The organism is Flavobacterium muglaense (assembly GCF_014305155.1).
Taxonomy (GTDB): Bacteria; Bacteroidota; Bacteroidia; order Flavobacteriales; family Flavobacteriaceae; genus Flavobacterium; species Flavobacterium muglaense.
Map to the genome: position 1 here is coordinate 92,910 of NZ_JACRUK010000002.1, position 56,013 is coordinate 148,922.

The window sequence follows — 56,013 nt, forward strand, 5'->3', positions numbered from 1 at the left end:
TGCTACAATGTCGTATTTCTCATTAGACTCTCTGATCTTGTCATTGGTGCGTTTTAATTTTTCGAAAAAGCTTAGGTTTCGATTGTCGTTTTTGACTAAGATAAATCTGTAGGTTAAGCCTGTGATTAGTACTAATGTTACATCTTTGATGAAATTTACTATCGGGTAAGTGGTTGTCTTTGAATAAATTAAAGATATTTTATGAAAAATTATAGCTGCGAATATAGCAATGAGTAGGTAGATCGCGGTTATTTGGTTGGATTTGTTTTTCATTACCCAAATGTAATTAAATATTGCGAATAACAAAATTTAGATCTAAAGTTATTTAATTGGTTTAAAAAAGCACAGTTTTTTAGGGTGTAATGCGTTAACAATATGTAAAGTATTAGATATTTATTTTTTATATCAAAATAAAGTGTACCTTTGCACCCATTAAAAATCACAGATGGAATCTATTAGAAACATTGCAATTATTGCCCACGTCGATCACGGTAAAACAACTTTGGTTGATAAAATTATGTATCACTGTCAGTTATTTCGTGACAACGAAAACACAGGTGATCTAATCCTTGATAACAACGATTTAGAGCGCGAAAGAGGTATTACTATTACTTCTAAGAATGTTTCTGTTCAGTACAAAGGAACAAAAATCAACATTATTGATACTCCTGGTCACGCCGATTTCGGTGGTGAGGTTGAGCGTGTATTGAATATGGCTGATGGTGTTTGTTTGCTTGTGGATGCATTTGAAGGGCCTATGCCACAAACGCGTTTTGTATTACAGAAAGCATTAGACCTTGGTTTAAAACCATGCGTTGTTATAAATAAAGTTGATAAAGAAAACTGTACTCCTGAAGAAGTTCATGAAAAAGTTTTTGACTTAATGTTTGAATTAGGTGCTACTGAAGAGCAGTTGGATTTTCCAGCGGTTTACGGTTCTGCTAAGAATAACTGGATGTCTGATCATTGGGAAAACGTAACTGATAATGTGGAAGCATTATTGGATATGGTTATCGAAAATGTACCAGCTCCTAAAGTATCTGAAGGAACTCCACAAATGTTGATTACGTCTCTTGACTTTTCGGCATTTACAGGTCGTATCGCTATTGGTCGTCTGGAAAGAGGGGTTTTGAAAGAAGGTATGCCAATCTCATTAGTGAAAAGAGACGGTACTGTTGTAAAATCACGTATTAAAGAATTACATACTTTTGAAGGTCTTGGACGTAAAAAAGTAACTGAAGTAATTGCTGGAGATATTTGTGCAATTGTGGGTGTTGAAGGATTTGAAATTGGTGATACTATCGCTGACTTTGAAAATCCAGAAGCATTAGATTCTATTGCAATTGACGAACCTACAATGAGTATGTTGTTTACAATTAATGACTCTCCTTTCTTTGGTAAAGAGGGTAAATTTGTAACTTCTCGTCATATTAGAGAGCGTTTAACAAAAGAGTTAGAGAAAAACTTAGCAATGAAATTGGGTGAAACTGATTCTGCTGATAAGTTTATGGTTTTTGGTCGTGGTGTACTTCACTTATCTGTTCTTATTGAAACAATGAGAAGAGAGGGGTATGAGTTACAAATTGGTCAACCACAAGTTATCATCAAAGAAATTGATGGTAAAAAATGTGAGCCTATTGAGGAATTAACAATCGATTTACCAGAATCACTTTCAGGTAGAGCAGTTGAATTCGTTACAATGCGTAAAGGTGAAATGCTTTCTATGGAAACTAAAGGAGAGCGTATGATTGTAAAATTCAACATTCCATCACGTGGAATCATTGGATTGCGTAATCAATTGCTTACTGCTACTGCTGGTGAGGCTATTATGGCACACCGTTTCATAGGATATGAGCCTTATAAAGGTGAAATTGCTGGACGTAACAAAGGTTCATTGATTTCTATGGAAAAAGGTAAAGCTATTCCTTATTCTATCGATAAATTACAAGACCGTGGTAAGTTCTTCGTTGAACCAAATGCTGAAATCTATGAAGGTCAAGTAATTGGAGAAAACTCACGTAGCGATGATATGTGTGTAAACGTAACGAAAGAGAAAAAACAATCTAACGTACGTTCTTCTGGAAATGATGAAAAAGCGAGAATCATCCCGCCAATCATTTTCTCTCTTGAAGAGGCATTAGAATACATTCAAAAAGATGAGTATGTAGAGTGTACTCCAAAATCTATTCGTTTGAGAAAAATCTATTTGACTGAAACTGATAGAAAAAGATTTAAAATCTAATTTATCACAAATATATTGGAAAAGCCATTTCGTAAGAAATGGCTTTTTTTTGCTCTAGTTTTTTTGCTCGTTTTTTTTTGTGTGAAACGGGTTTTTGTTTTTACAGTGAGGGATAGCAGTGAAAATCCTTTTAGGGGGCTTTGTTTTTGCCCACTAAAAGATTGTAACGTATAGCCCGCTCCGCCCCGATAGCTATAGGGATGATGCGGGACACTGCCCAATAATAAGAATGCTTCTTTAAAAAAGTGGCTCTTATTTGTTTTTCTATTTCAAAAAAATAGCTCCAGATTATACGATATATCTGGGGCTAATGGTAGAGTTTAAACAACTGAATTGTTGATCTACAGGTAATTTATCTTTTTAAGCTAAAGTGTCCTTTTAATTCGCGGTTATCTTCTAGTTTAATGGTGTACCAGTAATCATCAGCGGGTAGAGGTGCGCCGTTAAAGGTTCCGTTCCAGCCAAGTCCGTTGGGTTTTAATTCTTTTAATAGTTTACCATATCGGTCGAAAATGTAGATAACCGACTTGGCATTGAGGTCATTGTTGACTCCTTTTAAGTTCCAGTAGTCGTTGTAACCATCGTTGTTTGGAGTAAAAAATCGCGGTACGCCAATTACGGCAACCGTTTTTTGCACTTGCCCACAACCATTTTTATCATTGATGTAAACCTCGTGAATTCCAGAAGGTACATTTTCGAATACGTTAGAGGCTTGAAAGCTGCCTGTAGCATCGTCTAAGTTGTACTCGTAATCACCTTGGCCAGTTGCGTTGATGGTAATGGTATTGTTATCGGTAAGATCTACAATATTGATGCTTTCTATTGTGGCAATATCTGATGCTGTAACTTGAATCGTACGCGTTCGACTGCAGCCCGAAGCATTAGTTACGACTACTGAATACGATCCCATGGCATTTACATCTAGTGTGTACGCGGTGCTTGCTGGAATAACTTGGTTGTCTTTGGACCAAATATAAGTGTAGTCTGTTGTAGGAGTTCCATCTGTAATTGCGGCATTTAATTGCACGAAAAAAGTGGGCAGATTGGAACAAACTAAATTGTCATCTAGATGATCATCGTTTGTGTTGATGTTTGGTTTTTGGTTTACTTGTAATTTTACATGTGGCCCCAATCCATAACATGCGTTATCTGATGCACTTTCTACTCGGACCCATATTTCTTGGTTGAATGGTGAACTGCTGTTCCTGTAGGATGATGTATTAGTGATTTCATTTAATTCGGATAATGCATCTGCTTCGTTGCCATAGAACTTTATGGTGTAAACGGTTGCTGAGGCAGGAAGTAAGGCTATTATATCAGTGGTTGTGGAACTGAAGTCGAATGTTGCAACTCCATCAGTGTCATTTTGTGTGGCGTCAATATAGTCATCACAAGTGGCAAAAGTTCTACTGAATGTAGATGGTAGTTGTGTGGATGATACAACTAAGTTTAATTGGGCAACGCTAGAACATCCATTTGTGTTCTCGATTCTAGTCCAGATTGTTTTAGTATTACTAATGTAATTTAGTGGATTAGGAATTTGTGCCAAAGTATTTTTAGTAGCGGCAGCGGTAGCTGTTGTATAATAAGTAAACGTTTCGTTTACCGAGTTAGTCGAAATAAAATTATTTTTTTCGGTTAGATTAAATGTAGAAATACCATCTAAATCGTCATCACACTGTTTTAGTTCCATTGGGCTCGTAACAACTGGTAAGGGGAAAACAGTTAGTTTAGCTGGAGCAGATGTTAGACCGCAAGTATTTCCTGTTTTTGTAAGCACCACTCGATAATTGTAGTTGTTCATGCTATTAGCAAGGTTGTTTATTGTAATAGTGTTTGTTGTCGTGCCTGAATAGGTAGTGTTATTTGCAATGTTATTCCAGTTTATACCATCAGTTGATACTTGCCATTGGTAGGAAGTGACAAGAGTGGTTTGTGTTGAAAATGATGCTGATTGTGATTCGCACTCAGCGATATCCTGTGGTTGTGTATTGATTACAATAGGTGCTGCTATAATGTAGTTCGAATTTGGAGAGGTATAACCATCGGTTCTACTGGTTACAATTCCGGCAGCGTTTATTGTAACGGGATTGTTACCTAAAAGGCCGTCATTGTTACTATCTGTAAATCCAGCCTCAGTGACATCAAAACAAAGGTCATTGTCACTGTCTAAATCAATATAATCAAAGCTACCATCATTGTCTGTATCGCGAATAGGTAACTTTAATATTCCGCTGTCGGGTGTTGTTTCTAGATTATCATACAATCCGTTTGTGCCAAAGGAAGCGGGCAATCCGTCTATTATACCGTCGAAGTTTGCATCTGGAGCTCCGTTTCCAGATTCTGTGAGATCGTAAATTCCATCGTTATCACTGTCTAAATCGGTAACATCATATTTAGGTAGGCTATTAAAAAGATCACTGTCTGTATTTATTTTAATAAGACCTGGTTCGAATGCATTATCCAGTCCGTCGGCATTAGTATCGACTCCAGAAAACACTTTAAATCCTTTGCCTTGCGCTTCTATAGTATCAGGAATTCCATCATTGTCGCTATCAATATCTAGTAGGTCAGGAACTCCGTCTAGATCGGTATCATAGGTGGTAGTAGCACTAATCATAAAGGTCGATCTATTACTATTACTATCGGATAAATTATTGTGGACCAGTGTAATTGCTGTTGTAAGATAGGTTGAAAAACTAAAAGCAGCGGTTCCAGGTACCAGAGGGGTGGTACTTTTTAATCGGAATCGTATTTCAAAGGAAGAGTAGCTGGTAATTCCGCTTTCGTATATTCCGTCATAATTCGTGTCTACTAATAGTTGTCCTAATGGATCTAGTAAAGTAATGGTTTTGTTAGCAGGTACACTGATGATAAAATCGCCTTCGGAATTCATGTAATTTGTTGCCGCTGTAGTTTGCGTAGCAGTATCGGGCGAAATGTAACTTAAAGAAATACTTTGTGCTGTTGTTAGATTCAGTGTATATGTCGTGCTGTTTATTTTTCCAGCTGGAACTTCTGTTGAAAAACCATATGAGGTATTACCTGTAACTGTTCCGCTTCCGCTAATGACACCCGTGTAGTTTGAGCCTGCAACAGTGTTGGATTGATTTAAAAGTGAAACACTAGCTTCATCCGTGTTTTTGATTCCGTCATTATCAAGGTCAATATCAATATTGTTGTTTGTGCCGTCATTATCAGTGTCTATTGGACAGTCGCTTACGGGGATTTTGTCTGAGTCCAAAATGGTGCTACAAGTAGCAAGAGTTGCTTTTACATAGTAATATCCAGGTTGCGTTGGGGTGTATTCGTTAGCTGTTGCTCCTGGAATTGCGGCTGAGTTAAAATACCACTGAAAAGTATCAAAGCCCGTAAGCTTGCTTACAAAAAGTTTTGTGTTGGGTATACAGCTGGATTGTGCTATATTAATTTTATCAAATGTAATTGATGGTTTAAAGGTAAATCCAGAGTAAAAACCACCATAAGTAGCAGCTCCATCAGATCCATAAGAAGCGAGGTAGAGTTGACCGGTTGAATATACTGAAACATTGTTTGATAGTCCAGTTATGGTATAGGTTTCGTAATTCGAATTTCCAGTTACTAATTTCGGTCCATCAACGACAGCAGGTACGTTTGACAATGTATAAGAGGTTCCATTAATTTTAAATGTTAAAGTGGCATTTTTCTCAGTTACTATGGTTACACGACCTGTGAATGTTCGTGATCCTATTTCGTTCAAGTTAGGTATGTTGTCAATTAATCGAGGGGTTTCACAGCTTAATGGTGGTACGAAAAACAATTCTTGGTTGGCTTGATCAATGCGGGAATTGTCGCCTACACTTTGATAAATAAAAGCATTTTTTGATGTTCTGATATAAAGATTTCCTTCGGCTGTAAAAAAGGAGCCGTTTACGGTTGCATATTGACCTGCATTCAAGGTATATGATGGACTTGTGTTTCCGTTTAAATAGACTTCGGTATTGTCTTGATGGGCTACTATAAGTGCTCTTTCAACCACATCTTGACCGGTGCTTTTTATTAGAATATAATCTTTACCAGTTCTTTCGGCTGATACAATTTGGTCAAAACCTAAGTCTATATTTTGTGTGTTATTACCGTTGGTTCCTGCATACGATCCACAGTTTACGGCAATCGGTTTGTCTGAGCTGACTAAGGCTCCTATAAGTCCGTCCCTATTGGCTACTGTTGGTCCTTTTACTGCAAGTACATAACTTTCGCCACTGTTTAATATAATATTTGCAGGTGCTGCACCACCAGTATTATTGATTAGTGATACGCCTGCTTTAATGTCACTAAATTTGATTAGGGTATTGTTTTCTGTTGCAAGGATAGAAATAAAGGTAAGGTGACTTCCTGTGGTCGCCGAGATATCGGCATTGGTCAAAGCACCAATTCTAAATTGGGTTCCTAAGGCAGCTAATCCTTTGGAGACTAATGCGCCTGCTTGGTTTCCATTACCTGCAATAACCCGCACCGTTACATAAACGACATCATCGGCTTCAATAATGTAGCCTTTGTTGTTTAGGATAGTGCTAATTAAACTTTCTTTTACATGCAATTGAGAATCGGTCCCGTAGCCCGCATCAAATACATAAGGATTGCTTTGTGAAACTGTTCCGGTTATGGTTGCGCCGCCTAATTGAATTATTTTAAATTGAATAGGGGTCGTACTTGGAGTCGATATATAGATGTATTGTTCTTCGGCACTTACATTTGTTGAGCCACTTAAGGGCGGGATGTAATGTGTTTTACTAAACTGTGCAAAACAGCTGATGGACAAGAACACAAATACAAATAGAATTATCTTTTTCATTTGCTAAAAATAGGAAAAAAGATATTATCTTTTTAATGAAAAGTGACCTTTTACAATTTTTCCGTCATCAAATCGTAGGTTGAACCAATAATCATCTGCTGGCAGTTGATATCCATTGAAAGTTCCATTCCAACCGGCACTTTTGGCACCTAATTGTTTTAGTAATTTACCGTATCTATCGTAGATAGTTAAGATGGATTTAGTTAGTAAATCTAGGTTCTTTATGTGCCACTGGTCATTAAATCCATCACCGTTTGGTGTGAAAAATCGGGGGTAATCAATAACATATACCGTGTAAGGACTAGAAACACCACAGCCATTTTTATCTCTGGCATAAGCCAAATATTCTCCGGGAGCTAAAGTCGTAAATGTTGGACTGTCTTGATAGTAAGATCCGTCCAATGAAAATTCATAATCGCCTGAGCCTATATATTCTAGGGTGATTGAATTGTCATCTCCAGCAAAATTAGTTGTGGTTGCGGCAGTTATTGTTCCAATCTCCGAGGCTGAAATGCTAAACTTTTTTATTGCTTCGCAACCGTTGGAATCTGTAACAGTTACTGTGTAATCGCCTACTGCTGCTACTGTGATTGCATTTGTTGTTTCTCCCGTGCTCCATAAGTAACTACTGTAGCTATTTGCAACAGCAAGATTTACAGTGTTGCCGTTGCATAAAGGTTGTTTCTCGTCTTGAAAATTAGGAGGTGAAAATGTATTTACAACTAAAGTTATTGGAGCGATATCATAACAATCAGTACCTATTACAATGCGAGCGTAAATAATTTGCTGGTTGGCAGTTGCATTGTTGTATATATTGGGTAACGGATTAGTTTGTGTTATAGCATTGGCATAATTTAAATAATATTCTACTGTCAAGCCAGGTGATAATCCTTGTAATACAGTTGGTGTAACTTGGGTATTTAGATCAAAATGATAGAATCCGTCTTGGATTGCATCACCGTCACAGGTAGGAAATGGTTTTTGAGGTGCTATGTTGGTATTCGAAATTTGCAAATCTAATTCGGCATATTTTTCACAACCGAACGCGTTGGTTACGCGCGCAAATAGTTTTTGATTGGGTGTTTTGTTGGTATAGCTTGTTGGGTTGGCAATGCCGTTGGTGTTCGCTGTAGCATCTGCTAAAGTTTCAAAATAGCTAATGTTTAAACTAGTATCGTTGTTGGTAATCACGGCGTCAGCTTTGGTTAAATTGAATAAACTTATTCCGTCTGCATTTTCGTCACATTGCACTAAGGTAGAGTTGATCAGTACGATATCTGTTGTGTATTCGATCACTACCTCGTCTGAAGTGGTACAGCTAGCACTCCCTAACTCTACATCTACGCGGTAGGTTCCTGGCCCAGTTACCGTAAAGCTTGGAGTGTTTTGTGGTTGCAAAACGTTATTTCTATACCATTTGTAAGTGTATCCTAAACTTGCCGATAATTTGGTGTCAAGCACTGTGGTTTCGCCATAGCAAATGGGATTGTTTGTAGCAAATAATCGGTCCATGCCTAGATCAATTTTGGAAGAAAAACTTCCCGCTTCTAGAAAAACGGCCGAATCATATTCTACATTATCATCATCAGCAATCACTAATTTTATATGATAGGTTACTCCTGCTTTTACAGCAGAACTGGCTTGCATTGTTTTAGTTTGACCGCTATAGTTTATAGGGCTTGCGGTGGTGTTAAATTTATCAAAATAACTTTCATTCACTGGAGGACATCCTGGATAGCTAGTTCCAAATGAATCTGTAATATTATTGATTAAGGGATGTACGTTTTTTGAGGAGACGGCTGTTGTACTATTGGGTAAAACCGCTAAGTTTTCATAGTCTAACAGACTTCCTTTTTCTTTAATTAAAAAGGCAAAACCATCGGAATAATCGCAAGGATAGTTGGATTGGTATTCATTAGATGCGAATATGTAGTTGAAGCTAATGTAGTTAGTCAAAGGAACAAAATCAAATTCTAAGACAGTTGCATTAATTGATTTTATTGCCAGAATGTTATCGAGGTCAGCATCGCCAAGCCAAGACTTGCTTCCGCCTCCAGCTACTCCGCTAGTGTAGGGACCAATGGATTTCTTAATACTCCAGGTATTTAAAATGATCCCGCTGCTAAACGGAAAGCTTCCACCTTGATTGTTAAATGAACCATAGCTTTTGTCGACTCCTGAAAACGGATCACCGTTGACAGAGAAATTAGACACATTGGCGCAGCTACTGTTAATTAAAACATTTTCAATTAATTGTTGGGCTGTTCTAGTGTCGTCTACGCTAATCACTTGTGCTGTCATGCTATTGGTCAAGCAATAGAAGAATGCACAGAATAAAATGGGTTTTATTTTTCTCATAACTCGGTAAAGTTACTACAAATCTCTATTTTTTAAAAGTTTATATGACAATAACATAAATACAAGAGACCAAATGGTCACGATCACAAGCGAGCTAAGGTGAACGCTATAATCTTTAACGGTTTCCATTCCTATTTGTGTGCCTATATTTTTTATGACAGATAGCCTGGAGAAGGGTTCGATGATTAGATTAGACATGGATTCTAGCGGAAAAAACTGTGTGATAGTGTAAGCAATGTCGTTTTCGGGAAAAATATGAAAGACTAATAATCCCTTAGCTATATTCTCAACAATACTCCAAACAAATAGAAATCCTAAGGCAAAGGCAGATCGCTTGACCAAGATGCCTAAAAATAAGCAAAACGAGAAGAATCCTACTAGTTTTACAAAGAAAGCAACTAAGTATTCTAAGTCACTAAAAACGATGCTTAAGCCGGTGTAAGAGGAGAAGTTGTACCCCAGAATTAAGGTCATCATAAAAATAAAAACAGTCGAAATAAAGGCAAAAAGTAAGACCGTTAAAAATTTTGAAGTGATAAATTCTTTTTTACTCATACCGTCAATTAGGTTTTGCTTCAAAGTGCCATAGCTGTATTCGTTTGCCATCATCGATACAATAACAATTGCTAAAAATAATTTGAGCCAAGCGGCTATATAGGTATTAAAATGCCAAATAAAAGGGAAGTTAAAAATGCCCATTTCGGCTAGATGTAATTTAAAAAAGCCAAGATCAAATTTTATAGAGGCTATTAAAGCAATGAACGAAAGGAGAATAAAATAGGTAAGAGTTAAAATCCTACTGACTTTGTTCATCCAGATTTTTTGTAATTCTATAGATAGTAAACGCTTCATAACTCTAGTTTTGTGTGGTGGTTTTATTGGTCTTTGTCAGTTCTAAAAATTGTTCTTCTAAGCTGTTTTTTCGGGTAACGAGATGGCTTAAAAAAATATTTTTTTCAAATAAAAATTGATTCAAGTCGGCTGCTTCAAGCGCTGTTTTGAGATATACAAAGACTTTTCCGTCTGCCTCTTTTATGGTTTCGATCGATGGGTGAGTTTGTAATGCTTTTACGAGCAATGTGTTGTCTTTTGATTGTAGTTCGAAAAAGCTTTCGTTGGTAGACATACCATCCACGGGCCCTGAGTACAAAACAGTTCCTTTTCGTAAAACCAGTACTTGAGTACATACTTTTTCAACTTCGTCTAATAAATGTGAAGCCAATAATATGGTAGTACCCATAGCGGCTATTTTTTTTATAATGGCTCTAATTTGGTGTATGCCTTGTGGGTCTAATCCGTTTGTGGGTTCGTCAAGAATTAAAATTTCAGGATCATTCAAGAGGGCAGAGGCTATGGCAAGGCGTTGTTTCATTCCTAGCGAGAAACTGCTAAACTTGCTGTCCTTTCTTTCGATTAAACCTACTAATTCTAGCTTTTCTTGTATTTTAGAATAATTGATGTTTTTGATCTTGCATACCAGCTTTAAGTTTTGCTCGGCGGTCATGTAAGGATAAAAATTGGGTCTTTCGATAATGGCCCCCACTTTTTGTAAAGCTTCGTGAGTTTGTACTTTGCCACCAAACCAGCTGTAGGTTCCCGAGGTTTTGTTAACCACATTTAAAACGATACCTAAGGTAGTTGATTTTCCGCTTCCGTTGGGTCCAAGTATACCATAAACGTGTCCTTTTTTTATTTCAAAAGAGACTTCTTTTAGTGCTTGTAAACTGCCGTAGCGTTTGTGTAAATTGGTAATTGAAAGAATAGTTTCCAAAATGTTCGTTTTTAGTTTCTTATAGGACGAACAATGGTAGGAAAAGTTACGGGCTATTCCATAATAAATAGTTTTAAAGTAACTGAGTAGCTGCTTCGAGTTTTTGAGCAGTTATGGGTTTCATGATGTAACTTTTTACCATTTTGTATTTTTTTGCCATTTCAATATCTAAGGGGTCAATTGAAGATGTGACGATAAAAATTGAAATTTCCTTTTGTAATGGTAAGGTAATAAACTCATCTAGAAATTGCCAGCCATCAAGAATAGGCATGTTCAAGTCTAATAGTATTACGTCGGGCAGGTTATCGGGATCTTGACCATTTGTTTTGATATTGTCTAAGGCCGTCTGCGGATTGTAAAATGAAGTGATTTCTTCGCAAAAGTTATTCTTTGAAATCAGCATGGTCATTAAACGAATCGTTAATTTATCATCGTCAATTATATAAGTAATTTTATTTTTCATTTAAGTATATTTTAAAAACGGATCCTACACCTTCTTCGCTTTCTACTTCAATTTTTCCGTTCATGGCTTCGATCTGATTTTTTGTTAGATACAAACCAATACCTCTCGCATCATTATTACCGTGAAAGGTTTTGTACATGCCAAATATTTTATGGCCATTTTTATTTAAGTTTAGCCCCAGTCCATTGTCTTTGAATGTTATTACCGTGTATTGTTCATTGATTTCATAGCCGATATTTAGTAGAGGCCTTCGGTGCGGCGACTTGTATTTAATTGCATTAGAGATCAAGTTAAAAACAATGCTCTCCAGATATGCAGGTATGACATTGACTTGAAGAGTAGTAGGGAAGGAGGTTGTTATTTGTATGTCACTTTCAACTATTGACTGGCAAAGCGTGCGCTTTACTTTTTCGATTTCTTTTTTTAAATTAATTTCTTTTTTTTCAATCGTGGTGTTTTTTTGAATCGTTATGATTTCGTTCAAATATTCGATGGTTTCAGATAGTTTATCTGTTCCTTCTTTAAACATTTCGATATAAGACAATTTTTCATCAACATCATCTGCGTTTTCTATTACATCTAAGATCATAGATAAATTACTGGCGTGTGAGCGAATGTTGTGCGACACGATATGAGCAAAATTTAATAGTTTGTCGTTTTGATTGTTAGTCACATCTACAATTCTTCTCAGTTCGATTTCTTTTACTTTTGCGGCTGTAATATCGCGGCCAACAAAAATAATTTTGGTGCAATTACCTGTCTTGTCAAAAACAGGAGTTATGGTCGATTCGTACCAGAATTTCTCTTTTTGCTTGTTGTAATTGAGTACAACGGTTTTTAAACTTTGTTGATGTCTAATGGCTTCATCAATCTGGTTGATTGTATAGCAATCTGTTTCAGGTCCATTTAGAAAAGTACGGGGTTGTTTGCCTATTATTTCGGGTAGTTGATAGCCCGTTAATTCTAAAAAAAGCATTGTTTACCCATACTGTTTTTCCTTTTGGGTTTGCAATTACTATAGAGTCAGAAGTCTCTGAAGCAACAAGCGAGAGCATATTGAGGTTCTCTTCGACATTTTTTCTTTCGATAATATCTCTCAAAAAACAAACTAAAAAGGTGTTGTTTTCTACTACAAATTTTTTACCAGAGGCAACTTCGACAGGAACTAACTGATGGAATTTGTCAATGATATATGTTTCGTTTACAAAATGGTTGTCTTTTTTTAATTGATTGGATAAAAATAAGCGAATCTCTTTTCTTTTATTCTGCGGGAACAACATGGAGTTATGTGCCCCTACTAGTTCATGAGTTGTATAGCCCGTAAGTTCATTTGTTCTGGAATTACAGTCGGTTATTATTCCGGTGGAAGAGTCAATGATGACAATGGCATCATTGGCACTCGAAAAAATCGAAGAAAATTTCTTCACACTCAATTCTAACTCATTGATTAGATTTTGCTCATTCGTTATATCTTGAAACGTTCCCCAAAGGCGGGTGACAACACCGTCTTCTGCGTCTACATTACAAATGCATTCTACGTGTTTGATTTTATTTGAAGGGGTGGTTACTTGAAACTTATCCGAGAAAAATACACCTTCTGTTTTTGCCTTTTCAAGTTTTAAGATCAAACGATCCCTGTTTTCACCTTCGGTGCAAAAATGAATGGCATCGCCAAAAACGGGCTCGTATTCCTCAGGCAGCTCAAGAATTAATTTTATAATGGAATCCCAATACACTGTATTGGTAACTAAATCTGATTGCCATATTCCAATTTTGGCAGACTTGGCTGCCCTTATGTAAATATCCTGTTTATGCGTCATAGTAGGTTTTAAATAGGGGTAATACGTCTTGGGGACATTCAAATTTAAAATAATTATTTAGTAAACTATTTTTTTTTGTGCTTTTTTGTCGGCGATTTGTTATAAAACAGCTGTCTTTTTTATAAGTGACTGATTAGTATACTAGTTGTGTTTGTATTATTGTTAAGCGCTGTTATTTTATATTACAATAAATCTTACTTGACGGTTTTTAGACTTGTTTTAATACCGATAAACGATTGTTTTTTAGCTTGTTTACATCGTTTGGAGTATTTGTTTTATTGCCATTACGCTTTAATTATTGTAAATTTGTAGTAAATAAAAACCAAATGAGCGAAGCCGATATTCTATTTAAAAAACCAACTTATCCTGTAAATAAATCCCTATTTGATTACTTAGAACGATTTGATCGTATCTCTAAAGTCCAGATTTGCTATGACGATTTACTTCGTTTTTCGGGCTCTATCAATGTATATGATAAGCAAGATCAGGATACTTTATGGGCAAGGGTTTTTTACAATGAATTTGAAAGAAATGAGATCGATTTGAATCTAAAAAAAATCTATTCGCTTTTACATTCTGATGGTAATTCGGATATTTTAAAGTTTTTACACGTCGATTCAATTGACTATTGCACTTTTGGAAATTCGAAACCTTTTCGAATAAAAGTTAGAAATATTTTAAATGATAATTACACTCATTTTTACGTAAAAAAAGCAGATGCTTCCCGTATTTATGGTTTAGAACTAGAACATATTTTATCACCAGATAAAATAAATTTTCTGGTTTATGATGATACTTTGATCGAGGAACATATTTTAGGAATTCCTGGAGATGTTTTCATGGAAACATTATTAAACAAATGTACCGAGACCGAGAAAGCGCAAATTGCTAAGGAGTTTGTGAAATTTAATGAGCGATGTATGATCCGACTTTTAGGGGATATGCGTGCGTATAATTACGTTATTATTCCTATTCACGATTTTGATCAAGTGGTGTACAGGATCCGTCCTATTGACTTTGATCAGCAGTGTTATGAAGGGAATTTTAAAATTTACCGACCGCAGTTTTTCAAGGAAAACTATCCTATGGTACGATTGGTTAAAGAAAAACTACAAGAAAGTTCGATTGAACAATATAAAAACGAAGAACGTGCTGCTCTTGCCAAAAGAATTCTTTCGGCAGAAAATCGTATCAAAAGAATCTTAAAAATCATGGGTAATGACTTGATTGCTCCGCAAGAATATGTTGATCAGTTAAAAATGGATCTGTATAAGTACACCAATGATTTGAATTTTAAAAACGCCAAACGTATGGGTCATGTGTTGAGTGCTGCATTTAAATTTGTGACAAGAAACTTTAAAAATGCCAATTTGTTTAAGCCTGGTTTTTAGTAGGTATTGATCGTTATATTTATGAAAAATTATATTGCTTTTTTAACAGTGGGTTTCTTTTTGATTTCCTGTCATCAAAAAGAAAATGCACTCCATGTTGTTTGTAAACTTCCGTCGGATTTAAAAGAGGTTTCGGGTATTAGTTACGCTGCCGATACACAATTGTTTTGGACTTTAGAAGACAGTGGAAACAAGAATAAAATTTATGGTATTGACATCAAAGGATCAATTGTCAAGACGGTAAAAATAGAAAACACTAAAAATATTGACTGGGAAGATATTACTAAGGATATCGAAGGTAATTTATACATTGGCGATTTTGGTAATAACGAGAACAAGCGCACCGATTTGTGTATCTATAAAATTGAAAAAGAAAGTTTGGGTGGTCAATCAGTGATTCCTTCTAGTAAGATTTCGTTTTCTTATCCTGAACAAAAGGAGTTTCCACCAAAAAAGAAGGAGCTTTTTTATGATGTAGAATCGTTTTTTGAATTAAACGGCAATTTTTATTTGTTTACCAAAAACAGAAGTAAAAACTTTGATGGTACTGTCTTTATTTATAAAATCCCTAATGCTTCAGGAAAACATACTGCTCAATTAATAGGACAGTTTCAAAGCTGTGACGATTATAATAATTGTGCCATCACCAGTGCAGCAATTAGTCCTGACCAAACAAAGGTGGTCTTGTTGAGTCATAGTAAAATTTGGCTTTTTCAAAACTTTACAACAGATATTTTTCTGTCTGGTCTTACCACAATAACAGCATTACAGCATTATTCCCAAAAAGAAGCGATATGCTTTAAGGACAATGAAACGCTATATATTGCAGACGAAAAGGTAAAAAAAAACAGGTGGGAAGCTGTATGAAATCAGTGTAGCTACATTGTTATCAAAAGCCAAACCCTAAGCCAAAAGTGATTCGTCCTTCTTCATCTGGACTTTTAAAATAAGTAAGACGAGCCGTGATTACATTGAGTCCGTTTAACCATAAACCACCACCAAAAGATTGGTGCCATTTATTGGATTGTTCGCCATCTAGCCAGACGCGCCCGTAATCAAATCCACCAAAAATCCCATAGGTCATAGGTACAAAGCTTTCGTGAATTTTTCCAATGTTCCATCGAATATCACTACTTTGAAAAAAGGATTGTTTTCCTAAAAAACGTTCGTTTCTAAATCCTCTTAAATTAGCATCACCTCCCAAAGTAGCTCCTTGAAAAAAGTCATAATTGTTGTTGAGGACAGCTTTTCCTTTTAAAAGTGTAGCAAATATAAATTTTCCGTCGGTATCTATTTTTTGATTAAAATTGATTTTAGATTCTATTGCAGGGAAATTTCGTTTTCCATTTTCTAAGTTTATTTTCCAACTTCCAGCGATAGAGAACCCCATTCCTAAAGTAGGCATCGAAGGGTTGTCATAGTTCTCATAACTGTATTTTACATTGGCGCCCGCAAATTGTTGGTTTTGAAAAACACTCTTTACGGTGTTTGATTCTGCTACAAAACGACCAGCAGTGCGTTCAACGGCTATGTTTTCTAAAACAGCCGAAGCTACAATTATAGCGCCATACTTTGTTACTCTTGTCAATTGAGGGTTTGCTTTTGTAATACGAATGCGAACTCGGTTGTAATCCATGCCATCTGTTTCATCTGTATTAGAGCTTTGATTACCATATCCAAAATAGTTCATGGCAAAGTTAGGGCTTGTAAATTGAGTATCTAGTTTAAAATCCCAATCACCAATTAATTTTGGTGCCGATAAACTGTACAGTACTTCAAATCCTGTGGTAGCAAAGTAATAATTCGCCTTCAGACTGTGTTTGTAGGTAAAGGGCTTTTGTTTAAAGTGATTCACAGTGTAGTTCAAGTTTACACCTAGTTTTATTCCATCATCCGGATTGAAACCAAGGGCAGGAAATCCGGAAAAAACATTGTACTTCGGTTTTTTATAATCGTATAAATTGGTTTCGTAGTTGTCCGTTAAGTTTTTGCGTGTTTTTGGATCAATTTGAAAACTATTATTTTTCGAATCAAAATCAATTATTTCAACTTTATACCCATTTTCAACGGTGTAGTTATCATGATTTTGACCTCCTATTAATTTGATTCTAATTTTAGATTTGGCGTTTCCTTTTACTTCAAATTTGTCATCATCATCTAGGCCATAGATCCAGATATTTGAAGTGATGGAATCGTTATACGTTAGATTACTGATCAGTTCTTCGCCATCTTTTTTCAGTCGATAGACCGCTACAACTATGTTATTGTTAGTAGTACGATTAATGACAAACTTGTCTTTTTTATCAGTACCTACAATGACAACTGTTTTTTGTAAAACCGCGGCATAATCCGCAGCGTATCGTACGAGTTGTTTTTTTCTCGCTAGCAGATTTTTTTTTATGCCAATGATGGTACGGTCATGAACTTCATTAGGCACATTGGTAAACGCACTATCAATTGCATCTTCGGTTAGGTTTTCTTGGATGTATTTGGCTTGGTCAATCCATTGTTTTGTAGTGGCTGTTTTTAAAAGGGCAAGGTCTAGTGGGTAAGCTTCCCGATTGAACCATTTTACGTTTTTAATGTCTTTTTTGTAGGATTGCATGTGCCTCAACGCAGGAATGTTCATTAAGATAGACAGTAAGGCACCATCATATTTTGAAAAAGCTTGATCTCGATCTCTAGGGATGGGTTTGTAAATTATTTGACCGTTTTTTTTATATTCCCCCCAACGCCATTGATCATAGTGTCTGTCCCAGTCGCCAATGAGCATGTCAAACAATCGCGCTTTTATATATTCGTTTTCGTCTACGCTGTATTTCTCATCTTTTTTTAGATTTTCTAATACATCGTCAGTACCTATTATGTCTTCAGGTTTTCCAAAGCTTTCTAGCTTTTTTTGACTTTTAGATGGCCTTTCTTCAACCAAGTACAATTCATCTCCAAAATTGGAGTTAAATTGTCCTAAAGTATTTTGTTTTGGAATGTACAATAACTCGGGATTGGTGTGTGATACCCTAATTTTACTTGCCATTGCACCTACAATCAATGGGGTGTATGGGTGAGAGGTTGTGTAGAAATCATAAAGAAACGATTCGGCATACGTATTGTTAAATTCATTTTCGATATATTGATCCTTAAAGGCTACGCTTTGTAAAAAACGAGAAACACTTTTTTTAAGTGCTCGCATCACGTATTCTTTACCATCTTGATCTACGAGTCGTAAGGACTTTGATTGGTGACCACCGCCAGCAATATCGGGTTTTAAACCGCCATACAAGGTGTCTAGCAAAGCTGTGTTAGCTGCAATTTGATAACCGTAGTACGTACGGTAATGTTTTCCGAAAAGTATATTATGCGCTTTGCTTTTGGCAATCATTTCAGGACTATATATGGATGATTGCGTAGTTAAAGGGAAGCTATTAGGGTAGGAGATTGCTATTTTATGTTTTGGAAAAAGGACAGTTTGTTCAAATAGCATCTTGTCTTCGTTGTTTTCTCGACCAAAGAAAGACAAAGTAGTTTTACCGTTTTGATACACTGTCAATGAAGCGTATCCATTGTTTCCGTATGAGAAATCATTCGGGTAGATTGCTCTAGCGGCTTCGGATTTTGAACCTGCACCACTTATAATCTGTTTGATGTTGTCATGATCGATGTATTGTAAGTTGTGATCATGACCGGATACCACCACTACATTGTCATGTCCTTGCAATAGCGTCTTTATTCTTTTTGCGTAAGCGTTATATTGCTTGTTTTGAATGTCTTGCGGGCTAATCCCTGATGTTTTTCGAATAAAATTTAATAATGATCCAATGATGGGAAGCGGAATTTTTTGTTCTAATGGATACAATTGTTTTTTTAAGGAAAATTGTCCGCCGTGTGTGCCATTACTCATTAAGGGATGGTGTAATGCTAAGACAATAGTTTTGTCAGTATTTTTGTTTAAAAGACTTTCTAGTTCTTCAAAGAAAGCTTCTCTTGACTTAATGGAGCAGTTGTCATTTATAGTAGGTGTTTTATTCCAGTCTTCTAGAAACCATTGGCTGTCAACTGTTATCAATGTTGTGAAGTCGTCTATTTTTATATCGTCAATGGGGCAAGCATTTCTGGGTAAAAAACTTTTTTTGTCTTTTAGATAATTAGTAACAAAATCTTGTTGTCTTTCTAATCCTGTTATACCATTGTACCAGTCATGATTTCCGGGAATAAAGATTGTTTTTCCTTTGAAATCTTTTGAAATTTGTAATTGGTTGATTAGTTTTTGTTGTGCTATTTCATATAATTCTTTATCTTTTTTTTGAGGCATCCCTTTAGGGTAAATGTTGTCTCCCAAAAATAGAAGTGTTGTATTTTGATTTGCTTGTAGTAGTTTAGTATGAAGTTGATTTAGGATGTTTTTTGAATTATCTTCGTCGCTGTTGCCTGCGTCACCAATTAAATAAAAAGTATGTGCAATTTTTGAACTATCTGCTGCGTTTGCAGTGAGGCTGTCCATTGTTTTGCTGCCATATTGTGCTTGATGAGTTGCGCAAGATTGCACAATGTATAGTAAGAAAAGGAGGTATGCGGGTATTTTAGTCGTATTAAAAGGATTTTTCGAAAACAATTTCATAAATTAGTCGTATAATAATTTGTATGGATCTTATAAAAAAAGCCGAAAACTTTGTATGTAAATTACTCAAAGATAAACTTTCTATTTCATTTACCTACCATAATGTAAAGCATACCACAGATGTTGTTCAAGCAGTTGAACTATTGAGTCAACAGGAAGGGTTGACAGCAGCTGATCACGAGAAGGTGGTAATTGCAGCTTGGTTTCATGACACGGGCTACATCAGGGGTTGCGACAGTCATGAACTTTCTAGCGTGGTTATTCTTACAGATTTTCTTCTCGAAAATGGTCTTACTAATGCTTATATTGACCAAGTAGCTGCTTTAATAAAAGCGACTATTTTTAACCATGTACCGGCCACTATTTTAGAAAAAATAATGAGAGATGCTGATTATTCTCATTTTGCCTCACCCGATTACCTTAGTGTTTGTGAGTTATTACGAAAGGAATGGGAAAACATGGGCCAAAAAACCTATAACGATCTAGACTGGGCTAAAGAAAATTACAGGATTTTAAACGACTGCCATTCTTTTTATACAGAGTTTGCTATTGCAAATTGGTCGCCTTTAAAACAAAAAAATATTGCTTTAGTGCAAAACAAAATAATACAAAAGGAAGAAGTAGTGATTGGAAACGTGGCAAAAATTAAAGACAAAAAGAAGAAGGCTAAAAGCCAAAAACCAGACCGTGGGATTGACACATTATTTCGAATTACCTTATCAAATCATACTCGATTGAGCGGAATTGCTGATAGTAAAGCGAATATTTTATTGTCTGTAAATGCAATTATCATCTCGATTGCCTTATCATCAATTATTCCAAAACTAGACAGTCCCAGCAATGCGCATCTCGTAATGCCTACCTTTATCATGCTAATGTTTAGTGTAGTTTCAATTGTTTTTGCCATTTTATCTACCCGCCCTAAGGTGACAAGTGGTGTGTTTTCAAGACAAGATATTGAAGACAGAAAAGTGAATTTATTGTTTTTTGGTAATTTTTATAAAATGCCTTTAGAAGAGTATGAGTGGGCAGTAAACGAGATGATGAAGGATAACGAATACTTGTATAATTCGATGATTAAAGATTTGTATTTTCTAGGTTTAGTATTAGAAAAAAAATACAGATTATTGCGCATGACCTACAATATTTTTATGATTGGAATTATCGTGTCGGTAATCGCGTTTGTACTTGCGTTTTATTCGGTAAGGGCTTAATTGAGCTCGGTTAACAATTCGTGATAGGTATATTTATCATTATTTGAGTCGGTATTTATAACTTTTATTCGCAGTGCTTTTAGACCAGAAACACCTTGAAGTTCTTCAATATCAAATTTTTCAATTGTAGGTTCGAGTATTTTTTTAAATTGTAAAAATTTAATGTATTTGAGGTATTCTGCTTCTTCATATTGGTGAGAATACACAATAGTAATTTTCTCCTTTTGAGTGATGCGCTCTTGGGTTCCTTTTATATTTGCTTTATCAATTCGTTTCTTGACTACTTCATACCTAGCATTGTAAGTTCCATCTACGTCAAAGCGCTTTTCGTCCATTCTAAAACGGATAGAAAGCGGCGAGCTGAAGACTAAAATTAAAGAAGTCACGTCTAGTTCATAAGGCAATATTGATTTGAGTCGATGATGCTCAAGTTCCATTTTACACAAAGTTTGTAATTGCCATAATCTTAGATTGTTTAAGTACATCATTTCAAAAGTTTGAGTAGGAGTGATCGTTGCACCTATGTAGAGGTTGTGTTCGACCCCATCTGTTTTAAAACGTTCAAAATAATGGGGAAATATTTTTTGGGCTTCAATTTGTTCTTTGTCAATTACGTAGGCCATTTTTTTATTGATAATTGACATGGCATCATCAAACTTTTTTCGGGCATGGTAAAACAATCCCGTTTTTGAATCTAATTCTGTAAAGTATTGATCAATTAAGTTTTGGCCGTCATGATCAACTCGTGTGTTTTTTAATATCGGGTGAATCTCTTTCTGAACGTAATTTTGTATTTGTTGTTCTGTGTCTGCTTTTAGTTCTGCTTCTAGTTCGTTATAATAGGACTGCATTTCAAACTTTCTTTGTTCTAATAATGAAAGTGGACTCGATGATTTTAAATGCTCAAAAATAGTTAGCACCGATTGCAATTGATTTTTTAAATCTTCTTTTACGGTATCGTTTCTATGTTGTGATGAACCTTTTATATCAATTTGTCCATACAATGGATACACTTCTTTAAAGACAATTTCTTTAAATATATATTGATTGGTAGGACTGCTGGTATGAAAATATTTTTGTGCTTCGTTTTTAAACTTCCAGTAAACACTAGCGTGAATTGCGGTATATTCGCGCTGAATAACCGCTTCAATTTGGTTTTTTAGATCAATGTTGTAGCGCTCTAATGTGTCAATTACATAGGGCAATAAAAGATCAAGGTTATTCGCGTTGATGCTGTTAAGTTGGCCTGTTTGTTCCGAAACCAGTTCTAAAATACCCAATAATTTATTGTTTTTTAGAACGGGTGCAAAAATACAACTTTTTATGTTTTGCTTTATCAAATGGGTGCCAAGCGCTTCATTTTCTGGTTGATTTGAAAATTTGGCTACATCCGAGATCGTAAATGGTTTTTGTTGTTCCAAAAGATTAGTTAACGAACAGCCAAAAAACGCTTGCTGGCAGTTTACAGTCTCCTCTTGATCGTGTAGAATGTAACTCGAAATTTGGTTGTTATTAAACGGCGGTTTGGTAAATTTATTTTCTTCCTCATTGTACATAATAAGGCCAACTTTTAAATCAGGAATTTTAAAAATAGACCTGAAAATCGTTTCAAAACTATCGCTGTTGTTGGTTTCGTTATCGGCCTTTAATAGATTGCTTTTTAAGTTTGAAATGGCGCTTTCGGTCGTAGCGTCAAATAAGCTAAGGATCCCGAAGCCTTTTAAGGACCAACTTTCGACAGGGAATTTTTCTTTCCATAGTTCGATATTGTCGTAGTTATCCATTAATAAATCAATATCGGCGGCTGTTAAGTTAGGAGCAGTTGGAGTTGGGGTTATTTCTATAAAATCGGCATTGTACAATATGCGATAATGCTTAATAATGCCTTTATTGGTTGGAATGTCGTAAAATAGAGGTTTACTTATTTCAAAATTCTTTTTGTAGTAAGTATTCAATATCAGTATACAACTCAATATATACATTTGATCTTCATCAAAATCTCTAATGGTCATGTCAAAATCAATTCCGGCCTCGTCTAAGATGCGTGTAAATCGATCAGAAAAATTAAAGGTGAAGTTTTGAAACGGAATAGTAACTGCCTTTATTTCGTTTTTTGTCAAAGCGGTGGGGAACAAATCGGCTAATAGATATTTAATGAGCGTTTTGTTTTTCTCAATCACTCTCAAGTCATCTATACCTGTTTTAAATTCTGGGAATGCTTCAATTTCGTTCAATAGCGATTTGGCATATTGAGACCTATAATCAATATCAGATAAAGCAATCTCTTCTAATGATTCAATCAATTTATGAAAAGAGATTTGAGTTTTAAACGGACTTTCTTTAAAAATACTGGTATTTGTCATGATAGGCTATTGAGTTGCAAATTTAAGCATAAACTCAATTTTAAGTAAGCTATTATAGCTTTAATGTTGAAATAAAAAAAAATCTCTAATTAGTGTTAGTAATTAGAGATTAAAAATTTTGGGCAAATTTTTTAAAACAGTAATGAGAGCAACTCATGTGTTTAATGTTTATTGTTTTTGTGAGTCTAGTTCTTATCTATATGGATAAGCTGAGTTTCAAATATTCTTTTTTTCAATACTTGAAAATAATGTATTATTAAAAGTAGTATCATCTATTTGAATTTTAGGTTAAAAGTGTGGTATTGTTTGATTTATTATGCTGTGCTGATTTTTTTTTTGATCAGACTTTTGTTTTTTTGGTTTTTATCATAAACAGCTATTTTGGTTAGATTTAGGTCTTGTAAATATAAGAACAATTCGTTTATACGTAAAAAAAATCGATGAAATACACTTTTTTTAATGTATTATAGGTTTAATATTACTTTTGTAATAGTCCTATATGCGCTTGTATGATTTTGTCAGGTATAAAAAAACCCTCAACTATTTTACTAATTGAGGGTTTGTAATGTAGGTGATTACCTTTTTACGATTTTTGTTCTTTGTTAAAATAAACGAGGTAGTAATACATTTGTTTTTCTTCGTCCCAACCTTTTTCTACATACTTCTCAGCGCTTTCAGGATTAATGAAATCCATTTTTATCTGAATATTAGTGTCAAGATTAATGACATTTTTTATGGATTTACGAGCATCAGAAACAGCTGCATTTGCAATTGGGAATGAAGTCACATCTTCAATGCTGTATTTTTCTCCTTTGTCTGTTTTGTAGTTCTTAAACTCCGGAATTAAATCAGGATTGTCTAATACTTCGTTCAAGAAATTGGTTTCTTCAAACTGGTCGTTCTTAGCAAAATAATTTACTGAACGGTTCATGAACATCACTTCTTCTTTTTTGTCTTCTGCAGGAAAAACAACGTCTTTAGCAAAACTTTGACAAAATTTCAAGTATTTTTTAGTGATAAAATTTTCATCCTCAAAGGCATCTACAGATAGGAAATGCTCTAGCCAGTAACGCGCATCATAACGGTTGCTATCTACGGTTAAAATTTTATACCCTTCTTCTTTTTTATGATTAAAAATGATACATCCTTTATCTAATTTGCTAAGGTTTACCCCCTGTTGCAAAATCATTTCTAGGTGTGTTCCTTTTTCTTCAAACTGTAAAAAATCAGCTTGTAGCTCGCTTTTAAAAATCCCAATCGCATCAACAGGAGTATTGTCAATATTTACATTAGTTAAATAGGTAACATATACTTCACCGTTTTTAATATGAGGATGATTAGATTGTTCAAATAAATGCTGCGTGATTTTTTTTGAAGTTTCGTGTAGCGTTTCTGGTTTTTCAAAAATTTCAGTAGCATACTTGTACATGTCATTATAATCCAAGTCTACTTCATGAGCAAACTGATAATAGTTTTCCTCTTTTTCTCTAAATGGTTTTAGAAAAAATTCTTTCATAAGAGGCACAATCTCGTCATTAAGGCTAAACGGTTGCTCTGATAAAAAAATAGCTTCATTACGACTTTTATTTCCTACTCTGTGGATAGAAAGTGTCTCGATGTGCGTGTTGAATAAGTTGATCATGTAAAATGTTTAGTATTGTTTAAGGTTTAAAAGTTGTTTAAAGTTTAGGAGTCGATAAACTTTGTTCTTTTAAAGTCTTTTTTTGTTTAAATAGGTAATAAAATTGTGGGCATTGACACTAAGCCTTTCATGTTGATAGAGTAGTGTTTTTGAGTTTTCTTCGGTACTATAATTCATTGTCCGGTAAGGGATAAATTTGGGATCGAGTTTCTCCAGCCGAGTCTTTTGTAATTGATGAAAATTGTCGAAACTCTAGATCGCAATTTCGTTAAAATCTTTCTGCAATAGTATACATCACAGAACCAGAAGAATCCTTGATTTGTTCTTTTAGTTTATAGTCTCGGTTTAATTTTGTGCTTTTGGCTATAAAAATAATCTCTTTTGATAATTTTCTGGCTTCTTGCCAAATTTCTAAATCTTCAAATCTAGTAATTGCAGCCATTTCAAAACAATTTTAAACAATTAAACTTTAAACCATTTAAACTTTTCTAGTTCCACTGATCTTCTGATCCATAATCCTCAAAACTGTCATCACCTTCAAACATATCTAGATCGTCTTCGTCTAGTCCGTCTTCGTAATCGTTGGCATAATCATCGGCATTATCAGCTTCAAAATTTTTCTCCATGGCTTCATCTGGCATTTCACCATGTGAGAACAAAGTTTCTGGATATAAATTCCCTGCTTCTTGCTCTTCAATAGCAGCTAGTTCAACAAGAAATGTCCACATATTGATGAAATCATACACATAGATAATTTTAGTGTTTTCATCATCTAGCAAGTCTGATAGAACGTAATCACTCATGATTTTTTGTTCTCCCAACACATCACCTGTGTCAAACATCGAAATTTCATCTTCTTGATTCCACGTTTCATCACAAGTGTAAAATGACGCTACTTCCATACCATCAAAACCAAATGAGTTGAAGATCGCGTTGTGTAAATCTTCTAAAGTATCTTCAGCAAGTATTGCAATGTCTCTAAAAATATCTTCTTCGGCATCTAGAATTACTCTGAATTTGTAAACCATAATCTTTGTTTTTATTGAAAGGTCAAAGGTAAAATTTAATTTTAGATATATTTTTACGAAACTGGATTTGTTAATAAGATTTACAAAAAATTAAATGACAGACTTTAGTGCTTCTGTATGATTCTTTTTCTAAAATTATGGTAGTTCCTGTGAAACCTATTATTAGTAGGATAACTTCGTTTTTCAGTAACATTGTTTACAATTAATGCTACAAAAAGTAAAATGAAACAACCTGCCAGCACTGGTGATAGGACATACCAATAACCCAACGTTTTGATTTTTTCGGTTCCAATAATGGCTATTAAAGCAGTAGCGCCACCAGGTGGATGCAAGGTTTTGGTAATTTGCATGGCAATAATTGACAAAGAAACCGCCAATGGAGCCGATAGCCAAATAGGATCGGGCAAGAGTATTTGTATTGTAACCCCAATAATTGCCGATATAACATGGCCTCCAATAAGATTTCGGGGTTGTGAAAATGGACTCTGAATGATACCATAAATAAGAACACTCGACGCTCCAAAAGATCCAATCAAGTAAATTCCATCTGAACCTGGGAAATGTTCGGAATGAAAATAAGCTATGCAACCAATCCCAATAAAGGAACCAATAAAAGACCACAACTGTTCTCTAAAATCAACTAAAGTTTCTCTATAAAGAATGTATTTCGTTTTGCGATATTGTTTTTTTATTTTTTGGATGGGCATGACTATTTATTTTACGTTAGCGGTCGCATACGAATAGACTGAAAAGGGATAAATGCGCTCAGCTATAAATTTAGAAACAAAACTAACAATAGCAATAGGGAAAAATAAAGTATAATCATTAGTCAAACCGCAAATCAAGAAAATAGCGGTAAACGGCGCATGAATACTAGCACTTAACGACGCAGCCATTCCCAAAACCATAAAGTTCAACGGAATAATATCAGCATGAAAATAGACATTCAATAGTAATGCGACAAACAAACCTAAAAAGGCTCCTATGAACAAACTTGGCGCAAAAACACCTCCGTCTCCACCAGAAAATAATGTAGCTGATGTCACTATAGGTTTCAAAATTAAGATCCCTATAAGTGAAACAATAAGACTCGCTGTCAATCTAGTCTGGTTAGGATTAGCAAAAATTTCTTTGATCGCATGATACCCTTCTCCATATAATTGTGGAAAGAAAAACAACGAACAACTCAAAATAACCGAACCAATAATTATTTTGTAATAATGACTTTTTACTTGAGTTAAATTGTTTTTGAAAAATAGAACACACTTAGTTAAATAAACCGCATTTATTCCAGAAATTATTCCCAATAAAATGATATACGGAATAGCATAATAATGCCAACTGGTAATCCCTACTGAGAATAATGGTTTTTCGTCTACTAAGTATACAAGTCCAAATGCCACAGCAACCGCAATACTATTTGTTAGGAAAAAGGTACGTGAAACTTTTTTCGAAATAACCTCATAAACAAAAAATAAACCTGCTAGCGGACTGCTAAATAATGCTGTAATTCCCGCCGCAATCCCCGCCGAAATTAGCTCGGTTTTGTGATCTTTAAAAAAGTTATGCTTTTGTTGTGCAACTGATCCAATGGTCGCTGTAGCTACCACAGTGGAAACCTCAATACCTGTTGATCCACCAAAAATAACAGTCAATAATCCATTAATAAAGTGCGAAGCGATCTTTGATTTTGGTAAGTTCTTTGTTCGCGAACCCGTACTTTCAAATACTTCGTTGATTCCCTTATTTACTTTTTTATTAAAGACATATTGCCTGATAAAATAAATAACAGTCAACCCAAAAACTGGAAATATGAAAATAAAAATGGGATTTAAACTTGCTTGAGTGAAGAATATTTGTTCGTAATGCTCGGTAAGTTTTTTCAAGGCGATTCCTAAAAATGCCGCTAGAAAACCAATAAGAAGAGAAACGATAATTAATTTTTGAATTTTAATTAATTTGATATTATTTTTTATAAAACGAGTAGTTTTCATTTGTAGTAGTATTGCAAGCCTTGCTAAATAAAAATTAAAAAGGAATGCAAAATTAGCGAATAAAAATAGAAGGCACTTGATTACAAAGGGCCGTTTTTCTTTTTTAAGAAAAGTTTATGATTGCACTACTTTTAGAAAACGTTATCGTTCGTAAAACTCGATTGGCAGTTCATCAGGGTCAGCAATAAAGAAGAACCGTTTCTCAGTATACTCATCCACTCGAATGGCTTCTGCAGGAACGTTGTTTTCGAATAGAAACGCGCTTGTTTTCTCGATATTATCTACTTCAAAAGCCAGATGTCGCAATCCACAACTTTCAGGTCGAGAAGCACGTTGTGGAGGAGACGGAAACGAAAATAATTCGATAACGTATTCGCCATTTAAAGCCAAATCTAATTTATAGGATTCGCGCTCCTTGCGGTAGATTTCTTGTATAATTGTCAATCCTAAAATTCGAGTGTAAAAATCTTTAGACTTTTCATAATCCGAACAAATGATCGCAATGTGATGTACTTTATTTAACGCTAACATACTACTCTTGATTTAGTTTCCGAATCACTTTTGCAGGGTTTCCTACTGCCAATGAATTATCTGGAATATCCTTTGTAACCACAGATCCTGCACCAATCACGCAACCTTTGCCAATAGTTATTCCGGGGCAAATTACCGTGTTTCCACCAATCCAGCAATCATCGCCTATGGAAATAGGCAAAGCACTTTCGAGCGTTTTCCTAAGTTCAGCTTCTACAGGGTGCGTCGCCGTGTACAACTGTACATTGGGAGCGAAAAACACATTCGACCCAATGTGTACAGGTGCGCAATCGAGCACCACACAATTGATATTAAAATACACATTGTCACCACAGCTTATGTTGTACCCATAATCGCAATGAAACGGTGGTTCAATGTACAAGTTAGCCCCTGCATTCGGAATCAATTCTTGTATAATCTCGCGCGCTTTTTTGGTAATGCGGTACTCAATCACATTCAAGCGATGCAGTAAGTTTTTGGCACGGCGGCGGTCTTTGACCAATGTTGCATCACCCGCATTGTAGTGGTCACCCGCAATCATTTTCTCTTTTTCTGTTTTCATCTCGTACTTTTAATTTGGGCATGTCCTTCGGCCGGGCTATCCGCTATATCTTTTTTGGGGCAGAAAAAGCCCCAAAAAAGGATGCCGCTTCTATCCCTCATGCAAATCGCCTCCGTAAACTAGGAGATTAGGAGTGTAAATATAAACCAAAATTACAGTTGCTACAATTCATCCTCCTAATTTGACAGTTCAGTTCTTTTCATTTTTTAAACTTGTACGTTCGTTATACTTTTGGAGTATCAAAATCAAACCAAATGAAATCAATCGCAACTACAGTTATTCTATTTTTTACCAGTTTTATTTTTGCGCAAGCGACCCTCTCGGGAACAGTAGTCGACAAAAAAGGGAATCCCATCGCAGGAGCCAATATCTTCATTGAAGGGACCTATGACGGCGCAACAAGCGACAATACTGGTTTTTTCTCTTTCGATACAGATGCCAAAGGTGTTCAAACGCTAGTAGTAAGTTTTTTGATTTACGAAACATCAAAAACAACAATAGACGTCGCTAATTTTAAAGGAAAAATCATCACATTAAAAGAAAGTTATAATGAACTGGATGCCGTAGTTATTTCGGCGGGAACTATGGAGGCGGGTGATAAAGCGAAAGTCACCGTATTGAAAGCGTTGGATATTGTAACCACAGCAGGTTCTGCAGGAAATATTATTGCGGCTTTGCAAACCTTACCAGGGACTCAAAGTGTAGGCGAAGATGGCCGTTTGTTTGTTCGCGGAGGCGAGGCCAATGAAACTCAAACTTTTGTAGATGGCTTGCGTGTGGCACAGCCTTACAATGCAACCATAGGGAATGTGCCTACTCGCGGACGTTTTTCTCCCTTTTTGTTTAACGGAATTGCATTATCTACCGGAGGTTATTCTGCCGAATATGGGGAAGCCTTATCTAGTGTGCTGTTATTGAATACCCAAGATGAGCCAGATCATAATAAAACCGAAATTTCTTTAATGACGGTAGGATTAGGAGTAGGGCATACCCAAAAATGGACAAAAAGCTCGTTGAGTTTAAATACGTCTTATGTTAATTTGGCGCCTTATCAAGCAGCAATACCACAAAATATTGATTGGAACAGTCCGTATCAATCCTTGTCGGGAGAAATGGTCTACCGTTACCATTTCAATAGCGGAACCTTAAAATTATATGCTGCTTTTGACGCTTCAAAGTTTGATATCAATCAGGAAAATATAAACGCGGTTAACAAAATAAGAGTAAATTTAAATAATGATAATGTGTACTTCAATACCTCCTACAAAGGATTTTTTGGAGCAAACTGGCAAATTACAACTGGTATGAGTTATGGCTACAGCAAAAACAAAATTGGACTGAATCTCGACCAAGTCGCTAATGACGAGAATGCGGCACATTTTAAATTAAAATTAAATAAAAAGTTTTCTAATTACTTCAAACTTTCTTTTGGTACGGATTATTTTGCGACACAATTTGATGAAAGTTTCAATCCAAGTACAGGATCTACAAAGGCAAATGGTTACCATTCAAATATTGCTGCCGCCTTCACAGAAGCTGATATTCTGTTTTCGAATAAATGGGCCGCTAAGATTGGTATTCGTGCTTCTAATAACAGTTTATTGCAAGAAACCTCTATTTCGCCAAGAATTTCATTCGCTTATAAAGTGGCAAAAAATAGTCAGTTTTCTTTAGCCTACGGCGATTTTACACAAAGTCCTTCTGTTGATTATATTAAATATTCAAAATACCATCAATTTGAAAGTGAAAAAGCAATACACTACATTTTGAACTTTCAATATGCCAAAGAAAGCCAAACTTTTAGAGCGGAAGCCTACTATAAAAATTACAATAATCTAGTAAAATACGACACACAAGCCATTGCTTATAATTCGGTTTTCAGTAATAATGGGTCGGCTTTCGCCAAAGGAATAGATGTTTTTTGGAGAGATGGTAAACTAGTCAAGAATTTAGAATATTGGATTTCGTATTCGTACATCGACACCAAAAGAGATTATAAAAATTTTCCAACAGCAGTGACGCCCAATTTTGTCGCCGATCATACTTTATCGTTGGTAACTAAATATTTCATTACAGATTGGCGTTCGCAAGTTGGTTTTACAAATTTCTTCGCTTCGGGTCGTCCTTACAACAATCCAAACGAAACTCAATTCATGAACGGAAAAACCAAAGCCTTCAATAATTTAAGTTTCAACTGGGCGTATTTAATTAGCCAACAAAAGATCTTGTATTTCTCTGTTTCGAATGTTTTAGGAACTCAAAACGTATTTGGCTACGAGTATGCAAATAGTCCCAATGCATCTGGTACATACAACCGAAGAACAATAACTCCCACAGCTGATCGATTTTTCTTCGTAGGTTTCTTTTGGACTATTAGTCAAGACAAGAAAGAAAATAATTTGAAGAGTTTGTAAGTAGGTAATTATAATTTTAAAGAATCAGGATTCTGTCGTGTATCGTACAAGCGTAGAATTTCTATCCTTGTTGCAGTTTCTCTATAATAAAGCGTGTTTTGCTTGGTTATGACACATTTCCTTATTTGAAGTTCTGTATTTATAAAAGGGAATTGGTTTGGCGATTTTTGGATTAGGTTGATGCATAAATCTAACGTCTCGTGGCGTCAGTTGGGGATTTGGTTAGCCAAATGTATAAATTAAAGACAGAACTTCCAAGTGTAAAACCAACTTTAAAGTTTGCCTAAAACCCCAATTGCGCCAAACCGATGTTAGCAGAAGTGTTTTTAGTTTGATTGAGGTTTGTAAGTCCATTTTCTATTTACAGCAAAATCTCTAAGTTTTCCTGCTTTTTTTGTCTTTTGATTTTTACTTGAAACTTCAGAAAAATCAATATGACAATGACCATCAAATGGGTCATTATCTTCAACTGCAATTAATGGTTCTATAGAATTTATTTCTTCTACGGTAAGAGAAAGTACTCCGTAGGATGTGTATGAATTAACAAAATGATCAAATGATTCTTTTGGACTAAATTTTTCGCCATTATATACGGATAATTTATCATCATCCTTTTCTGACGGTGTGAATGCCCCTGATGAAATTGTTATTTCATTTTCAGAAAAAGCTTGATTTGAGACTATATCATTAACAACAAATGTTGGATGTATTTGTCTATGCAAAAGTGTTTTCTTTTCCATTAATATATATATCTATTAATTCATTTAATTTATTCCATTCTTCTTTAGTATTCAAGGAAAGTTCACTTTCATATTCATCATTATCATTATAGTAGAAAAAGCTTGATTTCAGAGATTCTAATTGAATGTTAATTACAATATTTATATCATTTTTCTGCCACTCTAATTGAATGTCACCATTTAGTTTCGGAAAAATAGCAGGAAGTGGTAAATTATTATTAAAATAGGAATTAAAATAATTACCAAATATTGTTAATTTTTCTTTGTTTAATGATTTGCCTTGACCTTCATACCAATTATTTTCTAATTTTAGAAGATTATTAATACGTAATGAAACATCAAGAGAATCCAAAACATCCATCGATTCAATTTCTTCAATTTTTGTTATTTTATCATGCCAATTGAATAGGGCAGTTCCCTTTAATGAGATATAGGTTTTATTTTTATATTCATTAAAGGCTGTAAAAACAGTTTCCTTAATATTTTCAGTTAAAGGGCATTGAATTTTACCAAATTCAGTTTCGATAAAAAAAGTATTTGTTTCTTGATCTATTGCTGGAATTAATGAATATAATTTTATATTGTCTGTGTATTCTAGTTTTTGTTCTCTTGATAATAAAATCTTTTTTCTTGTGGTTTTATTCAATATTGCATTAGAACTTAATTTTGTATTATAATTATAGCCAAAATCGATTGATTCATCATCTAGTAAATTTTTACCAATTTTATTGAAAAAAGATAGATATTTACCATCTTCTTCTGAAGGTAAACCACCATCATTCACTGTCTCAATTATAGTAATTATTTTATCTTTAGCTTTTTCAAAATATGAAAAATTATCTAGGTTTTCTAAAGGAAGAGTTGAAGATAAAGACATAATACTAGCTATAACGAATTTTGGTATTGTACTACCTTCTTCAATATCAACTAATTTTAAATAAACACCGTCCGTAAATCCCTTAGGCACTCTTTTTCTATTTAAATTTTCATCTAAATAAATTCCTTTTGCTACTTCAATAATTAAATCTTCTAAGGCTGTAAAATCTTCTAAAATACTAATAGGCATGCTGTGGTCCTCAAAACGAGAACCAGTTAATCTAGGTGCAATAAATATTTTATCTTCCATTATTTTTATAAAATAAACTTCGGCAAGTTAGTAAAAAAAAACTTCATTATTTTTTTATCAGTTTTTATTTAACATTTCTGCTAACTTGTCTATAAACTTAATACACACAATATTATTCCAATGAATTTCTAAGTAGGCAAGAACTTTTGTTAAATCATCATCAGCAAACGACGACCATTTAATTGGTTTATACATACTTTTTTCTGAATTTGTCCATTATGGATTGATGGTCAATTCCTTGTTCAGCGTCCAATTCTGTTATAGCTATTAATAAACCATTTTGTTGTGCTTGGGACAATGAATTCCATTCTTCAATATCAGTTTCTTTATTCAAAAAATTAAAAAGTAAGCCATAAACTTGTTCCAATTTGGATTTGTCAAGTGTATCGATTTCTCGAAATAGTTTTAGTTTTATTTCAGCTGTACTCATGATCTTGTTTTTATCAAAATTACAAAAAAAATCACGTAACAACAACTCATCCCTAAAATTCAACAGTTCAGTAATAATAAGTTTTTAGACCCGTATATCTAGCCTACTTTTGAAATAGAAATAAACAAAGTTTTAATCATCAATAAAAAAACAATCAATCCTTAAACAATAAAATAGTAATCTTAAAAATTAGAAATCATGACAAAATTAATCACCGCATTCGCATTATTTATTATTACGTTAGTATCGGCACAAGGGCAACAAGCTGCAACGCCTGTAGCAGGAGGACAATTTGAACAAGGAATGGGAAAAGCCTTCGGACTATGGAAAGCGGGTAAAAACACAGAAGCTTCAGATTTATTCGAAAGAATCGCTGCCGCCGAACCTAGTAAATGGTTACCCAATTATTACGTAGCTTTGGTAAATACAACAACAGCTTTTCAAACGAAAGACAAAGAGCAAATCACGCTTTTGCTTGCCAAAGCACAAAATGCACTGGACGTAGAAATGGGAAAAGATCAAAATAATGCCGAATTGTACGTGATGCAAGCCATGATCAATACCGCTTGGATTGTGTATGACCCAATGACAAACGGACAAAAATTATCAGGACCTACGATGGGATTGTATGCAAAAGCGGAAGCAATTGCGCCCAATAATCCAAGAGTGGTGTTCTCAAAAGCCGAATTTGAAATTGGTGGAGCAAAGTTTTGGGGACAAGACACTAAACCAATGTGTACGCAAATTGATAAAGCCATCGCACTTTTTGCTACTTTTAAACCAGAAACAGCTTTCGCTCCAAGTTGGGGATTAGATAGAGCAATCGAAGCTCAAAAGAATTGTAAATAAGTAAGTAATGAAACTAAGTAGATTATTAAAAGAGTTGCCAAGGGCACTTATCATATCCTTCGTGATTTTTCTCGTCTTGACAATCATTCCAGTTTTAAACGGCGGAATCATAACATTCAATAACAGTTTAAAAGTTAGTTTCTTGTACATCATGCTTTATGGCTTGAGTTTGTATTATGCAAATGCCATTTTGTATATGTTCTTGGATACTTTTTTTGAAAAAGGAAAATATAGTTTTAAAAGAACCTTAGTTGGGTTTTCAAGTTCATTGGTACTTACGTTAATTGTGATTTTCCTACTGCGCATTTTTGAAGATGTTATTATCGAAGGGCGCACTTTTACTGAATTTATAAATTATGAGTCGCCTTCTAATTATGTAGTAGCGCTGGTTGTTTCGTTTTTTGTTTTACTAGGTATTCACGGCTTGTATTTTTACAAATCATATAATGAAAACAAAGTTAAGGAACAGAAGATTATTGCAGGAACGGCTTCGGCTAAATTTGAAAGCTTAAAAAACCAAATCGATCCTCATTTTCTTTTTAATAGCTTAAATGTACTAAGTTCTTTAATCGAAGAAAATCCCGAAAATGCACAACGATTCACTACTTCATTGTCGAAGATTTACCGCTATGTGCTAGAGCAAAAAGATAAAGATTTAGTTTCAGTAGAGGAGGAGTTGGCTTTCGCCAAAACGTACATGAATCTCTTGAAAATGCGATTTGAAAACAGCTTGTTTTATGAATTGCCTAATAATATCAGTAATCCCGAAGCTAGAGTGGTGCCGCTATCCTTGCAACTACTGCTGGAGAATACGGTGAAGCACAATGTGGTTAGTGAAAAACGTCCTTTGCACATTAGGATTTATATGAAAGACGGTTATTTGACAGTCGAAAATGATTTTCAAAAGAAAGAAGTTTTACAAAGTAGACAAGGTGTGGGATTGCAAAACATCATCAATCGCTACGGACTGGTTACTAAAAGAAAAGTACTTATTGAGCAAACCGAAAAAATATTTGCAGTCAAACTGCCAGTGTTAACAAAACAAATAGCAACTATGGAAATATCAGCAGATTATGGCGAGAAAAACGCCTATTATAGAGCAAAGAAAAGAGTAGAGGAACTAAAAGGTTTTTATGGAAACTTAATATCTTATTGTTGCGTGATTCCCATTATTGTTTTTATTAATTTAAAATTTTCACCGCAATTTCATTGGTTTTGGTTCTCTGCTGGAGGTTGGGGTTTTGGAGTAATTATGCACGCTTTTAAAGTGTTTGGGATTAGTCCCAATTGGGAAGAAAGAAAAATTCAAGAGATTTTAAATAAATCAGATACCAATAAAACCTGGAAATAATGATAGAAATAAATCAGAATAGCTATGAAGAAAATCAGGTTTTTGAAATAGCACGCAAAAAGGTTCAGAAATTAAAATCGTTTTACATTCATTTTTTTATCTATGCAATTGGTTTAACCTTTTTTATATTGAAAGAATATTTTGAAATAAGTTTTAATATTTTCCCACTCAATCAGCTTAACTTTTTTGTTATGGCCATTTGGACCACAGCTTTTTTGATCACTTTAGTTGATACGGTTGTTAGTTTTGCTGTTTTTGGAAAAAAATGGGAAGATCGAAAATTAGAAAGTATTATGAATGCCAATAATAAAACGCAAAAATGGAAATAGTCATGGAAAATAGATATGAGAATGACGATCGCTATTACAAAGCTAGAAAGCGCGTCGATGAAATAAAAGGTTTTTATGGAAATTTGATAAGTTATGTTGCAGTGAACTTAGGCCTTTTGGTACTTAATTTAGTGACATCTCCAGAGTATTTATGGTTTTTTTGGCCTCTACTAGGTTGGGGTTTAGGCGTGTTGATTCATGGAATGAAAGTCTTTAATTTTATGCCATTTCTAGGTAAGGATTGGGAACAACAAAAGATCAAGGAATTCATGGAAAAGGAAAAGGAAAACGAGCAAAAAAGAAATTGGCAATAATCTAAACATAAAAAAATGGGACGATATAGTAGAAATAAGTACGATAGTTACGGTCTAGATGAAAACAATCCAGATGCACGCTACAATTTGGCATACAAAAGAATGAAGCGAATTAAAGGCTTCTATGTTCATTTATTAATTTATGTATTAGTAAACGGTTATAGTTTGGCTTCGGTTTTTAATAACAGCATTTTTGGCGACGCCGTATTCTGGAAATGGAATACTTGGAGCACGGTTTTCTTTTGGGGAATCGGATTAACGGCACACGGATTATCTGTTTTTGGTCGTGATTTGTTTTTTGGAGCAGATTGGGAAGAAAAGAAAATTAAAGAGTTTATGGATAAGGGTAAAAATGAGAAATGGGAATAAATAAAGTTTAAAATGTAACTACACTATTCTATTCACCTGCAACGATTAACTACATGACCACAATAATAATTGAAGACGAAAAACCAGCAGCAAGATTGTTGCAACGCAAACTTGATAAGTTAAATATTGAAGTAGCTGTGCTATTGCATTCTGTTGAGGAAGCCATAGACTGGTTTACTGAAAATGAGCATCCAGATTTGATTTTTTTAGACATACAATTATCAGATGGTTTGTCATTTGAAATATTCGAAAAAATCGAAATTAAAAGCGCTATCATTTTTACTACTGCTTATGATGAATATGCATTGCGTGCCTTCAAACTTAATAGTATTGATTACCTATTAAAACCCATTGACGAAGATGATCTAGCAACTGCAGTGACTAAGTTTCAAGGAAGATTGCCTAAGAAAGAGAAACTTCAGATTGACTTTGACGAAATCAAAAAAATGCTTTCTAACCCTTTCGATAAAAACTATAAAAAAAGATTTACGGTCAAAATTGGTCAGCATTTAAAAGTATTTGCTACAGATGAAATTGAATGTTTTTTTAGTGAAAATAAAGGAACTTATATGCATACCTATGACAATAGAGATTATTTGATCGAATCTACTTTGGAGCAATTAGAACAAGAATTAGACCCTGCTGATTTTTATAGAGTCAGTCGAAAGTTTATTATTCCCTTGAAAGCCATAAAAGAAATCGTGCTTTATAGTAATTCTAGATTGAAAATTATTTTGCCATCGTATGCTAATGATGCTGTTATTGTCAGTAGAGAAAAGGTATCCGACTTTAAAAACTGGATTGAGTAAAGATCAAAGGCTTTCTAGTATTACAGTCTCATAAAGTCTCATTGTAAAGTATAATGGTGCTGAGGTTTAGTTTTTAAACTTGTATCTCCGGATCACGATCATTACGAAGATAAAAACAGAATAAAATATAAAAAACGGTGCAATGTATTCGACACCCTCAAAAGCTAACATAAGTGCTATTATGAGCAATTGAAAACCTAAGCCATAAAGCGAAACGAACGTCATAAACCAGTTGGGAAATGTTTTTACTTTGTATGCATTAGGGTCTAGTGTGTGAATTATTTTGTCAAAACCACCGTAAACTATAGTGTAGATATTGAATAAAATAGTGACTGATTTTTGGCTTTCGCCAGCCAACGCTTTGGGTGTTTTATATTCGAATACTTTACTAGTGGTGTCTCCACCAACGGATTTGTTTCTGAGAATCACATAATAGTAGTTGTACAAAGTTCCTTGTAATTGGATGCAAAAAAAGGCGAGAAGTATCACCCAGAATGCCGTAAACGATACTTGCCAAATTGCAACCAAAAAAAAGAAGTTCAAGAAAATATCAAAGACACTGTCAAGATACCTCCCAGTATAGGAAGGTTTGTTTTTAAGACGAGCCAGTTCACCATCTGCTGCGTCAATGATCGATTTTAAGATAATGAAAGCGCCTGCCAAATAATAGTGATGGTGTAGAATAAAATACACAGCAATAAGCCCAGATAGACCAAATACTAACGTAACGTGAATGGGTGTGAAACGAGTGTTTTGCAAACGTTTTGCAATAAAATTTCCAGGTTTTCGTCCGTAATCGGATAAATCAAAGAACTTGTCCTGTGGGCTAAGTTTAGACATTTTTGTTTATGTTCAACAAAGAAATGCGACAATATAGTCAAAGCGTAAAAAGGTTGCTAAAATTATTATTTAGACAATCGGTGTAAGGTGAATGTCATTGCTGATAGTAGAAAAAAGGCATTAATTTGATGCGTTAATCCCAACCACAATGGTACACTATATAACAAGGTGAATACACCTAAGGCAAATTGTACAAATACTAGAATAAGTAATAAGTTGATTCCTGTAACTTGTCCTTTATTTAATTTGAATTTTCTACTACTATAATACAAGAATAAGAGGAACGCTACAACAACATAAGCAAGAGTTCTATGTACAAACTGTACGCCGCTCTTTCCTTCTGTAAAACTCAATAATAGATTTTTTTGCTCTAGGAATACGCTGTCATGAATAAACTGTCCGTCACTCATTAAAGGCCAGTGGTTGTGAATCAACCCTGCGTTTAACCCTGCTACAAAACCTCCATAGATTATTTGCAAAAGCAAAAAAACCAAAGCAAAACGAGCTATTTTTTGCAAATGTTTAATCGAAGGATTGCGCTCTGGATAAAGTAGGTCTAGCGCTACCCAAAAGGTGTAAGCAAAGGTGATGAAAGCAAAAGTAAGGTGTAATGCTAGTCTAAAATGACTTACATCTGGATTATCAATCAATCCACTTCGTACCATGAACCAGCCTAGAAAACCTTGAAAAGCACCCATACCTAATAGCACAATGCATTTGTTGATAGTAGCTTTGTCTAGTTTCTTTTTGAATAAAAAATAAAAAAACGGGATCAAGAACACAAGACCAATTATTCGACCAATAAAGCGGTGAAACCACTCCCAGAAGTAAATAAACTTATAATCAGATAATTGAAAATCATTGTGAATATTGATTTTTTGGTATTCAGGAAACTTTTTATATTGATCAAAAGCTTCTTGCCACTTGGCATCTGTCAATGGCGGGAAGGTATCAGTAACTAAATGCCAGTCGGTCATGGATAGACCAGAATTTGTTAATCTTGTGATTCCACCCACAGTAACCATTAGAAATAATAAAACACAACCTGATAGCAACCAAATTATAACTGATTTATTCTCTTTTTTCATTTTTAAAAGTAATTATCTTGATACGAAAAATTAGGTGTTTAATAGTGCAAAGATACCCTATAATCAGGGAAATGTTAATTCAACATTAGTTAATCTTTAAACCCATTTTCTCGGCTCTTTTTAACATAAAGTCATAAGCTGCTTGATATTCATTGGTGATTTCGCCTTCTAAAATAGCTTCTTTGATAGCTTCTTTTAGCATTCCAATTTCCTTGGATGGTTTAAGGTTAAAAATCTCCATAATTTCCTCCCCTGTTATAGGTGGTTGAAAATTACGTACCTGATCACGTTCTTCTACTTCAACAATTTTATTTCTGACGATTATAAAATTATTGTGGTATTTCTTGAACTTGTTGGGGTTTTTGGTGGTGATATCAGCCTCGCAAAGCGTCATTAAATCTTCTACGTCTTCTCCAGCATCAAATACTAAACGACGAACAGCCGAGTCCGTAACGGTATCTTGTGAGAGTACAATCGGTCTGGAACTCATCATGACCATTTTTTGTACAAACTTCATTTTTTGATTCAAAGGCATATGCAAACGCTCAAATATTTTTTTGACCATTTTTCCACCTAGAAACTCATGTCCGTGAAAAGTCCAACCTTGTTTTTTATTGAAACGTTTGGTAGGTGCTTTTCCTATATCATGCAATAAAGCAGCCCAGCGCAACCAAACATCATCAGTATTTGGACAAATGTTGTCTACTACTTCGAGCGTGTGATAAAAATTATTTTTATGAGTTTGCCCTTCAATTTCTTCAACATTGTTTAACGCAGTTAATTCTGGTAAAAGAATATCTAACAGTCCAGTTTTGTATAAAAGTAAAAAGCCCGTTGAAGGTTTCGGTGTCGAAAGTATTTTGTTTAATTCATCTACAATGCGTTCGCCAGAAATAATCTTAATTCGTTCTGCGTTTTTTGTGATGGATTGCAATGAGTTTTCTTCGATTTCAAAATCCAATTGATTTGCAAAACGAATCGCACGCATCATTCGCAATGGATCGTCAGAGTAGGTGATGTCTGGATCAAGTGGTGTTTTTAAAATTTTGTTTTCGATGTCTTTTAGTCCTTCAAAAGGATCTAGTAAGTCTCCGTAATTAGCCGAATTCAAGGAAATAGCTAACGCATTTATCGTGAAGTCACGACGGTCTTGATCGTCTTGTAAAGTTCCGTTTTCAACAACAGGATTCCTGCTTTCAAATTGATAGGATTCTTTTCGAGCTCCTACAAATTCGATTTCGGTATCTTCAAAACGCAACATAGCGGTACCGTAGTTTTTAAAAACTTGTACTTTGGGTTTGTTGGGAATCAGTTGCGAAACTTTTAAGGCCAGCTCGATTCCGCTTCCTACTGCAACAATATCGATGTCTTTTTTGAAATCTCTCCCTAAAATTAAATCTCTAACAAATCCGCCAATCACATAACTGTCTACGTTCAGTTCTTGTGAAGCTTGAGAGATAATGGAGAATATTTTATTTTGTAATGCTTCTTTGTAATTCATAAGTTTCTACCGCAAATTCGCAAATTATTTTTTTGAATTTATAATACGTTTGTATTCTAAGGATATTAAGTTAAAATTAGCAAGTATTGCTAATTTATAATTGGATACTTTTAAATAGTTCAGACACTGATTTAAATGACTATTGTTAAAACAATCTACTGTTTTTATTTCGAGTATGATTTTGTCATAAACAACAAAATCAGCATAAAATTTATGTTTAAGTGTTGTGTTTTTGTAATTAACAGCAAATTCTTTTTCTCTTTCATATGGAATATTTTGTTCTTGAAATTCATACTCAATAGCGTCTTTATAAACAATTTCGGAGAACCCTTTTCCTAAGTTTTTATGAACTTCAAATAGGATGCCAACAATTTTATAATTCTCTTCTTTGAAAATGTATTCTTCCATAAAATTGTATGAAATAATTTGCGAATTTGCGGTTAATAATTATTTACGAATCACTTTTACTTGGGAATCATTCGTTAATTTTATTATCGTTGATGGTTTTCCAGCAATTTTATCGCGCTGCAAATTTACAACATAGTCTACACCTTTAATAATCTCGGGGCTAATTTCTTTGAAACTTTTTGGAGTAGGTTGCCCGGATATATTTGCTGATGTAGACACTAAAGGTTTCTTCATGCGTTCTAGTAATTTGAAGCAAAATGGCTCTTTTACAATTCGGATTCCCAAAGTTTTATCGGGCGCAATTAAATTGGGAGCTACGTTTCTAGGGCTGTCTAGTACTAATGTGGTAGGGTTTTCGGATAGATCCATAATTTGCCACGCCACCTCTGGAATGTCTTTGAAAACATTATACATCATCTTCTCCCCATTCATTAAAACAATCATGCTTTGCGTTTCGGCACGTTGCTTCAGTTTATATATTTTGGCAACAGCCTCAGGATTTGTAGCGTCACAGCCTATTCCCCAAACGGTGTCTGTAGGATAGAGGATAATTCCACCTTCTTTGATGATTTCAAATGCCTTGATTACTTCGTCGTTTAAATCCATTTTTACAGTATAATTTTTGACAAAGATAATACAATCTTAAAATATATACTTTTAGTTATATTTGCATAAAAATAAATAAATAAAAAATGCAGTTTCTACTATTCTTATTGGTTTATCCCCTTTTACTTTCTATCTCTATTTTGCCTTTTAGAATTCTATATTTGTTGTCTGATTTGGTCTATTTTATTGTTTACCACATTTTTGGATACCGTAAAAAAGTAGTGCGTGAAAATTTAGCTTTGGCTTTACCACATTTATCAGATGCAGAGCGTTTGTCAATCGAACGAAAATCATATAAGTATTTGTGCGATATGTTTTTAGAAATGATCAAAACATTGACAATTTCGAAATCTGAAATGGCTAAACGATTTGTTTTTACTAATCTAGATGAATATCTAAAATTAGAAAAAGAAGGGAAAAGCATCGCCTTATTGTGCGCGCATTATGCAAGTTATGAATGGGCAGTTTCTATGAATAGTAAAATCACAGTAAAAGGATATGGTATCTATAAAAAGATCAATAACAAATATTTTGACAAGTTGGTTCGAAAAATTCGCTCAAAATTTGAAGCCGATTTAATTCCTATCAATAAAACTGCCGAAATTATCGCTCACAACCACGCCAATGGGATTCAGTCTTTATATGGTTTTGTTAGTGATCAATCACCTCAATTGCGCACTTTTAATTATTGGCATACTTTTATGGGAATTGAAGTTCCTGTATATGTAGGAGCAGAGATGCTTTCGAAAAAATACGATATGAATGTTATTTTTTTAAAAGTCAATAAAGTGAAAAGAGGTTTTTATAAAGCGGATCTAGAAGTGCTTTCGACTAATGTTAAGGATGTTCCAGATTTTCAAATTATGGACATTTTCTTGGATAAAGTAGAAGAACTTATTTTGCAGGCGCCAGAGTTTTATTTGTGGACTCACAAACGCTGGAAGCACAGAGGTAAAAAGCCTACTGCATAAAGCGTGTTGTTTAGATTTTGATCAAATGATTGAATTTTATTTTGTACCAAAATTTAAACATACCTTCTTCCCCTTTAATATCAATACGTTGTATTTCATATTTGTTTTTGAACGGGAATTTATTAGACCTGTTGCCTATTCGTAGTCCGAAGTGGATGTTGTTTTGGTTTAAAATCGCTTTAAAATTTTCTTTTTCAACTCCTTTTCTAGGTGAATTTCCATAAGGGTAAGCTAGTGCGGGATATACTTTTAAATTATTTTCAGCTATAGTTTGTGCACATGAATCAAAATCGTGCTGAATTTCATCATTTGATAGTTGTGTGTAATATTTGTGTTCATACGAATGAAAACCAAATTCTACGATTTTAGGATCTATATCTAGAAGTTGGGAGTAAGACATTATTTTTTCGGTACCGTAGTTCCATAAATCGCTTTTGTCAATATAAGCGAATGCAATAAAAAAGGTAGCTTTCAAATTGTATTTTTTCAAAAGTGGTAAAACATAAAGATATTGACTTTCGGTTACGTCGTCAAAAGTAATTATTATAGATTTATAGGGGATTGATTTTCTATTTTCTAATTCACAAAAATGAAAACACTTGTAATTATTTTGGTGTAAATATCTAAAATGTTTTTCTAATTTTTTGTCAGAAATAGTAAGTTTAAAACTTTTATTTTCGTCAGTAGTAACATTGTGATACATTAATATTGGAAGACGTGCCATGATGTTTTTTTTTAGTATACAGTAAAAGAATTGTGTTTTAAATCGAAAATACATGTAATTAATATCGATTTTAATTGTACAATTCTTTTAGATAATAATATTTTAATGCTGACCCTTGAGCGACTAATGACGACCATAAATAGCCTTGATAGCCATTCATAAAATTTCTATGTAAAATATATTCTCTAAAAAAAGTAAAGGGTAATGTAATATAAAGTTTTATCCAAGTGCATTTTTTATTGTTTTTGTAGTACTCTTCAGCTTTTAGTCGTGAATAAAAGTCCATTTTGTAAATTGCATCTTTTAGTTCACTAACTGTATAATGAAGTATAGCCCCTTTTACTTTACTTATGTTTCCTTGTACGGTAATACTTTCATGTACAATGTTTGAGTTAACATTTCCCTTTTTTTTATTAAAAAGGCGTAATGTCCATGATTTGCTTTCTTTACCTTTAAACTGTTTGTTTAGAAAAATGTGCTTGATATTGATTAAAAAACCGTCGTTGTTTTCAAAATCATCGTTAGTTAGTTTTAAAATATTTGAAATTAATTCATCATTTAGAACTTCATCAGAATCTACCGAAATAACCCAATTGTTTTTGCATTTTGAGATTAACAGTTTTTTTTGTGGACCGAAACCTTCGAACTTATTCTCAAAAATTAATGAAGTATATTTTTTGCATATAGTAATTGTTTCGTCAGTACTAAATGAATCTAAAATAATGATTTCATCACACCAATAAAGCTTTTTTAATACATTTTCTATATTTTTTTCACTATTAAAAGTTAGTATAGCAGCTGATATTTTAGTTGTTTTCATTTTATAAATTTGTTGTAATAAATTTTTTATGTCTAGAATACGATTATGTTTCGTTGGAATTAATGATTTTTTGTAAGCTGTCGAGATGCGATATTGGAACGCATATTGATTAGCTAACTTATCGTGTTCAGGATAGTTGTTATTCTACTCTTAAGACGATTAATATAGTTTTTTTTGAGTTATAAATTTAAAGTTTTTTCGCTTAAGTATTTTAGAGTTAAATGCCGTAGTTTACTTAAATTTTGCTTGATCCAACTTTAAAAGTAATTGAGTTGAATAGTTGGTGCTACGATTTTAATTTTATAAATATTTATCTAAACCATTTTGACAACTCGCTAATTTTTGACTAAGTGTCCTTTCTAAAATTAAATCATTGGTTGTGAGCATTTTTTTGTTATTCTCTTTATGATAAATATGTAGTGTGTTAGCGTTGAACTTTATGTTTTTTCGTTTTACGTTTGCATTTAAAAGTCTAACTACAAGTTCGGTGTCTTCTCGTCCCCAACCTATAAAATCTTCGTTAAAACCGTTTACTTTAATTAAATCTTTCTTAAAACAAGCCATATTACAAGATCGTACTTGTCGGTGGCTCTTAGTTAGGTGACTAAATATCTTGGATAAAACGTTGCTGTTTATTATGTTTTTTCTATTGGCTAATATGTGATTGGATTGTATTGAAAAATCAATACTTTTCTTTTCTAATAGTTTTTTAGAATAATCTTCTTTTATTAAAACTCTAGGACCTATGTTAAAATGATTTGATTTACAGTGTTTTATGTGGTTTTCTATAAATTCGGGATGAAGAATTAAATCTCCATCAATCATAATAATATAATCCCCGCTAGATTTTACAATTGCCTTGTTTCTTGAAGCAGCAGCTCTAAAGCCAATATCTTCTTGCCATGAGTGAATAATAGGTATTTTTAATTTCACTTTCCATTTCTCAATTAAATTTTTGGTTTCTTTTGTAGAGCCATCATCTGCAATAATTATTTCAGTGGGTTTTATGCTTTGATTTTCAATACTTCGTAAAGTAATATCCAATGCTTCTGGCCAGTTATAAGTTGTGATCAACAAAGTTGTTTTCATATTTATTTTTGTTTTGGATGTAAAAAGAGTATAATTCCTCTATCCAATATTTGTATATAATTTATTTACTGCTAAAGCAATATTTTTATCATTAAATTTTTGCACAAATTCATAACTTCTTGATGTAATTTCGTTTCGTAGATTTTGATCGTTCAGTAATCGTTCCATGGCCTCTTTCATTTGCTCCACGTTTGTAGGTGCTACATATAAAGTATGAGGACCTCCAGCTTCGGGGAAAACACCATTATTTGTAGTAATAACGGGCGTTTTGCAGTATAATGCTTCGATTATAGGAATGCCAAAACCTTCGTATAGGGATGGATAGACAAAAATAGTAGCAAGTTGATACAACATGGCAAGTTCATTTATATCTAGACCTTGCAAGAATTTGACTTTGTGTTGGATGTTATTTGCTCGAATATAGTTTTTTACTTCCGTGGTATAAGCTGTTTCTTTTCCCACAATTACGAGGCAGCTGTCAATGTCTTTTATTGCTTTGACTGCTAATAAAACATTTTTTCTGGTTTCAATGGTGCCTACATTTAAAATAAATTCTTCTGGCAGATCGTATTTTTTGATAACGTCTGCTTTTTTCTCTTTCGAAAAAGTAGTTTTAAAAGCCGCATGACAACCTTGATAAATCACTTTTATTTTTGAAGGATCTATTTTCAAAAACTCAACAATATCATTTTTGGTTTGCTCGCTTATAGCAATTACTAAATCCGCTTCTTGCGCCGCTTTTTTGAATTTATAAAAATGTATTTTTCGATCAAAAAAGGAATATAAATGCGGATATTTTACAAATATTAAATCATGAATAGTTACAATGCTTTTAATATTATGTGCTGCTAAACCACGAGGTATTTCTCCAGACAGTCCGTGGAAAATCGTGATTTGATCATTTACCAAGTCTTTTACAACTCCTTTTTGTCTCCATAAATTATAAAATTTAGTGTAAAACGGAGTAGTAGGTTTTTTTTCAAATACATTAGAATTGTTAGGTAAAAATAGATTTTGCTTCGCGGTTTTTGGATTATATAAGTAGTATTTGTTTTCTGGATAATATTGACTTAACAAGCGAACTAAGTCGCGACTATAATTACCAAGGCCAGTAGTGTTGTGAAAAACTCGTTTTGCTTCAAAGCCAATATTCATTTTTTTTTTTTGAACAAATATAAACTTTATTTCCTTAGAACTAAATTTTACTAACGAGCCGTTTTTTTATTATTTTATTTTACATTTGTTTAAAAAATATAAAATGTCAGTAAATAAAAAAGTTACTTTTATAATGACAAGTTGTAATAGATTCGACTTGTTGGAACAAACTCTTAATAGTTTTTTAAAATATAATACTAGTTTTATTGATAAATATATTTTTATAGAAGATACGGAAAAAATCGGAAAACTTGAAAAGATTATTAAAAATATACCAGAAGTATATGAAAAAGCAATTTTACTTAACAATGATCCAAAATTAGGACAAATAAAAAGTATTGATAAAGCATATAGTTTTGTAGAAACAGAATATATATTTCATTGTGAAGAAGATTGGGAGTTTTACAAAAAAGGATTTATTGAAGATTCTATTAAGTTACTAGAAGAAGATTCGATGATCATAAATGTTTGGTTAAGAGAATTAGACGATACCAATAAACATCCTGTATTGGATAAAGAATTTATTTCGTTAAGTGGTTTGAAATTTCGGGAGTTAAAGACACACCATTTAGGTATTTGGCATGGTTTTACTTTTAACCCTACTGTAAAAAGACTCTCTGATTATAAGAAAATAGGAATGTATCAAAATGTTGGACATGAACATGATATTGGACAGTTTTTTTTTGATTTAGGTCACAAAGCAGTTATTTTTTCTGAGGGTTATCTTAAGCATTCAGGATGGCATAGAGGAGTTTTTGATGTAGATAAAAAAAGATCAAAATTTCAAATGGAATTAGATACTTGGTTTAAAAAGAAAAAGGCAAGTCTTTATAAGGTACTTGGTATTTACGGTAAGAAATACAAATAAAAAAGGCAGTTTCACAATATGTGAAACTGCCTTTTTTTATTCAAAGTCCTCTTTATTCAAAGTTTTATATATTTTTTTAAAAAATTATTTACAACCTGATTTTATATTAAACCGCTACGTCATATTCACGTAGTGCATTATTTAAAGATGTTTTTAAATCAGTTGAAGGTTTACGCGTACCGATAATTAATGCACAAGGAACCTGAAATTCACCAGCAGCAAATTTCTTAGTATAACTTCCAGGAATCACTACTGAACGGGCAGGCACAAAACCTTTCATTTCAATAGGAGTGTCTCCAGTCACGTCAATGATTTTTGTAGAGGCAGTCAAGCATACATTAGCGCCAAGAACTGCTTCTTTTCCTACATGGACTCCTTCAACTACAATACAACGAGAACCTATAAAAGCACCGTCTTCAATAATTACAGGAGCAGCTTGCAAAGGCTCTAGAACTCCACCAATACCTACACCACCACTTAAATGCACATTTTTACCTATTTGAGCACAACTACCTACAGTAGCCCAAGTGTCAACCATTGTTCCTTCGTCTACATAAGCACCTATGTTTACATAACTTGGCATCATGATTACTCCGCTTGAGATAAATGAACCATATCGAGCCGATGCTCCTGGAACCACACGAACTCCTTTGGCAGCATAATCTCTTTTTAATAGCATTTTGTCATTGTATTCAAAAATACCTGCTTCCCAAGTTTCCATTTTTTGAATAGGGAAGTACATTACTACCGCTTTCTTTACCCATTCGTTTACTTGCCATCCGTCGCCTACTGGTTCAGCAACACGTAATTTTCCTGCGTCTAATAATTCGATAACTTCTCTGATAGCATCAGTTGTAGTTGCTTCTTGTAACAAAGCACGGTTTTCCCAAGCTTGCTCTATAATTGTCTGTAATGAATTCATTTTTTATAAAATTTTTGACAAAGATATGGTTTTTAAGCAAAAGCTAAAAGTGTAATTTTTTTCAAAATGTTAGTTTTTTGTTTGATTTCTTTGGGCGTGACCCTACTAAGCCCGATTGTGATCGGGCTTAGTAGGGCCAGGCTGTACGTTCCCGCTTTTTTCATCAATTGCCTCGGGCTAACACCCTTAGCAATTGATAAAAAAGAGCTCCACTGCCATCCTTCACGCGGTCTCGTGTACAAACGCAATCTAGATTTTAAATTCGTTTTAAAAATCATCTAGAAGCAGACAAGATCTTCGGTTTGATGGAGAAATGAATACAAAAAACAACTTATCTTGAAATGTTTTATCTTTGTGTTTTAAAATCAAGATTATGGAAACCATTAGATTAGAATTTCAGCCCAATATCAAAGCCAAAATTTTAGAATTATTGAGTTCATTCTCTTCGGATGAGTTGAAAATAGTTCAAGAAAATCCTGAATTCGAACAAACTAAGAATATGCTTCAATCCAGAATTGATAAAATTAATAATGGAACAGCTGTGTATTCAACTTTTGACGAATTGGATGTTTTACTAGAAGAAACAATTTCTAAGTATGAAGATTAAATTAACTATTGAATTTAATTATGATTTAGATGAAATAGTTCATTTTATTGCCAAAGACAAACCTCTTGCGGCCAGAAAGTTTAAAATTGAATTAGTAAAAAAACTTAAAAAAGATTTACAGAGCCCGTTTTTGTTTAAAAAATCAATCTATTTTGATGACAAGAATATTAGAGACTATACTTTTAAAGGGTATACTGTAGTCTGTAAAGTAGATGTAAAAAATGAAATTGTAACCACTGTTGCGGTTTTAAAATATAAAGACTCCTTATAAAATGCCAAGAATACTTTCCATAGATTACGGTCAAAAACGCACCGGTATTGCCGTTACAGACGAAATGCAAATCATTGCCTCGGGATTAACTACCATTCCTAGCGCTACTGCTATTGCATTCCTCAAAGATTATTTTGCCAAAGAAAAAGTAGAAGCGGTTTTAATAGGTGAACCCAAACAAATGAATGGACAACCATCCGAAAGTGCTTCGATTATCAAAGGTTTTGTAACTCACTTTAGCAATCATTTTCCAGATATGAAGGTGATTCGAATGGATGAACGTTTTACTTCTAAAATGGCTTTTCAAACCATGATTGATAGTGGATTGAGTAAAAAACAACGTCAAAATAAAGGGCTGATCGATGAGATTTCGGCAACTATAATGCTACAAGATTATTTGAGCCAAAAAAGATTTTAAATCTATAGTTTAACGCTATATTTGGGCTAAAACGTTTTCGTTTTTTCTAACTTTTCTATTGTTATTTATTATATTTTTTTTAATTATATAAAGTATCTTTGCATTTTAAAATTTTGATATGCTTGACACAAAAACCATTCGTTCAAATACCGAAGTAGTACTTATAGGAGCTGGAATAATGAGCGCCACGCTGGGCTTAATTCTAAAAGAACTACAACCTGATATAAAAATTCAAATTTTTGAGAGATTAGACATCGCTGCTGCCGAAAGTTCTGACGCATGGAATAATGCAGGAACTGGGCATTCTGCTTTTTGTGAGTTAAATTATACTCCAGAAGCTGAGGATGGTTCTATTGATCCCAAAAAAGCCATAAGTATAGCCGAATCATTCGAAGTTTCAAGACAGTTTTGGACGTACTTAGTAGAGCAAAATAAATTGCCTTCTCCTGAAAAGTTCATTAAAAGCATTCCGCACATGAGTTTTGTGTGGGGAGAGAAAAACGTAGAATACCTTAAAAAACGTTTTGAAACACTACAAGCCAATCAACTATTTAAAGACATGGTTTTTAGTACAGATTTTGCGCAATTGAAGGAATGGATGCCATTAGTAATGGATGGTAGAGATGCTTCTGAGAAAGTGGCAGCTACTGCAATGGCTATTGGAACCGATGTGAATTTTGGTGAGCTTACTAGAAATATTTTTACCTATTTATCAAAATTAGAGGGTGTTACTATTCACTACAATCATGAAGTTAGAAAAATTAAACGCCATGATGATGCGAAGTGGAGATTAAAAATTACCGACTTAGCCTCTGGTCAAAAAATGAAGGTGTATACTAAGTTTTTATTCATAGGTGCTGGTGGTGGTTCTTTACCATTATTAGAAAAAGCCGATGTTCCAGAAGGAGAAGGTTATGGTGGTTTTCCAGTAAGCGGACAATGGTTAAAATGTATTAATCCTGAGGTAATTGCTAAGCATAAAGTGAAAGTCTATGGTAAGGCTAGTGTAGGTACACCACCTATGTCAGTACCTCATATTGATTCTAGGATGATTAATGGTGAAAAGCAGTTGCTTTTTGGGCCATTTGCAGGATTCTCCACTCGTTTTTTGAAAAACGGTTCGTATTCTGATTTGCCTTTATCAATTACTACCGATAATATTTTTCCAATGATTTCGGCTGGATTAAAAAACATTCCTTTGACTAAATATTTAATTGAGCAAGTACGTCAATCTCCAGAAGATAGAATGAATGCTTTGCGCGAATATGTTCCGGGTGCCGAATCGAAAGACTGGGTTATTGAAAGAGCTGGGCAAAGAGTTCAAGTTATTAAAAGAGATAAAAAAGAAGGTGGAATTCTAGAGTTTGGTACCGAGGTGATTGCTACTGAGGATGGAAGTTTATCTGTTCTACTAGGTGCTTCTCCTGGTGCATCGACTGCAGTTTCTATCATGGTAGATCTTGTAGGTAGATGTTTTAAAGATCAATTTGCTAGCAAAGAATGGCAAGACAAACTGAAAGTGATGATTCCTTCACACGGACAAAAATTGAATGAAAACCCAGAACTTTCAGATCAAATAAGAAAACATACAGCCGAAGTTTTAAAATTAAATCAATAGTATTTAGTAAAACATTGCGTTCGACTTATATAAAAAAAAATGAATCCTTTATCGGGATTCATTTTTTGTTTGTATCAGTACCTTGGTGGTTTTTACAATGTTTTCAGATAGGTTGGTCAGCCATATTAATTGTTCAATAACGAGTTGAGCTTCTTGCATTTTCTGTTGAAAAGCTTCGTCGTTAATAGGCTTTCCTTGAATTAATTCTTTTTCTCTTATTTTTTTTAATTCGGTAAAGCGGGTATTGAACTCCTCGTTAATCAGTTCTTCATTGGGGTCTAATGGTTTGTCGCTGTGAAGTAGTAAGATCGAGAAATCTAAGTTTTTAATCACTTGGTTGACCACTACGTTAAATGCTTGGGATGCTTCGGTTGTTTTATGTGATTGGATGTAGGTTCCTAATGAAGCTTCTGACGAAAGTAGGGCATGATTCAAAACCGTGAGTTTGTACACTTGTGCTAATTTGTTTTGCTTTGATTTGGGTTCCTGCAACATCCTTTGAAAAGAAGCCATTAGATTTCCTATTTCGATAAAAGCTTGTTTTCTAGCCAGACGATAGGAGGTAGGGACTGTTCCTTTTTTATTGTAAAAATGAGATATTTCTTGGATGTAATTTCTGTTGGCTTGAATTGCTTTTTCTATTCGAGAAGGAACATTTAAAAATTCCCAAGAAGGCCATAAAAAATAATTGGCAAGGATTGATAGTGTAGCACCTACCAGTGTGTCTAATATTCGATACTGAATAACATCTTCAATATTAGGAGTTAAAATCCCATAAACAAATACAACGTAAACGGTCACAAATGTTGCTCCTATTTTGTAATTAGTGGGTGTGAATGAAAAACCAAAAAGCATGGCAATGATAGCTAAACCGCCTATGACGTTTTTATCATGCACCACAGACAGAATCCCAAAAGCAATCAATCCACCCAAAATGGTTCCAAAAATTCGTTGAAAGGTACGCTCTTTGGTCAAGCCGTATTCTTGACGCATAATCACAACGATGGTCAGTAAAATCCAATATACGTTCTGGAAAGGTAAAACTTGACCAATGATAAAACCGGCCACGATTGTAATGGTTAAACGAACGGCATGCCTGAAAACGGTTGATGAAAAACTTAGATTTTCTAGTAGCGTACGTATCGGGTAGTATAATGGTGTGATGAATTTTTCTAAATCTTTGTCTCTTTCTTTAAAATCATGTAGATCTACTGTAGAGGTATAAGCACGTTCTAGTGTTTTGATTTTTTCTACTTGTTTTTCGGCATAATGTAGCATGGTTGTGAGCATAAAAACGCCTTCGGTTGCAAGTGATTTTCCTGTTTTAATTTCGTACTCGGTTATGGCTAATTCAAAATCATGAAGATCGCTTAATAAGTTGTGGTTCGAATTGTATTTTGTTCGGCTTTGTATGCTTTTCGATAATTGCTTCAAACACTTGGCTAGATTATAGGCTAGGTTTTGATAGGTTTGCAAAACATTGGGATGATTGTCAAATTTTTGATGCAATTTATTATGATCAAAAGAGGTTGACATTGCCAATTCCATAATCTCTACTAGCGAAATAAATAAAATAAGCATTTTTCTATTTTGGTTCGAAGAACCTGAGTTGGTTCTATTGCGGATCAATATCTCCCTGATATTTTCATGAATAGTATTGAGTTGGACTTGTAGTAGTAATTGTTTTTTGGTAATTGCTTTTCGGTCTGATTTTAACTTCCATAAATCACCTCTTAGTTTTAGGTATTTTGCTGTAAGTTGGATACAATCGGCTATTTGTAATTCAACGTATCGATGTGGTCTTATATAGAAAAAAAGCAAAGAAACGACCAAGTAGAATAATCCACCGGCGAGTAATAAACCGGCATGAGTCAAGATATCCCAGCCTGTTTGGATGTGTGCAAATGTAAGTGATATGGAAAGCAATGCCGAAAAAGAAACCATGTTAGCGCGTTGTCCGTATACAGATAACATCGACAAGGTAAAAATTAATAATGCAAGGATGGGATAGAACAGCCAAGTAATGGGATGGACAATATTAATAATCAAGTTGACTCCGGAAACAATAAGTGCTGCAACTAGAATACCGTTTACTTTGTGTTTTAAATTGCTAGGAATATCACTGGGATAAGTAAAAAATGCGCCAAGTGCTATCGTAAACCCAACTGCATAATTGCCTAGATAGGTAAATAGTAATACGGGAAGTACTGCTGCAATGGTGATTTTTAGGGCATTGGCAAAATTAGTGCTGTCTGTAAAGTTTTTTATTGTGGAAATCATAAATGGTATTGCTTACTCACAAAGATAGGGATTGTATGATTTAAGAGACGTAGCTAAAAGGAGTATTTAACAGAATACTATAAAAAAACAGTATTTATCAAGTTGTAATTATTCATTGTCTAATTTTTTACTATTTTTGCAAACTGCATGGGAAGGATGAGATAGACGGAGATGCAGTTCATAATACTTAATAGAAAAAAGCAATGATTTTACCAATTGTAGGATATGGTCACCCAGTTTTGAGAAAGGTGGGGGAAAATATTACTGAAGAACACCCAGACTTGAAGCAAACTATTGCTGATATGTATGAAACGATGTATAACGCTTGCGGTGTAGGTCTTGCTGCTCCACAAATAGGAAAAGCAATTCGTTTGTTTTTAGTAGACACTACTCCTTTTAGCGATGACGAAGAATTAGAAGAATCAGCACAAAATGAATTAAAAGGTTTTAAAAGAACGTTTATTAATGCCAAAATTATCCTTGAAGAAGGAGAAATATGGTCCTTTAATGAAGGTTGTCTTAGTATACCAGATGTTCGTGAAGATGTTTACAGACATGAAAGAATTACGGTTGAATATTGTGAAGAGGATTTTGTAATGAAAACAGAAGTTTTTGAAGGTTTGATTGCTAGAGTTATTCAACACGAGTACGATCATATTGAAGGCGTTTTGTTTACAGATAAAATTTCGTCTCTAAAAAAGAGGTTGATTCAAAAGAAATTAAAAAATATTACGGAGGGGAAAACCTTCCAAGATTATAGAATGAGATTTGTTGCCAAAAAAGGAAGATAGTGCATTGCGACACTCTTATTTTGGTATGATCTTTGGTCTTAGATAAAAAAAAATAATACAAATTGAATTCTTAATACTAATTAAAAAAACATGAGTTTAGAAAAAATATTATCCATTTCAGGAAAACCGGGTTTATACGTTCTTAAAGTACAAACACGTACTGGTTTTGTAGCAGAATCATTAGCTGATGGAAAAAAAATCACTGTAAATTTAAAAAGTAATGTAAGCTTACTATCTGAAATTTCAGTTTACACTTATGAAGGCGAAAAACCTTTGGCAGAAATAATGAAAAGCATTGCTGCTAAAGGAAATAATGGTCCTGCCATCTCTCACAAAGAGGATAACGCAACATTAGCGGCTTATTTCAAAGAAGTTTTACCTGATTATGATGAAGAAAGAGTATATCCATCAGATATCAAGAAAATCTTGAATTGGTACAATACCATTCAAGCCAAAGGACTTATTGTTGATGAAGTTCCAGCAGAAGCAGTTGCTGCAGAAACAACAGAAGTTGAAAAATAAAAATAAGTGAAAGAGTACTAATTCTTAAACGATACAAAGAAATCCTGTAATCTACTTTTTTAGAATACAGGATTTCTTAATTTTACACAAAACCACTTGCAATGAATTCTAGACAAACACAACTTCAGGCTTTCGAGAGATTATTAGACATCATGGATGATTTGAGAGAAAAATGTCCATGGGATAAAAAACAAACCATGCAATCGTTACGCCATCTTACAATCGAAGAGACCTATGAATTAGGAGATGCGATTTTAGATAACGATCTCACCGAGATTAAAAAGGAGTTGGGTGATGTGTTGTTACACATTGTTTTTTATGCCAAAATAGGTAGCGAAACAAAAGATTTTGATATTGCGGATGTGTGTAACGAAATTTGTGATAAGTTAATTCACCGCCACCCTCATATTTATAGTGATACGGTGGTAAAAGATGAAGAAGAGGTAAAGCAAAACTGGGAAAAACTAAAGTTAAAAGAAGGAAGAAGTTCTGTTCTTGAAGGGGTTCCTAAAAGTTTACCCGCTTTAGTAAAAGCTAGCCGAATTCAAGATAAAGTAAAAGCAGTAGGATTTGATTGGGATGAGCCTCATCAAGTTTGGGAAAAAGTGCAAGAAGAATTGCAAGAACTCCAAGTTGAGGTTGCTGCTGCAGATCAAGATAAAATGGAAGCCGAGTTTGGAGATGTACTTTTCTCCATGATTAATTACGCCCGTTTCTTGAAAATTAATCCTGAGGATGCTTTAGAGCGCACCAATAAAAAATTCATTAAACGCTTTCAATATTTAGAAAGCAAAGCTGATGAACTTGGCAAACCCTTAATGGACATGACCCTTGCTGAAATGGATGTTTTTTGGGAAGAAGCGAAGCGGCTTCCTAAAAAATAGGAATTGGAAAATCGGTGATTTTCACATATTTCAAATTGGGAAGAAGCGAAGCGGCTTCCTAAAAAATAGGA

At 34.1% G+C, this 56,013-nt stretch carries 51 protein-coding genes (1 of these 51 cut by a window edge); 20 read left to right on the forward strand and 31 right to left on the reverse strand.

Features of this window, described 5'->3' with window-relative positions:
• Positions 1–273 carry the start of a PAS domain-containing sensor histidine kinase gene (locus tag H8R24_RS01530; RefSeq protein WP_187016843.1) on the reverse strand. Its footprint begins 1,437 nt before the window's first position, so 273 of the gene's 1,710 nt are visible here — the first part of the coding sequence; the start codon lies at positions 271–273; the stop codon falls past the left edge of the window.
• 172 nt (positions 274–445) lie between these two features.
• On the opposite strand from H8R24_RS01530, the gene typA reads away from it, so the two are divergent.
• On the forward strand, positions 446–2,242 hold the full coding sequence (gene typA / locus H8R24_RS01535; RefSeq protein ID WP_187016842.1) for a translational GTPase TypA: 1,797 nt from the start codon (positions 446–448) through the stop codon (positions 2,240–2,242).
• Between the two features lie 352 nt (positions 2,243–2,594).
• Here the strand turns inward: typA and H8R24_RS01540 are convergent, their stop codons facing one another.
• From H8R24_RS01540 to H8R24_RS01570, 7 genes are all read right to left on the reverse strand, one after another.
• Positions 2,595–7,076 carry a T9SS type B sorting domain-containing protein gene (locus tag H8R24_RS01540; protein ID WP_187016841.1) on the reverse strand — a complete coding sequence of 1,494 codons (4,482 nt, stop codon included), beginning with the start codon at positions 7,074–7,076 and terminating at the stop codon, positions 2,595–2,597.
• 24 nt (positions 7,077–7,100) lie between these two features.
• Positions 7,101–9,434 (reverse strand): T9SS type B sorting domain-containing protein, encoded by a 2,334-nt coding sequence (locus H8R24_RS01545; RefSeq protein ID WP_187016840.1) that lies wholly within the window; start codon positions 9,432–9,434, stop codon positions 7,101–7,103.
• Positions 9,435–9,449: 15 nt separating this feature from the next.
• Positions 9,450–10,286: an ABC transporter permease gene (locus tag H8R24_RS01550; RefSeq protein ID WP_187016839.1), complete on the reverse strand. Its 837-nt coding sequence runs from the start codon at positions 10,284–10,286 to the stop codon at positions 9,450–9,452.
• Positions 10,287–10,290: 4 nt separating this feature from the next.
• Positions 10,291–11,205, reverse strand: coding sequence for an ABC transporter ATP-binding protein (locus H8R24_RS01555; protein WP_187016838.1), 915 nt, complete (start codon positions 11,203–11,205; stop codon positions 10,291–10,293).
• A 73-nt stretch (positions 11,206–11,278) separates the two neighbouring features.
• Positions 11,279–11,668 (reverse strand): response regulator, encoded by a 390-nt coding sequence (locus H8R24_RS01560; RefSeq protein WP_187016837.1) that lies wholly within the window; start codon positions 11,666–11,668, stop codon positions 11,279–11,281.
• A complete protein-coding gene (locus tag H8R24_RS01565) occupies positions 11,658–12,644 on the reverse strand; it encodes a sensor histidine kinase (protein ID WP_187016836.1) in 987 nt (328 codons plus the stop codon). The genes H8R24_RS01560 and H8R24_RS01565 overlap by 11 nt, the downstream gene beginning before the upstream one ends.
• Entirely contained in the window at positions 12,565–13,488 is a 924-nt protein-coding gene (locus H8R24_RS01570) for a PAS domain-containing protein (RefSeq protein WP_187016835.1), read from the reverse strand. Before H8R24_RS01570 ends, H8R24_RS01565 begins: the two co-directional genes overlap by 80 nt.
• A gap of 326 nt (positions 13,489–13,814) precedes the next feature.
• On the opposite strand from H8R24_RS01570, the gene H8R24_RS01575 reads away from it, so the two are divergent.
• Entirely contained in the window at positions 13,815–14,879 is a 1,065-nt protein-coding gene (locus H8R24_RS01575; protein ID WP_187016834.1) for a hypothetical protein, read from the forward strand.
• 21 nt (positions 14,880–14,900) lie between these two features.
• Positions 14,901–15,746 (forward strand): hypothetical protein, encoded by an 846-nt coding sequence (locus tag H8R24_RS01580; protein WP_317172557.1) that lies wholly within the window; start codon positions 14,901–14,903, stop codon positions 15,744–15,746.
• Between the two features lie 22 nt (positions 15,747–15,768).
• On the opposite strand, the gene H8R24_RS01585 is transcribed toward H8R24_RS01580, so the two are convergent.
• Positions 15,769–19,494, reverse strand: a complete 3,726-nt coding sequence (locus H8R24_RS01585; protein WP_187016833.1) for a metallophosphoesterase — start codon at positions 19,492–19,494, stop codon at positions 15,769–15,771.
• A gap of 23 nt (positions 19,495–19,517) precedes the next feature.
• On the opposite strand from H8R24_RS01585, the gene H8R24_RS01590 reads away from it, so the two are divergent.
• A complete protein-coding gene (locus H8R24_RS01590; RefSeq protein WP_187016832.1) occupies positions 19,518–20,708 on the forward strand; it encodes a Pycsar system effector family protein in 1,191 nt (396 codons plus the stop codon).
• Here H8R24_RS01590 and H8R24_RS01595 read toward each other — a convergent pair.
• The 8 genes from H8R24_RS01595 to H8R24_RS01630 all read right to left on the reverse strand — a co-directional run bounded on the left by H8R24_RS01595 (position 20,705) and on the right by H8R24_RS01630 (position 28,828).
• Positions 20,705–23,071, reverse strand: coding sequence for a GAF domain-containing protein (locus tag H8R24_RS01595; protein WP_187016831.1), 2,367 nt, complete (start codon positions 23,069–23,071; stop codon positions 20,705–20,707). The genes H8R24_RS01590 and H8R24_RS01595 overlap by 4 nt on opposite strands.
• A 583-nt stretch (positions 23,072–23,654) precedes the next feature.
• Positions 23,655–24,713 (reverse strand): nucleoid-associated protein, encoded by a 1,059-nt coding sequence (locus H8R24_RS01600; protein ID WP_187016830.1) that lies wholly within the window; start codon positions 24,711–24,713, stop codon positions 23,655–23,657.
• 268 nt (positions 24,714–24,981) lie between these two features.
• Positions 24,982–25,155, reverse strand: a complete 174-nt coding sequence (locus H8R24_RS18125; protein ID WP_225876751.1) for a four helix bundle protein — start codon at positions 25,153–25,155, stop codon at positions 24,982–24,984.
• A gap of 46 nt (positions 25,156–25,201) precedes the next feature.
• A complete protein-coding gene (locus H8R24_RS01610; RefSeq protein WP_187016829.1) occupies positions 25,202–25,741 on the reverse strand; it encodes an IS1096 element passenger TnpR family protein in 540 nt (179 codons plus the stop codon).
• A 104-nt stretch (positions 25,742–25,845) separates the two neighbouring features.
• Positions 25,846–26,448, reverse strand: a complete 603-nt coding sequence (locus H8R24_RS01615) for an HPP family protein (protein ID WP_187016828.1) — start codon at positions 26,446–26,448, stop codon at positions 25,846–25,848.
• Positions 26,449–26,454: 6 nt separating this feature from the next.
• Entirely contained in the window at positions 26,455–27,735 is a 1,281-nt protein-coding gene (locus tag H8R24_RS01620; protein WP_187016827.1) for a chloride channel protein, read from the reverse strand.
• Between the two features lie 141 nt (positions 27,736–27,876).
• Positions 27,877–28,266 carry an SMU1112c/YaeR family gloxylase I-like metalloprotein gene (gloA2, locus tag H8R24_RS01625; RefSeq protein ID WP_187016826.1) on the reverse strand — a complete coding sequence of 130 codons (390 nt, stop codon included), beginning with the start codon at positions 28,264–28,266 and terminating at the stop codon, positions 27,877–27,879.
• A 1-nt stretch (position 28,267) separates the two neighbouring features.
• Positions 28,268–28,828: a sugar O-acetyltransferase gene (locus H8R24_RS01630; RefSeq protein WP_187016825.1), complete on the reverse strand. Its 561-nt coding sequence runs from the start codon at positions 28,826–28,828 to the stop codon at positions 28,268–28,270.
• A 254-nt stretch (positions 28,829–29,082) separates the two neighbouring features.
• On the opposite strand from H8R24_RS01630, the gene H8R24_RS01635 reads away from it, so the two are divergent.
• Positions 29,083–31,242, forward strand: coding sequence for a TonB-dependent receptor (locus H8R24_RS01635; RefSeq protein ID WP_187016824.1), 2,160 nt, complete (start codon positions 29,083–29,085; stop codon positions 31,240–31,242).
• A gap of 326 nt (positions 31,243–31,568) precedes the next feature.
• On the opposite strand, the gene H8R24_RS01640 is transcribed toward H8R24_RS01635, so the two are convergent.
• The 3 genes from H8R24_RS01640 to H8R24_RS01650 form a co-directional block, all read right to left on the reverse strand.
• The gene (locus tag H8R24_RS01640) at positions 31,569–31,982 is read right to left on the reverse strand and encodes a hypothetical protein (RefSeq protein ID WP_187016823.1); all 414 of its coding nucleotides are present in this window, start codon (positions 31,980–31,982) and stop codon (positions 31,569–31,571) included.
• Positions 31,957–33,108, reverse strand: coding sequence for a hypothetical protein (locus tag H8R24_RS01645; RefSeq protein WP_187016822.1), 1,152 nt, complete (start codon positions 33,106–33,108; stop codon positions 31,957–31,959). Before H8R24_RS01645 ends, H8R24_RS01640 begins: the two co-directional genes overlap by 26 nt.
• A gap of 187 nt (positions 33,109–33,295) precedes the next feature.
• The gene (locus H8R24_RS01650) at positions 33,296–33,538 is read right to left on the reverse strand and encodes a hypothetical protein (RefSeq protein WP_187016821.1); all 243 of its coding nucleotides are present in this window, start codon (positions 33,536–33,538) and stop codon (positions 33,296–33,298) included.
• A 198-nt stretch (positions 33,539–33,736) separates the two neighbouring features.
• On the opposite strand from H8R24_RS01650, the gene H8R24_RS01655 reads away from it, so the two are divergent.
• Genes H8R24_RS01655 through H8R24_RS01680 form a run of 6 tightly spaced genes read left to right on the forward strand, consistent with a single transcriptional unit; the run spans position 33,737 to position 37,559 of the window.
• Entirely contained in the window at positions 33,737–34,387 is a 651-nt protein-coding gene (locus tag H8R24_RS01655; RefSeq protein ID WP_187016820.1) for a hypothetical protein, read from the forward strand.
• A 7-nt stretch (positions 34,388–34,394) separates the two neighbouring features.
• Positions 34,395–35,738, forward strand: a complete 1,344-nt coding sequence (locus tag H8R24_RS01660; protein ID WP_187016819.1) for a histidine kinase — start codon at positions 34,395–34,397, stop codon at positions 35,736–35,738.
• On the forward strand, positions 35,738–36,067 hold the full coding sequence (locus H8R24_RS01665; RefSeq protein WP_222617343.1) for a 2TM domain-containing protein: 330 nt from the start codon (positions 35,738–35,740) through the stop codon (positions 36,065–36,067). Before H8R24_RS01660 ends, H8R24_RS01665 begins: the two co-directional genes overlap by 1 nt.
• Complete coding sequence (locus tag H8R24_RS01670) at positions 36,058–36,381, forward strand: 2TM domain-containing protein (RefSeq protein ID WP_187016818.1); 324 nt, start codon at positions 36,058–36,060, stop codon at positions 36,379–36,381. Before H8R24_RS01665 ends, H8R24_RS01670 begins: the two co-directional genes overlap by 10 nt.
• Positions 36,382–36,396: 15 nt before the next feature.
• The gene (locus H8R24_RS01675; protein WP_187016817.1) at positions 36,397–36,750 is read left to right on the forward strand and encodes a 2TM domain-containing protein; all 354 of its coding nucleotides are present in this window, start codon (positions 36,397–36,399) and stop codon (positions 36,748–36,750) included.
• A gap of 53 nt (positions 36,751–36,803) precedes the next feature.
• A complete protein-coding gene (locus H8R24_RS01680; protein ID WP_187016816.1) occupies positions 36,804–37,559 on the forward strand; it encodes a LytR/AlgR family response regulator transcription factor in 756 nt (251 codons plus the stop codon).
• Between the two features lie 66 nt (positions 37,560–37,625).
• Here H8R24_RS01680 and H8R24_RS01685 read toward each other — a convergent pair whose 3' ends face one another.
• The 5 genes from H8R24_RS01685 to H8R24_RS01705 all read right to left on the reverse strand — a co-directional run bounded on the left by H8R24_RS01685 (position 37,626) and on the right by H8R24_RS01705 (position 42,002).
• Positions 37,626–38,399: a CDP-alcohol phosphatidyltransferase family protein gene (locus H8R24_RS01685; RefSeq protein ID WP_187016815.1), complete on the reverse strand. Its 774-nt coding sequence runs from the start codon at positions 38,397–38,399 to the stop codon at positions 37,626–37,628.
• 65 nt (positions 38,400–38,464) lie between these two features.
• Positions 38,465–39,487, reverse strand: a complete 1,023-nt coding sequence (locus H8R24_RS01690; protein WP_187016814.1) for a COX15/CtaA family protein — start codon at positions 39,485–39,487, stop codon at positions 38,465–38,467.
• Positions 39,488–39,572: 85 nt separating this feature from the next.
• Complete coding sequence (locus tag H8R24_RS01695) at positions 39,573–40,988, reverse strand: CCA tRNA nucleotidyltransferase (protein ID WP_187016813.1); 1,416 nt, start codon at positions 40,986–40,988, stop codon at positions 39,573–39,575.
• 24 nt (positions 40,989–41,012) lie between these two features.
• Positions 41,013–41,396, reverse strand: coding sequence for a GxxExxY protein (locus tag H8R24_RS01700; protein WP_187016812.1), 384 nt, complete (start codon positions 41,394–41,396; stop codon positions 41,013–41,015).
• Between the two features lie 39 nt (positions 41,397–41,435).
• Entirely contained in the window at positions 41,436–42,002 is a 567-nt protein-coding gene (locus H8R24_RS01705) for an L-threonylcarbamoyladenylate synthase (RefSeq protein WP_187016811.1), read from the reverse strand.
• 86 nt (positions 42,003–42,088) lie between these two features.
• On the opposite strand from H8R24_RS01705, the gene H8R24_RS01710 reads away from it, so the two are divergent.
• Positions 42,089–42,973, forward strand: coding sequence for a lysophospholipid acyltransferase family protein (locus tag H8R24_RS01710; protein WP_187016810.1), 885 nt, complete (start codon positions 42,089–42,091; stop codon positions 42,971–42,973).
• 10 nt (positions 42,974–42,983) lie between these two features.
• Here the strand turns inward: H8R24_RS01710 and H8R24_RS01715 are convergent, their stop codons facing one another.
• The 4 genes from H8R24_RS01715 to H8R24_RS01730 all read right to left on the reverse strand — a co-directional run bounded on the left by H8R24_RS01715 (position 42,984) and on the right by H8R24_RS01730 (position 46,761).
• On the reverse strand, positions 42,984–43,697 hold the full coding sequence (locus tag H8R24_RS01715) for a polysaccharide deacetylase family protein (protein WP_187016809.1): 714 nt from the start codon (positions 43,695–43,697) through the stop codon (positions 42,984–42,986).
• 70 nt (positions 43,698–43,767) lie between these two features.
• Entirely contained in the window at positions 43,768–44,517 is a 750-nt protein-coding gene (locus H8R24_RS01720) for a glycosyltransferase family 2 protein (protein WP_187016808.1), read from the reverse strand.
• 300 nt (positions 44,518–44,817) lie between these two features.
• Positions 44,818–45,606 (reverse strand): glycosyltransferase family 2 protein, encoded by a 789-nt coding sequence (locus H8R24_RS01725; protein WP_187016807.1) that lies wholly within the window; start codon positions 45,604–45,606, stop codon positions 44,818–44,820.
• A gap of 39 nt (positions 45,607–45,645) precedes the next feature.
• Positions 45,646–46,761 (reverse strand): glycosyltransferase family 4 protein, encoded by a 1,116-nt coding sequence (locus H8R24_RS01730; RefSeq protein ID WP_187016806.1) that lies wholly within the window; start codon positions 46,759–46,761, stop codon positions 45,646–45,648.
• 103 nt (positions 46,762–46,864) lie between these two features.
• Here H8R24_RS01730 and H8R24_RS01735 point away from each other — a divergent pair, with 103 nt between their 5' ends.
• Positions 46,865–47,629, forward strand: coding sequence for a glycosyltransferase (locus H8R24_RS01735; RefSeq protein WP_187016805.1), 765 nt, complete (start codon positions 46,865–46,867; stop codon positions 47,627–47,629).
• Between the two features lie 106 nt (positions 47,630–47,735).
• Here the strand turns inward: H8R24_RS01735 and H8R24_RS01740 are convergent, their stop codons facing one another.
• Positions 47,736–48,551: a 2,3,4,5-tetrahydropyridine-2,6-dicarboxylate N-succinyltransferase gene (locus tag H8R24_RS01740; RefSeq protein ID WP_187016804.1), complete on the reverse strand. Its 816-nt coding sequence runs from the start codon at positions 48,549–48,551 to the stop codon at positions 47,736–47,738.
• Positions 48,552–48,924: 373 nt separating this feature from the next.
• Here H8R24_RS01740 and H8R24_RS01745 point away from each other — a divergent pair, with 373 nt between their 5' ends.
• From H8R24_RS01745 to H8R24_RS01760, 4 genes are all read left to right on the forward strand, one after another.
• A complete protein-coding gene (locus H8R24_RS01745; protein WP_187016803.1) occupies positions 48,925–49,158 on the forward strand; it encodes a hypothetical protein in 234 nt (77 codons plus the stop codon).
• Positions 49,148–49,429, forward strand: a complete 282-nt coding sequence (locus H8R24_RS01750; RefSeq protein WP_187016802.1) for a type II toxin-antitoxin system RelE/ParE family toxin — start codon at positions 49,148–49,150, stop codon at positions 49,427–49,429. Before H8R24_RS01745 ends, H8R24_RS01750 begins: the two co-directional genes overlap by 11 nt.
• Before the next feature lies 1 nt (position 49,430).
• A complete protein-coding gene (gene ruvX / locus H8R24_RS01755) occupies positions 49,431–49,847 on the forward strand; it encodes a Holliday junction resolvase RuvX (RefSeq protein ID WP_187016801.1) in 417 nt (138 codons plus the stop codon).
• Positions 49,848–49,965: 118 nt separating this feature from the next.
• Complete coding sequence (locus tag H8R24_RS01760; protein WP_187016800.1) at positions 49,966–51,465, forward strand: malate:quinone oxidoreductase; 1,500 nt, start codon at positions 49,966–49,968, stop codon at positions 51,463–51,465.
• A gap of 48 nt (positions 51,466–51,513) precedes the next feature.
• Here H8R24_RS01760 and H8R24_RS01765 read toward each other — a convergent pair whose 3' ends face one another.
• Positions 51,514–53,745 carry an FUSC family protein gene (locus H8R24_RS01765; protein ID WP_187016799.1) on the reverse strand — a complete coding sequence of 744 codons (2,232 nt, stop codon included), beginning with the start codon at positions 53,743–53,745 and terminating at the stop codon, positions 51,514–51,516.
• A gap of 203 nt (positions 53,746–53,948) precedes the next feature.
• Between H8R24_RS01765 and def the strand changes: the two genes are divergently transcribed.
• The 3 genes from def (at position 53,949) to mazG (ending at position 55,942) form a co-directional block, all read left to right on the forward strand.
• The gene (gene def / locus H8R24_RS01770; protein ID WP_187016798.1) at positions 53,949–54,536 is read left to right on the forward strand and encodes a peptide deformylase; all 588 of its coding nucleotides are present in this window, start codon (positions 53,949–53,951) and stop codon (positions 54,534–54,536) included.
• 90 nt (positions 54,537–54,626) lie between these two features.
• The gene (locus tag H8R24_RS01775; protein WP_187016797.1) at positions 54,627–55,058 is read left to right on the forward strand and encodes a DUF5606 family protein; all 432 of its coding nucleotides are present in this window, start codon (positions 54,627–54,629) and stop codon (positions 55,056–55,058) included.
• A gap of 101 nt (positions 55,059–55,159) precedes the next feature.
• Positions 55,160–55,942, forward strand: coding sequence for a nucleoside triphosphate pyrophosphohydrolase (mazG, locus tag H8R24_RS01780; RefSeq protein ID WP_187016796.1), 783 nt, complete (start codon positions 55,160–55,162; stop codon positions 55,940–55,942).
• The last annotated feature ends 71 nt before the right edge of the window (positions 55,943–56,013 follow it).

Excerpts from the sequence above, each read along its gene's own strand:
- H8R24_RS01600 (WP_187016830.1), bottom strand. The coding sequence starts at position 24,713 with ATGATCAACTTATTCAACACGCACATCGAGACACTTTCTATCCACAGA.
- H8R24_RS01730 (WP_187016806.1), bottom strand. The coding sequence starts at position 46,761 with ATGAATATTGGCTTTGAAGCAAAACGAGTTTTTCACAACACTACTGGC.
- H8R24_RS01550 (WP_187016839.1), bottom strand. The coding sequence starts at position 10,286 with ATGAAGCGTTTACTATCTATAGAATTACAAAAAATCTGGATGAACAAA.
- H8R24_RS01690 (WP_187016814.1), bottom strand. The coding sequence starts at position 39,487 with ATGAAAAAAGAGAATAAATCAGTTATAATTTGGTTGCTATCAGGTTGT.
- mazG (WP_187016796.1), top strand. The coding sequence starts at position 55,160 with ATGAATTCTAGACAAACACAACTTCAGGCTTTCGAGAGATTATTAGAC.
- H8R24_RS01650 (WP_187016821.1), bottom strand. The coding sequence starts at position 33,538 with ATGAGTACAGCTGAAATAAAACTAAAACTATTTCGAGAAATCGATACA.
- H8R24_RS01655 (WP_187016820.1), top strand. The coding sequence starts at position 33,737 with ATGACAAAATTAATCACCGCATTCGCATTATTTATTATTACGTTAGTA.
- H8R24_RS01750 (WP_187016802.1), top strand. The coding sequence starts at position 49,148 with ATGAAGATTAAATTAACTATTGAATTTAATTATGATTTAGATGAAATA.
- H8R24_RS01765 (WP_187016799.1), bottom strand. The coding sequence starts at position 53,745 with ATGATTTCCACAATAAAAAACTTTACAGACAGCACTAATTTTGCCAAT.
- H8R24_RS01615 (WP_187016828.1), bottom strand. The coding sequence starts at position 26,448 with ATGCCCATCCAAAAAATAAAAAAACAATATCGCAAAACGAAATACATT.
- H8R24_RS01720 (WP_187016808.1), bottom strand. The coding sequence starts at position 44,517 with ATGAAAACAACTAAAATATCAGCTGCTATACTAACTTTTAATAGTGAA.
- H8R24_RS01695 (WP_187016813.1), bottom strand. The coding sequence starts at position 40,988 with ATGAATTACAAAGAAGCATTACAAAATAAAATATTCTCCATTATCTCT.
- H8R24_RS01635 (WP_187016824.1), top strand. The coding sequence starts at position 29,083 with ATGAAATCAATCGCAACTACAGTTATTCTATTTTTTACCAGTTTTATT.
- H8R24_RS01640 (WP_187016823.1), bottom strand. The coding sequence starts at position 31,982 with ATGGAAAAGAAAACACTTTTGCATAGACAAATACATCCAACATTTGTT.
- H8R24_RS01630 (WP_187016825.1), bottom strand. The coding sequence starts at position 28,828 with ATGAAAACAGAAAAAGAGAAAATGATTGCGGGTGACCACTACAATGCG.
- H8R24_RS01660 (WP_187016819.1), top strand. The coding sequence starts at position 34,395 with ATGAAACTAAGTAGATTATTAAAAGAGTTGCCAAGGGCACTTATCATA.
- H8R24_RS01540 (WP_187016841.1), bottom strand. The coding sequence starts at position 7,076 with ATGAAAAAGATAATTCTATTTGTATTTGTGTTCTTGTCCATCAGCTGT.
- H8R24_RS01545 (WP_187016840.1), bottom strand. The coding sequence starts at position 9,434 with ATGAGAAAAATAAAACCCATTTTATTCTGTGCATTCTTCTATTGCTTG.
- H8R24_RS01745 (WP_187016803.1), top strand. The coding sequence starts at position 48,925 with ATGGAAACCATTAGATTAGAATTTCAGCCCAATATCAAAGCCAAAATT.
- H8R24_RS01715 (WP_187016809.1), bottom strand. The coding sequence starts at position 43,697 with ATGGCACGTCTTCCAATATTAATGTATCACAATGTTACTACTGACGAA.
- gloA2 (WP_187016826.1), bottom strand. The coding sequence starts at position 28,266 with ATGTTAGCGTTAAATAAAGTACATCACATTGCGATCATTTGTTCGGAT.
- H8R24_RS01710 (WP_187016810.1), top strand. The coding sequence starts at position 42,089 with ATGCAGTTTCTACTATTCTTATTGGTTTATCCCCTTTTACTTTCTATC.
- H8R24_RS01560 (WP_187016837.1), bottom strand. The coding sequence starts at position 11,668 with ATGAAAAATAAAATTACTTATATAATTGACGATGATAAATTAACGATT.
- H8R24_RS01700 (WP_187016812.1), bottom strand. The coding sequence starts at position 41,396 with ATGGAAGAATACATTTTCAAAGAAGAGAATTATAAAATTGTTGGCATC.
- H8R24_RS01735 (WP_187016805.1), top strand. The coding sequence starts at position 46,865 with ATGTCAGTAAATAAAAAAGTTACTTTTATAATGACAAGTTGTAATAGA.
- H8R24_RS01610 (WP_187016829.1), bottom strand. The coding sequence starts at position 25,741 with ATGGTTTACAAATTCAGAGTAATTCTAGATGCCGAAGAAGATATTTTT.
- typA (WP_187016842.1), top strand. The coding sequence starts at position 446 with ATGGAATCTATTAGAAACATTGCAATTATTGCCCACGTCGATCACGGT.
- H8R24_RS01775 (WP_187016797.1), top strand. The coding sequence starts at position 54,627 with ATGAGTTTAGAAAAAATATTATCCATTTCAGGAAAACCGGGTTTATAC.
- H8R24_RS18125 (WP_225876751.1), bottom strand. The coding sequence starts at position 25,155 with ATGGCTGCAATTACTAGATTTGAAGATTTAGAAATTTGGCAAGAAGCC.
- H8R24_RS01575 (WP_187016834.1), top strand. The coding sequence starts at position 13,815 with ATGAGCGAAGCCGATATTCTATTTAAAAAACCAACTTATCCTGTAAAT.
- H8R24_RS01590 (WP_187016832.1), top strand. The coding sequence starts at position 19,518 with ATGGATCTTATAAAAAAAGCCGAAAACTTTGTATGTAAATTACTCAAA.
- H8R24_RS01645 (WP_187016822.1), bottom strand. The coding sequence starts at position 33,108 with ATGGAAGATAAAATATTTATTGCACCTAGATTAACTGGTTCTCGTTTT.
- H8R24_RS01570 (WP_187016835.1), bottom strand. The coding sequence starts at position 13,488 with ATGACGCATAAACAGGATATTTACATAAGGGCAGCCAAGTCTGCCAAA.
- H8R24_RS01685 (WP_187016815.1), bottom strand. The coding sequence starts at position 38,399 with ATGTCTAAACTTAGCCCACAGGACAAGTTCTTTGATTTATCCGATTAC.
- ruvX (WP_187016801.1), top strand. The coding sequence starts at position 49,431 with ATGCCAAGAATACTTTCCATAGATTACGGTCAAAAACGCACCGGTATT.
- H8R24_RS01665 (WP_222617343.1), top strand. The coding sequence starts at position 35,738 with ATGATAGAAATAAATCAGAATAGCTATGAAGAAAATCAGGTTTTTGAA.
- H8R24_RS01740 (WP_187016804.1), bottom strand. The coding sequence starts at position 48,551 with ATGAATTCATTACAGACAATTATAGAGCAAGCTTGGGAAAACCGTGCT.
- H8R24_RS01725 (WP_187016807.1), bottom strand. The coding sequence starts at position 45,606 with ATGAAAACAACTTTGTTGATCACAACTTATAACTGGCCAGAAGCATTG.
- H8R24_RS01760 (WP_187016800.1), top strand. The coding sequence starts at position 49,966 with ATGCTTGACACAAAAACCATTCGTTCAAATACCGAAGTAGTACTTATA.
- H8R24_RS01620 (WP_187016827.1), bottom strand. The coding sequence starts at position 27,735 with ATGAAAACTACTCGTTTTATAAAAAATAATATCAAATTAATTAAAATT.
- H8R24_RS01595 (WP_187016831.1), bottom strand. The coding sequence starts at position 23,071 with ATGACAAATACCAGTATTTTTAAAGAAAGTCCGTTTAAAACTCAAATC.
- H8R24_RS01565 (WP_187016836.1), bottom strand. The coding sequence starts at position 12,644 with ATGCTTTTTTTAGAATTAACGGGCTATCAACTACCCGAAATAATAGGC.
- H8R24_RS01705 (WP_187016811.1), bottom strand. The coding sequence starts at position 42,002 with ATGGATTTAAACGACGAAGTAATCAAGGCATTTGAAATCATCAAAGAA.
- H8R24_RS01585 (WP_187016833.1), bottom strand. The coding sequence starts at position 19,494 with ATGAAATTGTTTTCGAAAAATCCTTTTAATACGACTAAAATACCCGCA.
- def (WP_187016798.1), top strand. The coding sequence starts at position 53,949 with ATGATTTTACCAATTGTAGGATATGGTCACCCAGTTTTGAGAAAGGTG.
- H8R24_RS01680 (WP_187016816.1), top strand. The coding sequence starts at position 36,804 with ATGACCACAATAATAATTGAAGACGAAAAACCAGCAGCAAGATTGTTG.
- H8R24_RS01675 (WP_187016817.1), top strand. The coding sequence starts at position 36,397 with ATGGGACGATATAGTAGAAATAAGTACGATAGTTACGGTCTAGATGAA.
- H8R24_RS01670 (WP_187016818.1), top strand. The coding sequence starts at position 36,058 with ATGGAAATAGTCATGGAAAATAGATATGAGAATGACGATCGCTATTAC.
- H8R24_RS01580 (WP_317172557.1), top strand. The coding sequence starts at position 14,901 with ATGAAAAATTATATTGCTTTTTTAACAGTGGGTTTCTTTTTGATTTCC.